Source organism: Burkholderia sp. Bp9015 (genome assembly GCF_003853505.1).
Classification (GTDB): Bacteria; Pseudomonadota; Gammaproteobacteria; order Burkholderiales; family Burkholderiaceae; genus Burkholderia.
Window position 1 is genome coordinate 55,991 of sequence record NZ_QTPZ01000006.1, and the last position, 57,180, is coordinate 113,170.

Annotated in this window: 50 protein-coding genes, 1 tRNA gene, 2 pseudogenes and 3 riboswitches (2 of these 56 only partly in view); of the genes and pseudogenes, 17 read left to right on the forward strand and 36 right to left on the reverse strand. The window is 68.0% G+C overall.

The genetic code is table 11. The annotated features are described in order from the left end of the window. Positions 1 to 372 carry the 3' portion of a dienelactone hydrolase family protein gene (locus DIE12_RS08865; protein WP_124520484.1) on the forward strand. It extends 321 nt beyond the left edge of the window, so only the last 372 of its 693 coding nucleotides appear in the window; its start codon lies off the left edge, out of view; the stop codon is at positions 370 to 372. 81 nt (positions 373 to 453) lie between these two features. Then, positions 454 to 1,932 carry an amidase gene (locus DIE12_RS08870; RefSeq protein ID WP_124520514.1) on the forward strand — a complete coding sequence of 493 codons (1,479 nt, stop codon included), beginning with the start codon at positions 454 to 456 and terminating at the stop codon, positions 1,930 to 1,932. Positions 1,933 to 2,030: 98 nt separating this feature from the next. On the opposite strand, the gene metF is transcribed toward DIE12_RS08870, so the two are convergent. The 25 genes from metF to flhD form a co-directional block, all read right to left on the reverse strand. Continuing rightward, on the reverse strand, positions 2,031 to 2,861 hold the full coding sequence (metF, locus tag DIE12_RS08875; RefSeq protein WP_044846364.1) for a methylenetetrahydrofolate reductase [NAD(P)H]: 831 nt from the start codon (positions 2,859 to 2,861) through the stop codon (positions 2,031 to 2,033). A 24-nt stretch (positions 2,862 to 2,885) separates the two neighbouring features. Continuing rightward, positions 2,886 to 3,239 carry a phage holin family protein gene (locus DIE12_RS08880; RefSeq protein ID WP_006477367.1) on the reverse strand — a complete coding sequence of 118 codons (354 nt, stop codon included), beginning with the start codon at positions 3,237 to 3,239 and terminating at the stop codon, positions 2,886 to 2,888. A 173-nt stretch (positions 3,240 to 3,412) separates the two neighbouring features. Beyond that, positions 3,413 to 4,831 carry an adenosylhomocysteinase gene (gene ahcY, locus DIE12_RS08885; RefSeq protein ID WP_124486873.1) on the reverse strand — a complete coding sequence of 473 codons (1,419 nt, stop codon included), beginning with the start codon at positions 4,829 to 4,831 and terminating at the stop codon, positions 3,413 to 3,415. A 34-nt stretch (positions 4,832 to 4,865) separates the two neighbouring features. Then, a riboswitch (S-adenosyl-L-homocysteine riboswitch) is annotated at positions 4,866 to 4,982 on the reverse strand. A gap of 78 nt (positions 4,983 to 5,060) precedes the next feature. Continuing rightward, complete coding sequence (locus tag DIE12_RS08890) at positions 5,061 to 5,795, reverse strand: RNA polymerase sigma factor FliA (protein WP_044846366.1); 735 nt, start codon at positions 5,793 to 5,795, stop codon at positions 5,061 to 5,063. A gap of 22 nt (positions 5,796 to 5,817) precedes the next feature. After that, positions 5,818 to 6,636, reverse strand: coding sequence for an AAA family ATPase (locus DIE12_RS08895; protein WP_124520483.1), 819 nt, complete (start codon positions 6,634 to 6,636; stop codon positions 5,818 to 5,820). Beyond that, positions 6,629 to 8,419, reverse strand: a complete 1,791-nt coding sequence (gene flhF, locus DIE12_RS08900; RefSeq protein ID WP_124520482.1) for a flagellar biosynthesis protein FlhF — start codon at positions 8,417 to 8,419, stop codon at positions 6,629 to 6,631. The genes DIE12_RS08895 and flhF overlap by 8 nt, the downstream gene beginning before the upstream one ends. Continuing rightward, positions 8,416 to 10,518 (reverse strand): flagellar biosynthesis protein FlhA, encoded by a 2,103-nt coding sequence (gene flhA / locus DIE12_RS08905; protein ID WP_124520648.1) that lies wholly within the window; start codon positions 10,516 to 10,518, stop codon positions 8,416 to 8,418. The genes flhF and flhA overlap by 4 nt, the downstream gene beginning before the upstream one ends. Next, positions 10,515 to 11,714 (reverse strand): flagellar biosynthesis protein FlhB, encoded by a 1,200-nt coding sequence (gene flhB / locus DIE12_RS08910; protein WP_124486869.1) that lies wholly within the window; start codon positions 11,712 to 11,714, stop codon positions 10,515 to 10,517. Before flhB ends, flhA begins: the two co-directional genes overlap by 4 nt. Before the next feature lie 441 nt (positions 11,715 to 12,155). Next, positions 12,156 to 12,536, reverse strand: coding sequence for a DUF805 domain-containing protein (locus DIE12_RS08915; RefSeq protein ID WP_124520480.1), 381 nt, complete (start codon positions 12,534 to 12,536; stop codon positions 12,156 to 12,158). 359 nt (positions 12,537 to 12,895) lie between these two features. Continuing rightward, the gene (locus DIE12_RS08920) at positions 12,896 to 13,393 is read right to left on the reverse strand and encodes a VOC family protein (RefSeq protein WP_124520479.1); all 498 of its coding nucleotides are present in this window, start codon (positions 13,391 to 13,393) and stop codon (positions 12,896 to 12,898) included. Between the two features lie 143 nt (positions 13,394 to 13,536). Then, complete coding sequence (locus tag DIE12_RS08925) at positions 13,537 to 14,796, reverse strand: DUF3443 domain-containing protein (protein ID WP_124520478.1); 1,260 nt, start codon at positions 14,794 to 14,796, stop codon at positions 13,537 to 13,539. 16 nt (positions 14,797 to 14,812) lie between these two features. Next, positions 14,813 to 15,316 (reverse strand): DUF2844 domain-containing protein, encoded by a 504-nt coding sequence (locus tag DIE12_RS08930; RefSeq protein WP_124486866.1) that lies wholly within the window; start codon positions 15,314 to 15,316, stop codon positions 14,813 to 14,815. Between the two features lie 285 nt (positions 15,317 to 15,601). After that, the gene (gene cheZ / locus DIE12_RS08935; RefSeq protein ID WP_124486865.1) at positions 15,602 to 16,333 is read right to left on the reverse strand and encodes a protein phosphatase CheZ; all 732 of its coding nucleotides are present in this window, start codon (positions 16,331 to 16,333) and stop codon (positions 15,602 to 15,604) included. A gap of 1 nt (position 16,334) precedes the next feature. Next, positions 16,335 to 16,730: a chemotaxis response regulator CheY gene (gene cheY / locus DIE12_RS08940; protein ID WP_006754880.1), complete on the reverse strand. Its 396-nt coding sequence runs from the start codon at positions 16,728 to 16,730 to the stop codon at positions 16,335 to 16,337. Positions 16,731 to 16,797: 67 nt separating this feature from the next. After that, a complete protein-coding gene (locus DIE12_RS08945; RefSeq protein ID WP_044846376.1) occupies positions 16,798 to 17,892 on the reverse strand; it encodes a chemotaxis response regulator protein-glutamate methylesterase in 1,095 nt (364 codons plus the stop codon). Next, positions 17,889 to 18,650, reverse strand: coding sequence for a chemoreceptor glutamine deamidase CheD (gene cheD, locus DIE12_RS08950; protein WP_124520477.1), 762 nt, complete (start codon positions 18,648 to 18,650; stop codon positions 17,889 to 17,891). Before cheD ends, DIE12_RS08945 begins: the two co-directional genes overlap by 4 nt. Next, positions 18,647 to 19,660 (reverse strand): CheR family methyltransferase, encoded by a 1,014-nt coding sequence (locus DIE12_RS08955; RefSeq protein WP_124486863.1) that lies wholly within the window; start codon positions 19,658 to 19,660, stop codon positions 18,647 to 18,649. The genes cheD and DIE12_RS08955 overlap by 4 nt, the downstream gene beginning before the upstream one ends. Before the next feature lie 3 nt (positions 19,661 to 19,663). After that, complete coding sequence (locus DIE12_RS08960; protein WP_124520476.1) at positions 19,664 to 21,628, reverse strand: methyl-accepting chemotaxis protein; 1,965 nt, start codon at positions 21,626 to 21,628, stop codon at positions 19,664 to 19,666. A 37-nt stretch (positions 21,629 to 21,665) separates the two neighbouring features. Beyond that, a complete protein-coding gene (cheW, locus tag DIE12_RS08965; protein ID WP_039320139.1) occupies positions 21,666 to 22,181 on the reverse strand; it encodes a chemotaxis protein CheW in 516 nt (171 codons plus the stop codon). A gap of 48 nt (positions 22,182 to 22,229) precedes the next feature. Beyond that, positions 22,230 to 24,500 carry a chemotaxis protein CheA gene (gene cheA / locus DIE12_RS08970; protein WP_124520645.1) on the reverse strand — a complete coding sequence of 757 codons (2,271 nt, stop codon included), beginning with the start codon at positions 24,498 to 24,500 and terminating at the stop codon, positions 22,230 to 22,232. A gap of 33 nt (positions 24,501 to 24,533) precedes the next feature. Then, complete coding sequence (locus DIE12_RS08975; RefSeq protein WP_044849175.1) at positions 24,534 to 24,911, reverse strand: response regulator; 378 nt, start codon at positions 24,909 to 24,911, stop codon at positions 24,534 to 24,536. Positions 24,912 to 25,018: 107 nt separating this feature from the next. Then, positions 25,019 to 26,038, reverse strand: coding sequence for a flagellar motor protein MotB (gene motB, locus DIE12_RS08980; protein ID WP_044849176.1), 1,020 nt, complete (start codon positions 26,036 to 26,038; stop codon positions 25,019 to 25,021). Positions 26,039 to 26,051: 13 nt separating this feature from the next. Further along, on the reverse strand, positions 26,052 to 26,912 hold the full coding sequence (gene motA, locus DIE12_RS08985) for a flagellar motor stator protein MotA (protein WP_124486860.1): 861 nt from the start codon (positions 26,910 to 26,912) through the stop codon (positions 26,052 to 26,054). Positions 26,913 to 27,112: 200 nt separating this feature from the next. Then, a complete protein-coding gene (flhC, locus tag DIE12_RS08990) occupies positions 27,113 to 27,667 on the reverse strand; it encodes a flagellar transcriptional regulator FlhC (RefSeq protein ID WP_124520474.1) in 555 nt (184 codons plus the stop codon). Positions 27,668 to 27,761: 94 nt separating this feature from the next. After that, positions 27,762 to 28,082 carry a flagellar transcriptional regulator FlhD gene (gene flhD, locus DIE12_RS08995; protein WP_014895554.1) on the reverse strand — a complete coding sequence of 107 codons (321 nt, stop codon included), beginning with the start codon at positions 28,080 to 28,082 and terminating at the stop codon, positions 27,762 to 27,764. Positions 28,083 to 28,747: 665 nt separating this feature from the next. Here flhD and DIE12_RS09005 point away from each other — a divergent pair. Beyond that, the gene (locus DIE12_RS09005) at positions 28,748 to 29,812 is read left to right on the forward strand and encodes a glycosyltransferase family 4 protein (protein ID WP_044849179.1); all 1,065 of its coding nucleotides are present in this window, start codon (positions 28,748 to 28,750) and stop codon (positions 29,810 to 29,812) included. A 107-nt stretch (positions 29,813 to 29,919) separates the two neighbouring features. On the opposite strand, the gene DIE12_RS09010 is transcribed toward DIE12_RS09005, so the two are convergent. Then, on the reverse strand, positions 29,920 to 30,216 hold the full coding sequence (locus DIE12_RS09010; protein ID WP_006489320.1) for an H-NS histone family protein: 297 nt from the start codon (positions 30,214 to 30,216) through the stop codon (positions 29,920 to 29,922). A gap of 298 nt (positions 30,217 to 30,514) precedes the next feature. On the opposite strand from DIE12_RS09010, the gene aqpZ reads away from it, so the two are divergent. Further along, entirely contained in the window at positions 30,515 to 31,255 is a 741-nt protein-coding gene (gene aqpZ, locus DIE12_RS09015) for an aquaporin Z (RefSeq protein ID WP_044849180.1), read from the forward strand. Positions 31,256 to 31,360: 105 nt separating this feature from the next. Here the strand turns inward: aqpZ and DIE12_RS09020 are convergent, their stop codons facing one another. After that, the gene (locus tag DIE12_RS09020) at positions 31,361 to 32,194 is read right to left on the reverse strand and encodes a Cof-type HAD-IIB family hydrolase (RefSeq protein ID WP_124520473.1); all 834 of its coding nucleotides are present in this window, start codon (positions 32,192 to 32,194) and stop codon (positions 31,361 to 31,363) included. 292 nt (positions 32,195 to 32,486) lie between these two features. Then, the gene (locus tag DIE12_RS09025; RefSeq protein ID WP_124520472.1) at positions 32,487 to 33,368 is read right to left on the reverse strand and encodes a BadF/BadG/BcrA/BcrD ATPase family protein; all 882 of its coding nucleotides are present in this window, start codon (positions 33,366 to 33,368) and stop codon (positions 32,487 to 32,489) included. 141 nt (positions 33,369 to 33,509) lie between these two features. On the opposite strand from DIE12_RS09025, the gene DIE12_RS09030 reads away from it, so the two are divergent. Continuing rightward, positions 33,510 to 34,115 carry a DNA-3-methyladenine glycosylase I gene (locus tag DIE12_RS09030; RefSeq protein ID WP_124520471.1) on the forward strand — a complete coding sequence of 202 codons (606 nt, stop codon included), beginning with the start codon at positions 33,510 to 33,512 and terminating at the stop codon, positions 34,113 to 34,115. 301 nt (positions 34,116 to 34,416) lie between these two features. Here the strand turns inward: DIE12_RS09030 and rpsU are convergent, their stop codons facing one another. Continuing rightward, positions 34,417 to 34,629 carry a 30S ribosomal protein S21 gene (gene rpsU, locus DIE12_RS09035; protein WP_006401410.1) on the reverse strand — a complete coding sequence of 71 codons (213 nt, stop codon included), beginning with the start codon at positions 34,627 to 34,629 and terminating at the stop codon, positions 34,417 to 34,419. A gap of 1,054 nt (positions 34,630 to 35,683) precedes the next feature. Between rpsU and DIE12_RS09040 the strand changes: the two genes are divergently transcribed. Together DIE12_RS09040 and fliD are read left to right on the forward strand one after the other, a co-directional pair. Further along, a complete protein-coding gene (locus DIE12_RS09040) occupies positions 35,684 to 36,508 on the forward strand; it encodes a flagellin (protein ID WP_124520470.1) in 825 nt (274 codons plus the stop codon). A gap of 185 nt (positions 36,509 to 36,693) precedes the next feature. Further along, complete coding sequence (fliD, locus tag DIE12_RS09045) at positions 36,694 to 38,160, forward strand: flagellar filament capping protein FliD (protein WP_124520469.1); 1,467 nt, start codon at positions 36,694 to 36,696, stop codon at positions 38,158 to 38,160. Positions 38,161 to 38,236: 76 nt separating this feature from the next. On the opposite strand, the gene DIE12_RS39035 is transcribed toward fliD, so the two are convergent. Both DIE12_RS39035 and DIE12_RS09060 read right to left on the reverse strand, forming a co-directional pair. Then, positions 38,237 to 39,136, reverse strand: a complete 900-nt coding sequence (locus DIE12_RS39035; RefSeq protein ID WP_221621944.1) for a hypothetical protein — start codon at positions 39,134 to 39,136, stop codon at positions 38,237 to 38,239. 141 nt (positions 39,137 to 39,277) lie between these two features. Next, positions 39,278 to 39,353, reverse strand: a tRNA-Arg gene (locus DIE12_RS09060). Positions 39,354 to 39,618: 265 nt separating this feature from the next. Between DIE12_RS09060 and DIE12_RS09065 the strand changes: the two genes are divergently transcribed. Next, complete coding sequence (locus DIE12_RS09065; RefSeq protein ID WP_124486853.1) at positions 39,619 to 40,518, forward strand: cytochrome c5 family protein; 900 nt, start codon at positions 39,619 to 39,621, stop codon at positions 40,516 to 40,518. A gap of 97 nt (positions 40,519 to 40,615) precedes the next feature. On the opposite strand, the gene DIE12_RS09070 is transcribed toward DIE12_RS09065, so the two are convergent. Then, positions 40,616 to 42,703: a UvrD-helicase domain-containing protein gene (locus DIE12_RS09070; protein ID WP_124486852.1), complete on the reverse strand. Its 2,088-nt coding sequence runs from the start codon at positions 42,701 to 42,703 to the stop codon at positions 40,616 to 40,618. Between the two features lie 494 nt (positions 42,704 to 43,197). Between DIE12_RS09070 and DIE12_RS09075 the strand changes: the two genes are divergently transcribed. The 7 genes from DIE12_RS09075 (at position 43,198) to DIE12_RS09105 (ending at position 52,612) form a co-directional block, all read left to right on the forward strand. Further along, positions 43,198 to 44,250, forward strand: coding sequence for an oxidoreductase (locus DIE12_RS09075; protein ID WP_044848371.1), 1,053 nt, complete (start codon positions 43,198 to 43,200; stop codon positions 44,248 to 44,250). 200 nt (positions 44,251 to 44,450) lie between these two features. Beyond that, positions 44,451 to 44,819, forward strand: coding sequence for a hypothetical protein (locus DIE12_RS09080; protein ID WP_124520467.1), 369 nt, complete (start codon positions 44,451 to 44,453; stop codon positions 44,817 to 44,819). Between the two features lie 120 nt (positions 44,820 to 44,939). Then, a riboswitch (glycine riboswitch) is annotated at positions 44,940 to 45,043 on the forward strand. 31 nt (positions 45,044 to 45,074) lie between these two features. Beyond that, a riboswitch (glycine riboswitch) is annotated at positions 45,075 to 45,208 on the forward strand. 86 nt (positions 45,209 to 45,294) lie between these two features. Next, positions 45,295 to 46,413, forward strand: coding sequence for a glycine cleavage system aminomethyltransferase GcvT (gene gcvT, locus DIE12_RS09085; RefSeq protein WP_124520466.1), 1,119 nt, complete (start codon positions 45,295 to 45,297; stop codon positions 46,411 to 46,413). A 126-nt stretch (positions 46,414 to 46,539) separates the two neighbouring features. Next, a complete protein-coding gene (gcvH, locus tag DIE12_RS09090; protein ID WP_044848374.1) occupies positions 46,540 to 46,920 on the forward strand; it encodes a glycine cleavage system protein GcvH in 381 nt (126 codons plus the stop codon). Positions 46,921 to 46,979: 59 nt separating this feature from the next. Continuing rightward, positions 46,980 to 49,907, forward strand: coding sequence for an aminomethyl-transferring glycine dehydrogenase (gene gcvP / locus DIE12_RS09095; protein WP_124486850.1), 2,928 nt, complete (start codon positions 46,980 to 46,982; stop codon positions 49,905 to 49,907). A gap of 152 nt (positions 49,908 to 50,059) precedes the next feature. Further along, a complete protein-coding gene (locus DIE12_RS09100; protein ID WP_124520465.1) occupies positions 50,060 to 51,193 on the forward strand; it encodes an alginate lyase family protein in 1,134 nt (377 codons plus the stop codon). Between the two features lie 30 nt (positions 51,194 to 51,223). Beyond that, positions 51,224 to 52,612: an L-serine ammonia-lyase gene (locus DIE12_RS09105; RefSeq protein ID WP_124551114.1), complete on the forward strand. Its 1,389-nt coding sequence runs from the start codon at positions 51,224 to 51,226 to the stop codon at positions 52,610 to 52,612. 66 nt (positions 52,613 to 52,678) lie between these two features. On the opposite strand, the pseudogene DIE12_RS09110 reads toward DIE12_RS09105, so the two are convergent. The 3 genes and pseudogenes from DIE12_RS09110 to DIE12_RS09120 all read right to left on the reverse strand — a co-directional run. Then, positions 52,679 to 52,810 (reverse strand): annotated as a pseudogene (locus DIE12_RS09110) (VapC toxin family PIN domain ribonuclease); the annotation flags it as partial. A gap of 31 nt (positions 52,811 to 52,841) precedes the next feature. Next, the gene (locus tag DIE12_RS09115) at positions 52,842 to 53,126 is read right to left on the reverse strand and encodes a type II toxin-antitoxin system RelE/ParE family toxin (RefSeq protein WP_124520464.1); all 285 of its coding nucleotides are present in this window, start codon (positions 53,124 to 53,126) and stop codon (positions 52,842 to 52,844) included. Beyond that, positions 53,123 to 53,524, reverse strand: a pseudogene (locus DIE12_RS09120) (hypothetical protein); the annotation flags it as partial. The gene DIE12_RS09115 and the pseudogene DIE12_RS09120, both read right to left, overlap by 4 nt. A gap of 28 nt (positions 53,525 to 53,552) precedes the next feature. Between DIE12_RS09120 and DIE12_RS09125 the strand changes: the two are divergent. Both DIE12_RS09125 and DIE12_RS09130 read left to right on the forward strand, forming a co-directional pair. Beyond that, positions 53,553 to 55,256, forward strand: coding sequence for a thiamine pyrophosphate-binding protein (locus DIE12_RS09125; RefSeq protein ID WP_124520463.1), 1,704 nt, complete (start codon positions 53,553 to 53,555; stop codon positions 55,254 to 55,256). Between the two features lie 2 nt (positions 55,257 to 55,258). After that, positions 55,259 to 56,347: an ADP-heptose--LPS heptosyltransferase gene (locus DIE12_RS09130; protein WP_124520462.1), complete on the forward strand. Its 1,089-nt coding sequence runs from the start codon at positions 55,259 to 55,261 to the stop codon at positions 56,345 to 56,347. A 66-nt stretch (positions 56,348 to 56,413) separates the two neighbouring features. Here the strand turns inward: DIE12_RS09130 and DIE12_RS09135 are convergent, their stop codons facing one another. Next, positions 56,414 to 57,180 carry the 3' portion of a helix-turn-helix domain-containing protein gene (locus DIE12_RS09135; protein ID WP_044848383.1) on the reverse strand. Its footprint extends 268 nt past the window's final position, so 767 of the gene's 1,035 nt are visible here — the last part of the coding sequence; the start codon falls outside the window, past its right edge; it ends in the stop codon at positions 56,414 to 56,416.

Genomic DNA, 57,180 nt, shown 5'->3' on the forward strand with positions numbered 1-57,180 from the left:
CGCCCCGAAGTCGCCGGCAAGGTCGCCGCGATCGGCTACTGCTTCGGCGGCCAGCTCGCGTACCGCGCGGCCGCGGCCGGCAAGGTCGATGCGGCGGTCGCCTACTACGGCGGCGGCATCCAGAATGCGCTCGACCTCGCCGGCAAGATCACGCAGCCGATCCTGTTCCACTACGCGGAGAACGACCACGCGATCCCGCTCGCCGCCGTCGAGCAGGTGAAGGCCGCGTTCGCGGGCCGCCACAACGCGTCGTTCCACCTGTACCCGGGCGCCGAGCACGGCTTCAACTGCACCGACCGCGCATCGTACAACCAGCGCGCCGCGGCGCTCGCGCACGGCCGCACGCTGACGTTCCTCGCCGAACACCTGTAAAGGCCGCCGGCGGCGGGTCCGGCGCGCCGGGCCCGCGTTATCCTCCTTTCATCGCCACGAGTCACAACGGGGGTGACCGCGATGCACTCGGACTATCTCGCGCATGACGCGATCGGCCTCGCCACGCTCGTGCGCGAACGCAAGGCGAGCCCGCGCGAACTGCTCGACGCCGCGATCGGCCAGGCCGAAGCGGTGAACGGCGCGATCAACGCGATCGTGCTGCAGGACTACGACGCCGCGCGCAAGCGGGCCGAGCAGGCCGGCGACACCGGCACCGACGCGCCGTTCGCGGGCGTCCCGTATCTCGTCAAGGATCTGGGCGCGGCGGTCGCCGGGCTGCCGCTGTCGATGGGCAGCCGGCACTACCGCTACTTCGCCCCCGCCGACGATTCGCCGCTGATCGCGCGCAGCCGCGCGGCCGGGCTCAATGTGTTCGGCAAGACCAACACGTCGGAAATCGGCCAGATGCCGTACACCGAACCCGAGCTGTTCGGCGCGTGCCGCAATCCGTGGGACATCGATCACACGCCCGGCGGCTCGAGCGGCGGCGCGGCCGCGGCCGTCGCGGCCGGCATCGTGCCGCTCGCGCATGCGTCCGACGGCGGCGGCTCGATCCGGATCCCCGCGTCGTGCTGCGGGCTGTTCGGCCTGAAGCCGAGCCGCAATCCGGTGCTGGTCGACCTGCCTTCGAACGGCGAGCTGGTCGTCCAGCATGCGGTGTCGCGCAGCGTGCGCGACAGTGCGCTGCTGCTCGACGTGACGACCGGCCAGACGCTGCCGCCCGGCGCGCCCGGCACCTTTCTGGGCGCGCTCGACGCGCCGCCCGGCCCGCTTCGGATCGGCCTCGTCGTCGACCCGATGCTCGCGCCGGCGCTCGCCGGCGACACACGCGCGGCGCTCGACGACGCGGCCGCGCTGGTCGAATCGCTCGGCCATCACGTCGAACCGGCGACGCTGAACATCGACTACGCGCGCGCGGCCGAAACCTTTCTCACGCTATGGGCGACGATCGCCGAGGAGCTGGTGCTGGGTGCGCGCGCGCTGACCGGACGCACGCCGAAGCGCGCGGAGTTCGAGCCGGCGACGTGGGCGATGGCCGTCGTCGGCAGGCGCGTCGCCCGCGCGCGCCTGCCGGACGTGCTCGAATGGCAGCGCCAGCTCACCGTGCAGGTCGCGGGCCTCGTGTCGCGCTACGACGCGATCCTGTGCGCGACGCTCGCGGGGCCGCCGGTCAAGATCGGCGAGCTGCAGCCGACGCCGCTCGAAGCCGCGCAGATGAAGCTGCTCGGCGCGCTGCCGGTGAAACCGCTGCTGCGCGAGATGCTCGCGAAGGCGTCGGAGAAGGCGTTCGCGTGGGCCGGCTGCACCGAGCTGTTCAACCTGACGGGCCAGCCGGCGATGTCGGTGCCGCTCTGGTGGAACGCGCGCGGGCTGCCGATCGGCGTGCAGTTCGTCGCGCGCCACGCCGACGATGCGTTGCTGCTGAAACTCGCGCGCCAGCTCGAACAGGCGCGGCCGTGGTTCGACCGGCGCCCGCCGCTGATGCAGGCGCAGCGCTGACGCTGGCGCGGCGGGCGGACCGGCCGACCGGCAGCGAAAAAAAAGCCCAGCCGGTTTTGCCGGCGGGGCTTTCGACGCATGCAACCGCGTGATGACGCTTACATGGAGAGCCGTTCGCAGATCGTCCGCGTCGCGGCCGCCGCGTTCAGCGTATAGAAGTGCAGGCCCGGCACGCCCGCGTCGATCAGGCGCTGGCACAGGCTCGTGACGACGTCCGCGCCGAACGCACGGATCGCGTCGCGATCGTCGCCGAAGCTCTCGAGCCGGCGCGCGACCCAGCGCGGCACTTCCGCGCCGCACATTTCCGAGAAGCGCATCAGCTGCGAGAAGTTCGTGATCGGCATGATGCCCGGCACGATCGGCACGTCCACCCCCAGCTTGCGCGCATCCTCGACGAAGCGGAAATACGCGTCGGCATTGAAGAAGTATTGCGTGATCGCGGAATTCGCGCCGGCTTTCACCTTGCGCGCGAAGTTCTCGAGATCGGCCTTCGGCGAGCGCGATTGCGGGTGGTATTCCGGATAGCCGGCGACTTCGATGTGGAACCAGTCGCCATGCTCGGCGCGGATGAAGCTGACGAGCTCGGACGCATAACGCAGCTCGCCGACCGCGCCCATCCCCGACGGCAGGTCGCCGCGCAGCGCGACGATATGCCGGATACCGTGCGAGCGGTACTGGTCGAGGATCGCGCGCAGGTTGTCGCGCGACGAGCCGATGCACGACAGGTGCGGCGCGGCCTCGAGGCCGTCCTTCTGCATGTCGAGCACGGTATCGAGCGTGCCCTGCTGCGTCGAGCCGCCGGCGCCGAACGTCACGGAGACGAATTTCGGCTTCAGCGGCAGCAGCTGCGCACGCGTCGCGCGCAGCTTCTCGACGCCCTCCGCCGTCTTCGGCGGGAAGAATTCAAACGAGAGTTCGATCGGTTTCATGATTCGCAAGAGTGAGCCCGGCCGTCAGCCGATGTCGCGCTGCCCGAAGATCAGCGCGGACAGCAGCCACGACACGATGCTGTACAGGATCGAACCGAAGAACGCCGACCAGAAACCCGACACCTCGAACCCCTTCAGCAGCGACGACGCGAACCAGAAGCACAGCGCGTTCACGACGAGGATGAACACCCCGAGCGTGACGATCGTGACGGGCAGCGTCAGCAGGATCAACACCGGCCGGATCACCGTGTTGATCAGGCCCAGCACGACCGCGATGATCAGCGCGGTGCCGAAGCTCTTGATGTGGATCGACGGCACGAGGTACGTGATGATCAGCAGCGCGAGGGCGTTGATGACCCAGGTGAGGATGACGCTCATGGAGGGCTCCGGTTCGGTTGTCGATCTGGTCGGTCAATGCTCGGTGACCGCCGCCGGCCGCCACGCGTGCCCGCGCAGCGGCGGACATGACGCGACGGCCGGCGATCCGGCACCGTGCCGCCGTACCGCGCCCGCCCGATGCGGGACGCCCGCGGCACGGCGGCGACGGCGCATCAGTAGCGGTAGTGGTTCGGCTTGAACGGGCCGTCCTTCTGCACGCCGATGTACGCAGCCTGCTCGTCCGACAGCACGGACAGGTTCGCGCCGATGCGCGCGAGGTGCAGGCGCGCGACCTTTTCATCGAGGTGCTTCGGCAGCACGTACACCTTGTTCTCGTACTCGTTGCCGCGCACGAACAGCTCGATCTGCGCGAGCGTCTGGTTCGCGAACGAGTTCGACATCACGAACGACGGGTGGCCGGTCGCGCAGCCGAGGTTCACGAGGCGGCCTTCGGCCAGCAGGATCACGCGCTTGCCGTCCGGGAAGATGATGTGGTCGACCTGCGGCTTGATGTTTTCCCACTGGTACTGGCGGGTCGACGCGACGTCGATTTCCGAGTCGAAGTGGCCGATGTTGCAGACGATCGCGTTGTGGCGCATCGCCTTCATGTGATCGTGGTTGATCACGTGGTAGTTGCCGGTCGCCGTCACGAAGATGTCGGCCTTGTCGGCCGCGTATTCCATCGTCACGACGCGGTAGCCTTCCATCGCCGCCTGCAGCGCGCAGATCGGGTCGATTTCGGTGACCCACACGGTCGCGCCCAGGCCGCGCAGCGATTGCGCGCAGCCCTTGCCCACGTCGCCGTAGCCCGCGACGACCGCGACCTTGCCCGCGATCATCACGTCGGTCGCGCGCTTGATGCCGTCGACGAGCGATTCGCGGCAGCCGTACAGGTTGTCGAACTTCGACTTCGTGACCGAGTCGTTCACGTTGAACGCCGGGAACGGCAGGCGGCCGTCCTTTTCCATCTGGTACAGGCGGTGCACGCCGGTCGTGGTTTCCTCGGTCACGCCCTTGATGTGCGCGAGGCGCGTCGAGTACCAGGTCGGGTCCGCGTCGAGGTGCTTCGCGATCGACTTGTACAGCGCGACTTCTTCCTCGTTGGTCGGCTTCGCGATCACCGAACGGTCCTTCTCGGCCTTCGAGCCGAGGATCAGCAGCAGCGTTGCGTCGCCGCCGTCGTCCAGGATCATGTTCGCGAATTCGCCGTTCGGCCATTCGAAGATGCGGTGCGAGAACTCCCAGTATTCGTCGAGCGACTCGCCCTTGAACGCGAACACCGGCGTGCCGGCTTCGACGATCGCGGCCGCGGCATGGTCCTGCGTCGAGAAGATGTTGCACGACGCCCAGCGCACGTCCGCGCCGAGCGCCTTCAGCGTCTCGATCAGCACGCCGGTCTGGATCGTCATGTGCAGCGAACCGGCGATGCGCGCGCCCTTCAGCGGCTGCTGCGCCTTGTATTCGTCGCGGATCTGCACGAGGCCCGGCATTTCGGTCTCGGCGATGTTCAGTTCCTTGCGGCCCCAGCCGGCAAGCGCCATGTCGGCGACGATGTAATCCTTGGAAGCCTGGGAATCGATAATGGCGTTCATCACGCCCTCCTTTCTAAAAAAGTTCTAGAAATTGGTGACGTGAGCGCCGTTCAGGAAGCGGGGCCGGTGCAAATATCGCCGCACGGCTGCTTGGTGAAGCTTTCCGAGCCTGGCGGACGCAGGATGGTCCGTCGCAACGCTCCTCGGAAAACGGGAGGGATTGTAGCAAATCGGCGCGGGAAATGCGCGCCGCGCGCCGCGTCGGCGCGCGTGGGCTGCCGTGAAAGGGTCAGTTCTCCGCGCCGACCCACGCCTGTTCGCGCAACCGCGCGCGCAGGCGCGCGACGGCCTGGCTGTGCAGCTGGCACACGCGCGACTCGCTGACTTCGAGCACCGCGCCGATCTCGCGCAGGTTCAGCCCGCGCTCGTAGTACAGCGACATCAGCAGCTTCTCGCGCTCGGGCAGCCGGTCGATCGCGTCGACGAGTGCCTCGCGCAGGTGGTCGTCGAGCAGCGCCGACAGCGGATCGGCGTGATCGACGCGATAGCGGTCGAGGAACGGCTCGTCGTCGGCCGCGCGGTCGAAATCCTCGTAATAGATGAGCTGGCTGCCGTGCAGGTCCTGCAGCATCCCCTGGTATTCGTCGAGCGGCATCTTCAGGTGCTGCGCGATCTCGGTCTCGCTCGCCGAGCGGCCGAGCTGCTGCTCGACCTGGTGCACCGCGTGCTCGACCTCGCGCGACGTCTTGCGCAGGCTGCGCGGCAGCCAGTCGTTGCTGCGTAGCTCGTCGAGCATCGCGCCGCGGATGCGCTGGGTCGCGTAGGTCTCGAACTGCGCGCCCTGGTCTTCCTTGTAGCGGCCGGCCGCGTCCATCAGGCCGATCATGCCGGCCTGGATCAGGTCGTCGAGGTCGACGCTCGCCGGCATCTTCGCGACGAGCTGCAGCCCCAGGCGCCGCACGAGCGGCGCGTATTGCGCGAGCACGTCGGCCTGGGTCATCTTTCCCTGAGCGTTGTACATCATGGCTCTCTCCTTGCGGTGGCGCTCACGCGGCGTGCGCCGCACCCGCCTCGTAAGACGGCTTGCCGCCCGCATGCACGGCGCGCCCCGCGCCCGTGCCCGGGCGCATCGGCCAGTACAGCAGGTCGGCGGCAATCTGCCGGTAATCGCGCGCGGCGGCCGACGACGGAAACGCGTCGACCGCGGTATGCATCAGGTCGCGCGCATGCTCGACGAGCGGATCGGCGGTCACGCAGCCGGCGTCGGCGATCGACACCGTCAGGTAGCGGCTCGCGACGCCCGCGAGGTTGTCGAATGCGGTCCTCGCGTCGGCGTGGCTGCCGACGTGATTGGTCAGCACGCGGAACTGCGCGACCGCGTGCGCGAAATGCAGCCGCTTCATGCACGCGTACGCCTCGGTGATCGCCTGCGCGGCGACCCGCGTGACGATCAGCACGTCGTGCGCCTCGCGCGCGAGCGCGGAGAACCCGCCGTCGGCGCCGAGCTGCGCGTCGACCAGCACGATGTCGGCCTGGCCGTCGACGAAGTCGCTCAGTTCCGTATCGTCGTAGCCGTCGCGTGCGAGCCGCGCGGCCGCGCACAGGCCGAAGCCGGCGGCGACGCGCGTGCGTTCGCCGTCGCGCAGCCACGCGCCCGCGAGCGTCGCCGTGGCCGACTGCACGTCGGCGCGCTCGTCGACGACGAGCACGTCCTTGCCGAGCGCGGTCAGCGCCGCCGCGAGGTTCACGACGGTGGACGTGCAGCCGACGCCCGCCGGCCCGCCCGTCACCGCGACGATGCGCGACGCGCGCCCGGCCAGCAGGCGCCGCAGCCCTTCGGCCTGATCGATGATCCGTTTATCCAAATCGCACCTCGTGCAGCTCGGCGGTGGAACGTGCGGTCAGTGCGGACAGCAGCGTCGGCATGTCTTCGTCTTGCGGCACGAAGGGCGAGCCGTCGCGCGGCACACAGAACGCGCTCTTCAGCAGGAATTTGGTCGACGCGACGTACAGGTTCTCCGGCACCTTCTGGCCGGTCGACACGTAGTGGACCGGCAGCTTGTAGCGGATCACCGTGTCGAGCACGCCGCCGAGATGGGTCGCCTCGTCGAGCTTGGTCAGGATGCAGCCGGCGAGATCGGGGTGTGCCGCGTGCGGATGGTCGGCCGCGCTGCGGTAGGCCTGGACGACCTCGTTGAGCGTGTCGCCGTGGCTCGTCGCGTTGAGCAGCAGCAGGCGCTGCACCGGCGCGTTCGCACCGTGCAGCATCGCGATCTGGTCGGACAGCGCGCGGTCCCGCTGGCTCATGCCGATCGTGTCGATCAGCACGATGTGCTTGTTGCGCAGCTCGGACAGCGCGAGCTCGAGATCGCCCGCATCCTTCACCGCATGCACGGGGACGCCGAGGATCTTGCCGAAGATGCGCAGCTGCTCGTGGCCGCCGATCCGGTAGCTGTCGGTGGTCAGCAGCGCGACCTTGCTCGCGCCGAAGCGCATCACGCAGCGCGCGGCGAGCTTCGCGGTGGTGGTCGTCTTGCCGACGCCGGTCGGCCCCATCAGCGCGAACACGCCGCCGCGCTCCATCAGCGCGTCTTCGCTCTCGAGCACCGGCAGGTTCGCCGCGAGCACCGACTGCGCCCAGTCGGCGGCCTGCTCGAAGGTCTGCGCGCCGTCGCCGGACGGCAGGTTGTCGACCAGCATGCGCACCAGCTGCGCGGAGAAGCCGGCCGAGAACAGGTGCCGGGTCAGCGCGCCGTGCACCGGGCTGCGGCGCTGGCGGTCGTGCCACATCAGGCTGTCGAACTGCGCTTCCATCATCCCGCGCATCGCGCCGAGCTCGTGCATCACCGTGTCGTTGACGATGCTCTCGACGCGCGCCTTCACCGCGTCTGCCACCGCGGCGGCGGCCTCGGCGGACAGGCGCGTGCGTTCGGCCGGCTTCGCGGCACCCGTTTCGCCCTGGCGGGCCGTCGCAGCGGCGGCCGGCGGCATCCGGCGCTCGGCGTCGCGCACGATGTCGCGCGCCCAGGCGGCAGGCGTCGCGGGTGCGGCGTCCTGCTGCATGCGGGCCGGCGCTTGCGGGGCGGTCGGGGCGGCCTGCGCGCGGGCGATCAGCGCTTCGCGCTGCTGGGTCAGGCGTTTCGCGTGCTCGACGAGCCACGGCGCGGGTTCGGACGCTGCCGACGGCGTGCCGGCGGCGGTGATCGGCGCAACGGGCGCAACCGGCGCGCCCGATGCCGCGGCCGTTGCGTGCGTGTCGGCATCCGCGTCGAAGGCGGTCGATTCCGCGGCCGGCTCCGTCGCTTCGGCGCGCGCGCCGAACACCGAGGAAAACACGTCCGGGAGCCCGCCCTCGCCTGCTGCATACGGATTGACGGCCGGGCGCGCGAGCCCGGCACCCGGGCGCGACACGATGCCCGGCACGGCTGCGGCCGGCACGGATTCCGGCGTGCGCGGCGGAAGGCTGCGCGCCCGGGCCGCGGCCGGCGGCGCGACCGCGGCGAGATCCGAATCGGCGAGCGCGACGATTTCGACACTGCCGTCATCGAGCGTGCGGTTCGACAGCACGACGGCGTCGGCACCCAGTGCCTCGCGCACGAGGCGAAGCGCGTCGCGGCTGGTCGCGCCGGTGAATTTGCGAATGTTCAAGCGGAACCCCCGATGACGTTAACGACTTTGATCGTGCGCGTGTCCGGCACTTCGGCATACGACAGCACTTTCAGTTGCGGCAGGCTGCGGCGCAGGAAACGCGCGAGCATCGCGCGCAGCGCGTGCTGCACCAGCAGCACGGGCGGCAGCCCGAGATTCTGTTGACGCAGCATCGCTTGCTGCGTGCCGGTCAGAAGGTTGTGCGCGAGGCCGGGTTCGAGGCCCGGGTTCGCGCCGGTGGCGAGCGCCTGCGACAGCACGCGCTCGAGATTCGAATCGAGGCCCATCACCTGCATCTCGCCCGCGCCCGGATACCACTGCTGCGTGATCGCCCGGCCGAGCGACAGCCGCACCGCGGCGGTGATCTCGTACGCGTCGCCGCGGCCCGCGTGTTCGGACACGGCCTCGAGGATCGTGCGCATGTCGCGGATCGGCACGCCTTCCTCGAGCAGGTTCTGCAGCACTTTCTGCAGCGTCGTCAGCGAGATCGTCTTCGGCACGAGGTCCTCGACGAGCGACGGCGCATCCTTGCCGGTGCGCTCGACGAGCGACTGCACTTCCTGGCGGCCGAGCAGCTCGGCCGCGTGCTGCACGACCAGATGGTTCAGATGGGTCGCGACGACCGTGCTCGCATCGACGACCGTGTAGCCGTACACCTGCGCCTGCTCGCGCATCGCGACGTCGATCCACACGGCCGGCAACCCGAACGCCGGATCCTGCGTCGTGGCGCCCGGCAGCGCGGCCGTCACCTGGCCCGGGTTGATCGCGAGCCACTGGCCCGGGAACACTTCGCCCGTGCCGATCTCGACGCCCTTCAGCGCGATCCGGTATGCGTTCGGCCGCAGCTCGAGGTTGTCGCGGATGTGGATCACCGGCGGCAGGAAGCCGATTTCCTGCGCGAATTTCTTGCGGATGCTCTTGATGCGCTTGAGCAGCTCGCCGTCGCTGTTCTTGTCGACGAGCGGGATCAGCCGGTAGCCGACTTCGAGGCCGAGCGGATCGATCAGCTGCACGTCGTCCCAGGTCGCCTCGTGGCTGTCGCCCGGCAGCGCGGCGGGCGGTGCGATCTCGGTCACGTCGCCGGCCGCCACGCGGGCCGCCGCGCGACGCGTCTGCGTGCGGGCCAGCCAGATCGCGCCGCCGCCGAGCGCGAGGAACGCGACGTGCGGCATGCCCGGGATCAGCCCCATCAGCACGATGATCGCGCCGGTGATGTTGAGCACGCGCGGGTTGGTGAACAGCTGGCCGGTGATCTGCGTGCCGATGTCCTCGTCGGTCGCGACGCGCGACACGATCACGCCGGCCGCGGTCGAGATCACGAGCGACGGGATCTGCGCGACGAGGCCGTCGCCGATCGTCAGCAGCGTGTAGTTGGTGCCGGCCGCGGCGAAGCTCATGTCGTGCTGCACCATCCCGACGATCAGACCGCCGATCACGTTGATCGCCATGATGATCAGGCCCGCGATCGCGTCGCCGCGCACGAACTTCGACGCGCCGTCCATCGACCCGTAGAACTCGGCTTCCTGCGACACGGCGAGGCGCCGCTTGCGCGCCTGTTCCTCGTTGATGAGGCCCGCGTTCAGGTCGGCGTCGATCGCCATCTGCTTGCCGGGCATCGCGTCGAGCGTGAAGCGCGCGGACACTTCGGCGATCCGCCCCGCGCCCTTCGTGATCACCATGAAGTTGATGATCATCAGGATCACGAACACGACGATGCCGACCGCGAAGTTGCCGCCGACGAGGAAGTGGCCGAACGCCTCGATCACCTGGCCCGCCGCGTCGGGGCCGGTGTGGCCTTCGAGCAGCACGACGCGCGTCGACGCGACGTTCAGCGACAGCCGCAACAGCGTCGAGAACAGCAGCACGCTCGGGAACGCCGCGAAGTCGAGCGGCTTCATCGTGTACATGCTGACGAGCAGCACCATCACCGACAGCGCGATGTTGAAGGTGAACAGCAGATCCAGCAGCAGCGGCGGCAGCGGCAGGATCATCATCCCCAGGATCATGCAGATGAGGATCGGGCCCGCGAGCGCGCGCAGGTTGGTGCCCGCGAACGGGTTCACGCGCTTGGCGAACAGGCCGGTGGTCGGGGTGCTCATGCTGCGTTCCCTTGCTTGCCGAGCGTGTCTTCGGCTTCTTCACGCTCGTCGTCGGCGGCGACCGACGACCCCTTGTCGAGGTCGGCCGGCACGTCGAGATCGACCGGCGCGGCCGGGAAGGCGCCGCCTTCCGAGCGGAAACGCTTGAGCTGGTAGACCCACGCGAGCACTTCGGCGACAGCCGAGTACAGCGAGCCGGGAATCTCGCGTTCGAGTTCGACGTTGTGATACAGCGCACGCGCGAGCGGCGGCGCCTCGAGCAGCGGCACGTTGTGCTCGGCCGCGAGTTCGCGGATGCGCGCGGCGACGAGGTTCACGCCCTTCGCGACGACCTTCGGCGCACGCATCTCGCCGTCCGTGTACTGCAGCGCGACGGCGAAGTGCGTCGGGTTCGTGACGACCACGTCGGCCTTCGGCACGGCGGCCATCATCCGGCGCCGCGCGATCGCGCGCTGCTGCTGGCGGATGCGGCCCTTCACGTGCGGATCGCCTTCGTTCTCGCGATGCTCGCGCTTCACTTCTTCCTTCGTCATGCGCAACTTCTTGTTGTACTGCCAGAGTTGGTAAGGCACATCGAGCGCGGCGACCACCAGCATCCCGGCGACCGTCGTGCCGCAGCACACGGCGACCAGATGCATCGCATCGGCGAGCGCCGAGCCGAGCGGCTGGGTCGCGAGACCGAGCAGCTCGTCCTTGCTGCGCCAGATCGCGATCCCGCCGATCCCGCCGACGACGAGCGTCTTCGCGAGCGACATCCCGAGCTGGATCGGCCCCTGGATCGAGAACATCCGGCCCAGGCCCGAGATCGGGTTCAGGCGGTCGAACTTCAGCTCGAAGGTCTTCTGCGAGATCAGCCAGCCGCCGAGCGCCATTGGCGCGAGCAGCGCGGCGAGGCCGGTGAGCGCCAGGATCGGCAGCAGCGCGGCGAGACCCTCGAGGCTCGCGCTGCCGGCCGCCGACAGCATCCGGTGCGTGTCGAACGCGGTCGCGCGGTCGAACGCGAACGCACCGCGCAGCATCGTCTGGAGGTGGGCGCCCGACGGACCCGCGAGCAGCCACGCGCCGTAGAACCCGGCCGCGAGCAGCGCGAACGAAGCCAGCTCGCGCGAACGCGCGACCTGCCCCTCCTCGCGCGCCTTCTCGCGGCGCCTCGGAGTGGCGGCTTCGGTTCTGTCGAGATCGCTCTCGTCTGCCACGGGGCCTCCAGTCGGGTACGGCGAAATGCCGTTCTCCAGTGACACCGATTATTCATGCGCGCGTCAAACGCCGATCGGTCGAGCAAAGCCTGGAAAGGGGGGTATTTCGAGGAATCGGGCGAGCGGGGGCGGCGGACGGCCGGCGGGAGGGTGCGGCGCGCGAGGAGACGATGGAAACTGCGTCCGCGGGGTGGCGGGGTGGCGGGGTGGCGGGGTGGCGCGGTGGCGCGGTGGCGTGGTGACGTGGTGACGTGGATGAAGGTGTGAAGCGGGGAAGCGGGGAAGCGGGGAAGCGGGGAAGCGGGGAAGCGGCGAAGCGGGTAATGGGGAAACGGTGAAGCGTGGGATCTGCCAAGCAGCCAAGCAGCGAAGCAAGGCAGCCGTGAAGCGATCGTCGGCCCCCCCCCACACGACGGCGTCGCGCGTCGGGGCGGGCGGCGCTCAGATCGCTGGAATCGGATCCGAGCCGTAACGGTTCGGGCCGTTGGTGCCGCGCGAGCACATCCACACGAGCAGCAGAATCCCGCCGACGAGCGGAATGAGCGCGATCAGCAGGAACCAGCCCGAGCGGCCCGTATCGTGCAGGCGGCGGACGGTGACCGCGAGGCTCGGCAGCACCAGCGCGAGCGACACGACGGCCGCGACGATCATCAGCAGCAGCGAGATCGCGCTCGTGTCGTGCCCCACCATGGTGATCACCTGGCAGAGGATCGACACGACGCTCGTGAGCAACGCGAAATACCAGTATTCCGCGCGGCGCGCGCGGCCCTCGAATTTCGCGTATTGATTGAGTGCGGCACGAACGGCTTCACTAAAACTCATCTTATTGCCCTCATGTTTTATATCGACGATCCCGGAAACAACGCGGGCATTATAAGTTTGAATTTCTTCGCATCGCATCTCCTTTCGCATGCGGACCGTCTCTCACGCCGGCTCTCGCATTACTGGAGCGGCCGCAGCGGCGGCGCGCCGTATCGCCAACACGCATGTCACGTCATTTTTATAATCGCGACGACCTGACATAAACAGCAGCAAGATAATTCACGACTTGATTACACCGGCGTGAAACGCATCTCGATCGATAATCGAAACGATCGTTCTGCGCTGATTGACCGACCGGCCGGGAATATCGTCGGACGTCGCGTGCGCACGTCGAAACGGCGCGTCCAGGCCGGCGTTCGCTAGCCGGCCGCCGCCTGCTGCAGCACGCCGAGATCGAGCTTCTTCATCTTCATCACCTGCGCCATCACGCGTTCGGCGCGTGCCGGGTCGCCCGCCATCAGTTCGGGCATCTGCACCGGCACCACCTGCCACGACACGCCGAAGCGGTCGCGCAGCCAGCCGCACTGCTGTGCGCGTTCGTCCCCGCCTTCGGCCAGGGCCGCCCAGTAGCGGTCGATCTCCTGCTGGTCGCGGCAGTTGACGACGAACGACACGGCCGGTGTGAGCGGGAACGCCGGGCCGCCGTTCAGCGCGAGAAACGCCTGCCCGTCCAGTTCGAACGACACCGTCATCACCGCGCCCTCCGCCTGCCCCGACGCCTGCGCGCCGGACTTGCCGTAACGGGCGACGTGCAGGATGCGCGCGTCGTCGAACACCGACACGTAGAAGCGGGCGGCCGCCTCGGCGTCGTGGTCGAACCACAGAAACGGCGTGATGCGTTGGATACGCTGGCTCATGGCGCTGTCTCCTCGATGTCGTGCGCCGGCACCGGTGCCGGTCTTATATCGTAGGCGCTGGCGCGGCGTTCCCCGGTAATCCGGGTTGAACCATAAAAAAGGGGGCGATCGCTCGCCCCCTTCCTGCTGCCGCTCGTGCGCAATCAGAACGCGACGTAAGGCTGCGCGCCGCCGGTCGCGGTCCGGTCCATCCCGAAGTAAATCGTCTTGCCGTAGAAGTGCGGCATGCCGAGATCGAGCCAGCCGGCCGCGCCGAACGGGCCGGCGATGTCGTTGAACGCGAACGTCGACGCATTCGCGAACAGCGAATCGGCGTTCGCGACGGGCATCGACACGCCGCCCGACTTCCCGTTCTGGCCGGTCAGCGTCGCCGTATAGGTGGTCGTCGACGACGGGCAGTAGAACTGCGTGTTGGTCGTACAGGCCTTCTGCGCCGAATCGTTGAAGAAGTACGCGTTCGAGCCCGTATCGAAGAACGCGGTCACGTTGCCGCCGAGGAACGTCGCGTTCACGTCGCCCGTCGTCGTCGACGTCAGCACCGTCGACGCCCCCAGCGCGTTGTTGCCCTGCGTGCCGATCCCGAACGTCAGCAGGCCCGTCGCGCTGCCCTGCCCGCTGCTCGAGATGTTCGGCATCTGCACGATCACGCCGTTGTTGTCGGTCGCGAAGCGATGGACCGGGTTGGCCACCTGCTGCGCGACCGGCACCAGCGCCACGGCGCAGCTCGCATTGCCGTTCGGGCACGCGTAGTAGTTGTTGGACGTCGCCGACGTCGACGTCGCGCAGCTCGTGCCGCAATCGACCGGCGCCGGCCCGATGCCGAGGATGCCGTTCGCGCCGAGGTCGCTCGCCGTGTTGGCCGACGTCCTGGCGCCGTTGTTCGAGCACGAGCTCGGCACGTTGGTCGTGCCGAGATCGCCGATGATCTGCACCGGCAGCGAACCCGCCTGCTCGGTACCGATCGACAGGTCGACGGTACGCACCGAGCCCCACGTGAAGCTCGACACGAACTTGCCGCACTCGGCGACCGGCGCGCCGCCGCTCGTCGTCTGCGGCAGGTTGTTCAACACGCCCGACGACAGCGCGCTGCTGACCAGCCGCAGCCCGTACGACGCGGTGTCGACGAGCACGTTGTTGACCACCTGGCAGTTCGTCGTGCCCGGCACGCAGATCTTCACGTTGACGGTCGGGATGTTGATCACGTGCGCGACGCCGGTGCCGACCGTGATCACGGCCGTGTTCGCGGTATTGCCGTCCGATACGTTGGAACCATTGCCGCCGCCGCTGCCGCCGCTGCCGCCGCCGTTGTCATCGCCGCCGCCGCAGGCGGTCACGAGCATGGCCGTCACGGCCGCGACGCTCAGCAGCCCGAGCCAGCGCCTGAAGGTACGAGGAATTCTCAAGATCGCTCTCCCGCTGTCACTGGATGTCGTTGCCGGTCAGCCCGGCAGGCAGCGCCGCCGGCAGCCATGCCTGGCCCGCGAAGGCGCCCATGTGGCCGCCCGTGCGGATCACGAGGCCGCTCGTGTCGACGGACACGGGCGCGCGCCAGCCGCGCGCCGCATGCGCCGCCTGGACGCCGGCCGTGTACTGCGGGAAATAGCTGCCGAGCAGCGACTCGAGATCCGGCATGCTCGGCCCGCGCCAAGCGAGGCCGAACACGGTGCCGGCCGCGCTCGCGTATTCGTGGATGACGGTGCCCGATCCGAGCGTGATCTCGCGGACGGTGTAGGCGGCCGCGCTCGCCTGCGCGCCGTCGGCGGAGCGCATCGCGCGCTGCAGCGCGCGCACCGTGGCGGCGTGATCGTCCGCCGGCGGCGACATCGGTGCGCCGCCCAGTTCGGCCTGTGCGTGGACGGCCCACAGCACACCCATTGCAGCCGTCGCGTGCGCGGCGGCCCAGCCCAAGCGTTTCAGCTTCACGTTCCCCCCCAAAGGGACTGGCTTCGTTGCCGGCGGTGCCGCCATCAGGCACGGCGCCGCGGGCCAACAAATCAAAGTCTTAAGAATGACGCTTCGTTGCTGCTGATGCGTAGTATGCCTGCGGAGTGTGTCGGAGTGTCAAATCAACGATGCATGACGCGGCGCAGCATGACGAGCGACACGACCCGCGCGCGGGGGGGCTCGGCGGGAGAGGCAGGGTGAAAGCCACGCACACCGGGCGCTCCGCGAACGGAGAGCGGCGCGGTGGCGTGCGGTGCGGCACGGTCAGAAGCCGAGACTCGCGAGCAGGTCGTCGACCTGCGCCTGGTCCTGCACGACGTCGGACTTGCCTTCCGGTGCGATCTGCGGCCCGTTCAGCAGCGACTCGGGGCTGCCGGTCGCGCTGATCTGCTCGGCCGCGAGCGCGGCCGCGGTCGCCGCGAACTGCTCGCGCCGCTCGGGCGCGATATTCTCGACGAGCACGGTGAGCAGCTGCTGCTCGATCAGATAGACCATGTCCATGATCTTCTTGATCACCTGCCCGGTCAGGTCCTGGAAATCCTGCGCGAGCATGATCTCGAGCAGCTGCGCGCTGGTCGCGGACGTCGCTTCGGGCAGCGCGCGCAGGAACGTGCGCGTGTCGTCCATCAGCTCGCGCACGTCCGCATGCTCGATCGGCGCCGCGTACCACTGCGCCCAGCGCGCGTCAAGCGCCTCGGCCTCGCTCTGGATGCGCGCCTGCACCGGCTTCGCGACCTCGATCGCGTTCAGCACGCGCTCGGCCGCCTGCTCGGTCATCGTCGCGACGTAGCGCAGCCGGTCGCGTGCATCGGGCACGGCTTCCGCCGCACGCTCGACATGCTTGTCGAGCCCGAGCTCGCGCATCGAATCGCGCAGCGTGCGCGTGACGTGGCCGATGCGCGCGAGGATCCGGTCGCTCGCGTAATCGGCGCCTTCGGCGTGGCCGTCGGCGCTGAACGCAGCGCCGGCGAGCGCCGCATGGATCGGCTCGTTCACGTCAGCTCCCGGCCTTGGCCATCTTGTCGATGATCTTGTTCAGCTTCTCGTCGAGCGTCGCGGCCGTGAACGGTTTCACGACGTAGCCGCTCGCGCCGGCCTGCGCGGCCGCGATGATGTTCTCCTTCTTCGACTCGGCCGTGACCATCAGCACCGGCAGATGCGTGAGCGTCGCGTCCGCGCGGATTTCCTTCAGCATCGCGAGGCCGTCGAGGTTCGGCATGTTCCAGTCCGAGATCACGAAGTCGAAGCCGCCGCCGCGCAAGCGCGCGAGGCCGGCTGCGCCGTCCTCGGCTTCGTCGACGTTCGTGTAGCCCAGTTCCTTGAGCAGGTTGCGGACGATCCTGCGCATCGTCGGGAAATCGTCCACCACCAGGATTTTCATGCTCTTGTCCATCGTCGTTCCTTTGCAGATTCGTTACCGTCGGGGCCCGCGGCTTCGCACGTGCCCCGTGACATTTCATTCAGACGCGTTGCACGCGGTCACCCATCGTCGCCAGCCGCGCCATCACGCGCCGGCTCATCTCCGCAAGCGGCGCGACCTCGTCCGCGCCGCCGAGCGCGATCGCCTCGCGCGGCATCCCGAACACGATGCAGCTCGCCTCGTCCTGCGCGAACGTGTGGGCGCCCGCGCGCTTCATGTCCAGCAGGCCGGCCGCGCCGTCGCGCCCCATCCCCGTGAGGATCACGCCGATCGCGTTCTTGCCCGCGTGCTGCGCCGCCGAGCGGAACAGCACGTCGACCGACGGCCGGTGGCGGTTCACCGGCGGCTCGTCGGACAGCTGCGCGATGTAGTTCGCGCCGCTGCGCGCGAGCAGCAGGTGCGCATGGCCCGGTGCGATGTACGCATGGCCCGGCAGCACGCGCTCGCCGTGCTCGGCTTCCTTCACCGCGATCCGGCACAGGCCGTTCAGCCGCTGCGCGAACGACTTCGTGAAGCCGGGCGGCATGTGCTGCGCGATCAGCACCGCCGGCGCATCCGGCGGCAGCGGCGTCAGCACCTCGCGGATCGCCTCGGTGCCGCCCGTCGACGCGCCGATGATGATCAGCTTCTCGGTACTGACGAGCGGGTTGTTGATCATCGGCGCGGCCGGCTGGCCGCTCGCGGTGCGCGCGGCGGCCGCCTGCGGCTGCGGTGCCTGGCGCACGCGGGCGCGCGACGCCGCGCGGATCTTGTCCGCGAGCTTTTCCGCGTAGTCGAGCATGCCGTCGCGGATCCCGACGCGCGGCTTCGTGACGAAATCCACCGCGCCGAGTTCGAGCGCGCGCAGCGTGATCTCGGAACCGCGCTCGGTCAGCGACGACACCATCACGACCGGCATCGGCCGCAGGCGCATCAGCTTCTCGAGGAAGTCGAGGCCGTCCATGCGCGGCATTTCGACGTCCAGCGTCAGGACGTCCGGGTTGTGCTGCTTGATGAGTTCGCGCGCGACGAGCGGATCGGGCGCGGTCGCGCATACCGTCATGTCGGGCTGGCTGTTGATGATCTCCGTCATCAGGCTGCGGATCAGCGCCGAATCGTCGACGCACAACACTTTGATCTTCTGCACTGCGGTCATGCCTCCTGCTTTCTCGAATGGTTGGCCGCGTACGGGCTGCCGGCGTTCGGGCTGGTGGCCTTCGCGTTCGCCGGCTGCGCGCCCGCGCCGCCGCGTGCGCCGAACAGCTCGATGCGCGGGCGCGCCGGCGGCGGCGCGGCCGGGCGCTTCGCCGCGAACAGCTCGACGTGCGCGCGCGTCCGGGCGGCGTGCACGCGGTCGGCCTCGCGCGCCAGCGCGGCTTCGCGCTCGGTCACGCCCGGCACCTGCAGCCGCAGCTTCTTCACCATCGCGCGCCCGCTGCGCGGCATGAACGCGACCTTGCGCGGGTGCACGCCCTGCAGGTCCTCCGCGGTGATGCGGATGCGCTCGAGCGCGAGATAGCGGCGCACGAAATCCGCGTTGCGGTCGCCGATGTTGATGGTCGTCATCCCTGCCAGCACGGCCGCGCCGCCGAACACCTTCGCCTCGAGGCGCTCGCGGCGCCCGCCGGCCTTGATCAGTTCGTTCATCAGCACTTCCATCGCATACGCGCCGTAGCGCATCGACTCCGATGCGGCCGCGCCGGCGTCGGCGCCGTCGTCGGGCAGCATGAAGTGATTCATCCCGCCGATGCCCGCGATCGGGTCGTGCAGGCACGCGGCGACGCACGAGCCGAGCACGGTCATCAGCACCATGTCCTCGGACGTCGTGTAGAACTCGTTCGGCAGCAGCTTCACGCCGGGGCGCTCGAAGTGGTTGTCGAAGTAACGATTGGTGGCGATCGGCAGCGCGCTCATCCGCGTTCTCCGTAAGCGGGCGCGGCGCCCGCGGCACGCGCATGGGCGCGCGGCGGCACCGCCGCGGCCGGCGCCGCGCCGCGCGGGCGCAGGCCCGGCGCGGCGTCGTGCCCCAAGGGCACTTCCTTCGGGGCGCGCGTCAGCTCATACACCGTCTGCCCGCGCAGCCGGAACGCCTGCGAGACGTAGGTGAAATTCTCCGAATGCCCGGCGAACAGCAGCCCGCCCGGTTTCACGAGCGGCTCGAAGCGCGACAGCACCTGCCCCTGCGTCGGCTTGTCGAAATAGATCATCACGTTGCGGCAGAAGATCGCGTCGAACGGCTTCGCGATCCCGTAGTCGGCATCGGTCAGGTTCAGCTGCTCGAAGCGGATCATCGCGCGCAGCTCCGGGCGCACCTTCACGCGGCCGGCCTGCGCGCCGGTGCCCTTCAGGAAGAAGCGCTTGAGCCGCTCCGGGCTCAGGTGCTTGACCTGGTCGTACGTATAGATGCCGGCCTCGGCCTTCGCGAGCACCTGCGTGTCGAGGTCGGTCGCGAGGATCGATGCGCCGCGCGCAGCCGATTCGCCGAGCGCCTCGATCAGCGTGATCGCGATCGAATAGGGCTCCTCGCCGGTCGACGCCGCCGAGCACCACACCGACACGGGCGCCGCGCGCCCCTTCACGAAGTCGGCCAGGATCGGGAAATGGTGCGACTCGCGGAAGAACGCGGTCAGGTTCGTCGTCAGCGCGTTGGTGAACGCCTCCCACTCGAGCGGATCGTCCTCCTGCTCGAGCAGGTCGAGGTAGTCGCGGAACGTGTCGAGGCCGCGGGCGCGCAGCCGGCGCGCGAGCCGGCTGTACGCCATGTCGCGCTTGTGCTCGGACAACGAGATGCCCGCGCGTTGATGAATCAGCGCGCGGATGCGTGCGAAATCCGCGCCGGTGAACGCGAAGTCGCGCCCCGGCTCGCCCGCGCGGGGCGAGGCATCCGGTGCATCGGGTCGAAACGGTGCGCGCGCGGACGGCATGGCTTAGAAGGTCTCCCAGTCGTCATCGGACGTGCCGGCCGCGGCCAGCGCCGGCTTCTCGCTGCTCAGCGCCGGACGCACCAGCGCGGGCTTGTCGGCCGGCTTGTGCGCCGGTGCGGCGGCCGCCTTCGCGAGACGCGGGCCGTAGCCGCCCGCGGCCGGCGCTTCCTTCGCCGTGCGTGCGGCGGCGTCCGGCGCACGCTTCGTTTCGTGGCTCGCGGCCGGTGCCGATGCATGTGACGCATGCGACGCGGGCGCAGGCGACGCGCGGCGCGCCGGCTGAACGGCCGCCTGCGGTGCCGGCAATGCGGCCGGCGCGGTTTCATGGCGGCGTTCCGACGGCGACGCCAGCGCCGGCGCCGATGCGTGCGCGGCCGGGCGTGCGGCGCCGCGCGACGGCGCGAGCGCGATGCCGCCCGCGACGCGCCACGCCGACACGACCGCCTTCATCTGGCGCGTCTGCTCCTCGAGCGACGCGGCGGCGGCCGCGGCCTGCTCGACGAGCGCCGCGTTCTGCTGCGTGACGGAATCCATCTGGCCGACCGCGCGATTGACCTGCTCGATGCCGGTCGACTGCTCGTCCGACGCGGCGCTGATCTCGCCCATGATGTCGGTCACGCGGCGCACGGCCTGCACGATCTCGTCCATCGTCGAGCCGGCCCGCGCGACGAGCGCCGACCCGCTGTCGACCTTCTCGGCCGAATCGCCGATCAACTGCTTGATTTCCTTCGCGGCGCTCGCGCTGCGCTGCGCGAGCGAGCGCACTTCGCCCGCGACCACCGCGAAGCCGCGGCCCTGCTCGCCGGCCCGCGCGGCTTCGACCGCCGCGTTCAGCGCGAGGATGTTGGTCTGGAATGCGATGCCTTCGATCGTGCCGATGATGTCGACGACCTTGCCCGAGCTGGCCGCGATGTCCTGCATCGTCGACACGACCTGGCCGACCACCTCGCCGCCCTGCGTCGCGATGTCGGACGCGTTCACCGCGAGCTGGCTCGCCTGCCGCGCGTTCTCCGCGTTCTGCCGCACGGTGCCGGTCAGCTGCTCCATGCTCGATGCGGTTTCCTGCAGCGACGCGGCCTGCTCCTCGGTGCGCTGCGACAGGTCGGTGTTGCCGGTCGAGATCTCGCGCGCGCCGACGTCGATCGATTCGGTGCCGCGATGCACGGCCTGCACCATCGCCGTCACGGCGTCCTGCATCCGCTTGATGCCGCCGAACAGGCGGCCGATCTCATTGTTGCTGAACACGTTCACCGGCTGCGTGAGGTCGCCGCCGGCGATCCGCTCGAAGTGCGCGATCGCGTCCTCGAGCGGCTTCACGATCAGCCCGCGCAGCACGAAGCGGATCGCGATCACGACGACGAACGCGATCGCGATGCCGGCCGCGATCAGGCCGATCATCAGCGAGATCTGCGATTGCGTCGCGGTCTGGCGGTCGTTCGCGCGCTTCTGCAGCGCCGCGACCACGGCCGATGCCGTCTGGTCGTACGCGACGAACATCGGGCTGATCTTCGTGTCGGCGACCGCGTGATACGCGGCCATGTCGCCGGCGCGCGCGGCCGCGAACTCGGGCTCGACGCCTTCCTTCACGATCGTCGTATAGCGTGCGGTGAGCTCGTCGACGAGCGCCTGCTCGATGCCGAGCTTCGGCGTGGCCTGGAACGCCTGCCAGTTCTGGCTCGACTTCGCGTACAGCTCCTGCGCGCGGTCGAGCACCTTGCCCGCCTCGGCCGTGTTGCCGGCTTCGGTCAGGGTGCGGAAGCGGTCGAGCGCCACGCGCGCGCGCAGCAACTGCGCCGACGTGTCGTCGAGCGCATGGATCGCCGGCAAGTCGACGTGCGCGATCTCGTCGAGCGAGCGGCTCGCGCGATCGAGCGCGTAGAGGCCGAGCCCGCCGACCGCGGCGGCCAGGCCCACGAGGATGAGTCCGACCGCCGTGAGCGTCGTGCGGATCGACCAGTTATGCAACATTGCAGATTCTCCCGAAGTTCCTGCGCGCGCGGCGCGCTTACGCGCCGAGCGTCTCGATCAGCGCCATTTCCCGGCTCGACATCAGCTTCTCGATGTCCATCAGGATCAGCATCCGGCCGTCGACCGTGCCGAGGCCCGTGAGGTACTCGGTCGTCAGCGTCGCGCCGAATTCCGGCGCCGGCATGATCTGGTCGGTCTGCAGCGTCAGCACGTCCGACACGCCGTCGACCACCATCCCGACCACGCGGTTCGACACGTTCAGGATGATCACCACCGTCTGGTGGTCGTACTCGACGCGGCCGAGATGGAACTTGATCCGCATGTCGACGATCGGCACGATGATCCCGCGCAGGTTGATCACGCCCTTGATGAAGTCCGGCGCGTTCGCGATGCGCGTGACGCTGTCGTAGCCGCGGATTTCCTGCACCTTCAGGATGTCGATCCCGTACTCCTCGTCGCCGAGCGTGAAGACGAGGAATTCCTGGCCCGTCGCATCGCCCTGCTCCGCATCGCGGCGGCTGGTTGCCGCGTTCGCCGCGGCCGGATTGATCATTTGGACTTCAGCGGACACGTTTGCCCCCAATCGGTTGAATGGCGAGAGTCAGAAAATGGCGAGCTCGGCGCCGGCTCGGGCGCCGTGCGTCGCACGGGTTTCGCGGTTCAGCGCCGCGACGTCGACGATCAGCGCGACACTGCCGTCGCCGAGAATGGTCGCCGCAGAGATGCCGTGCACCTTGCGGTAATTGGTTTCGAGGTTCTTCACGACCACCTGCTGCTGGCCGACCAGCTCGTCGATCAGCATCGCGAAGCGGCGCCCCTCGGTTTCCATGATGGTGACGATGCCCTGGGTCGGATCGGTGCGCGCGTCCTCGACCGAGAACACCTCGTGCAGCGCGACGAGCGGCAGGTATTCGCCGCGCACGCGCACCACGCGCTCGCCGTTGCCGACCGTGTAGATGTCGTCGTTCGACGGCTGCAGCGACTCCATCACGAAATTCAGCGGCAGGATGAAGATCTCGCTGCCGACCTTCACCGACATCCCGTCGAGGATCGCCAGCGTGAGCGGCAGCACGATCCGCGTGGTCGTGCCGCGACCGGCCTGCGACGTGATCTCGACATGGCCGCCCATCGACTGGATGTTGCGCTTCACGACGTCCATCCCGACGCCGCGGCCCGACACGTCGGTCACGGTTTCGGCGGTCGAGAAGCCCGGCGCGAAGATCAGCTGCCAGACTTCGTCGTCGCTGATGTTTTCGGAAATCTGCATGCCCTGCTTCGCGGCCTTCGCGAGGATCCGCTCGCGGTTCAGGCCCGCGCCGTCGTCGCTGACCTCAATCACGATGTTGCCGCCGTGATGCGCGGCCGACAGCACGAGCTGGCCGACGCCGTCCTTGCCGGCGGCGACGCGCTTGTCGACCGTCTCGATCCCGTGGTCGAGGCTGTTGCGCACGAGGTGCGTGAGCGGGTCGATGATCCGCTCGATCAGGCTCTTGTCCAGCTCGGTCGCCTGGCCGAACGTGACCAGCTCGACCTGCTTGCCGAGCTTGCCGGCGAGGTCGCGCACGAGCCGCGGGAAGCGGCTGAACACGTAGTCCATCGGCATCATGCGGATCGACATCACCGCTTCCTGCAGGTCGCGCGCGTTGCGCTCGAGCTGCGCCATCCCGTTGAACAGGCGGTCGTGCAGCGCCGGATCGAACGCGCTCGCGGTTTCCGCGAGCATCGCCTGCGTGATCACGAGCTCGCCGACCAGGTTGATCAGCTGGTCGACCTTCTCGACGCCGACGCGGATCGAGCTGCCTTCGGCGCCCGATGCGGCGGCGGCCGGGCGCGGACGCTTGTCGTCGTGGTGCGCGGCAGCCTGGGCAGCCTGCGCGGCGGGTTCTGCGTGCGGTTGCGATGCCTGTTGCGATGCCTGTTGCGATGCCTGTTGCGGCGCCGGTTGCGCGGCGGCGCTCGGCTGCGCCTGCGGTGCGGCGGCGGCCGGGGTGGCACCGGGGGCTTGCGCGAAGACCTCGACCCGCGCGGCCGGTTCCGGCGCGGCGACCGGTTCGACGGCGGCCGGTTCGACGGCGGCCGGCGTGGCGGCAGGCGCCGCCGGTGCGGCCGGCGCGGTGCCGCGCGCGATGCGGATCTGGCTGTCGTCGATCACGAAGCAGCACACGGCGACGATGTCGTCGGACGGCACGTCCGATTCGAGCCACAGCGTCAGGTCGGCGCCCGCTTCCTCGCGGCCGACGATCCGGCCGAGATTGCCGAGCTCCTCGGTGAGCAGCGCCTGGTCCTTCGCGTCGACGCCGAGGAGCGTGATCTTCAGGTGCGGGCCGTCCGTGCCGGCAGCCGCCGCCGGATGCGCGGCCGCGACCGCCTGTTCGACCACGTGATCGGGCGCGCGGTCGCTGGCGGAGGTAGCGGCGGCCGGCGCCGGTGCAGTCTCCACGGCAGGCGCGGCAGGTGCGACGTCCGCGGGGGCGCCCGCGCCGCTCTCCGCCTTCAGGCGTTCGAGCTTCGCGCAGATCGTCGCGGCAGCCGCCGCGTCCGGTTCCGCGCTCGCGCGATAGTCGACCAGCTGGTCGGACAGCACGTCCTTGGTCTCGAGGAACGCGTCGACCATTTCCTTGGTCAGCGTCAGCTCATGGTTGCGCGCGCGGTCGAGCAGCGACTCGAGGATGTGGGTCGTCTCGGTCAGCGCGGAAAAGCCGAACGTCGCCGCGCCGCCCTTGATCGAATGCGCGGCGCGGAAGATCGCGGCCAGGTCCTCGGGGTCCGGCGAGCCGACGTCGAGGTTCAACAGCAGTTGCTCCATCTGCGCGAGCAACTCGTCCGCTTCGTCGAAAAAGGTCTGGTAGAACTGCGTGATGTCGAGAGTCATGCCCGGTCACCGGTTGGATTCGTCGCGTTCATGTCAGGAGGCGGTCTGCTCGGACAGCGTCGCGACCAGGTCGATCAGCACGGCCGGGTCGATCGGCTTTTCGATCCAGCCGGTCGCGCCCGCGTCGCGCGCGGCGTCCTTGAACGCATCGCTGCCTTCGGTCGTCAGTACGAGAATCGGCGTGTCCGCATACGCCGTCAGCTTGCGCAGCGCGGCGATCACCTCGAGGCCGTTCCTGCGCGGCATGTTCTGGTCGGTCAGCACCAGGTCGTACGGCACGGTGGCCGCCATGTCGAAGCCGGCTTCGCCGTCCGGCGCCACCGTCACGTCATAGCCGGCCTGCGCAAGCGTCGCCTGCAGCAGCGCACGCATGGTCGCGGAGTCGTCGATGGCGAGAATGGTTCGGATCATGTCGGGCTCCGCAGGACCGCTCCAGGGTGGCTGACCGCCCCCTCGGGGGGCAGCGAACGAAGTGAGCGTGAAGGTTGTTTCATACGCGTCTCGAAATCTTGGAAACGTCAGGGTTTCGGCACCACGGCGACGGCGCTCGCGAGCACCGGTCGCGCGGCCGGCGCCGTGCCGTCGAGCTGCTGGGCCAGTTGCTTCGAGCCCGCGGCGTCGGCCGACAGCGTCGTGGTCGTCGTGTCGTCGCGCATCAGCGCGTCTTCGGATTTGCGGTTCAGCACGATCACGCTGATCCGGCGGTTTTCCGGATCGAGCGGATCGGCCTTGTTCAGGTTCTGCGTCGACGCGAGGCCGAGCACGCGCAGCACCTTCGACTCGTCCATGCCGCCCGCGATCAGCTCGCGGCGCGACGCGTTCGCGCGATCGGCCGACAGTTCCCAGTTGCTGTAGCCGCCCTCGCCGCCCGCGTACGGCACCGCGTCGGTGTGGCCCTGGACGATGATCCGGTTCGGCACGTCGTTCAGCGTCTTGCCGATCTCGCGCAGGATGTCGCGCATGTACGGCTCGACGTGGTCGCTCGACATCGCGAACATCGGCCGCTTCTGCGAATCGACGATCTCGATGCGCAGCCCCATCAGCGTCGAATCGATGCGGATCTGCTGCTTGAACTGGCGCAGCGTCGGATTCGCCTCGATCGCCGCCATCAGCTTGATCTGCAGGTCGTGCAGGCGCGCCTGCTCGAGCCGGTCCTGTGCGCCCTGCGCCTGCGAGCGCGTCCTGTCGTCGCCGGCCTTCGCGACGCGATCGGCGAGCGACGTCGTGCCGTCGGTACGGCGCAGCGTGCCGGCATCGAGGCTCGACAGGTCGCGGCCGCCGCCGTTGATGATGCTCGAGTCCTGCGAGCTGCGATCGCCGCTGCCGAACAGCGCGGCCTTCAGCGGCGTGTTGAAGTACTCGGCGATCCCCTTCAGCTGCACCGGCGTGACCGAGCTCAGCAGCCACATCAGCAGGAAGAACGCCATCATCGCGGTCATGAAGTCCGCATACGCGAGCTTCCAGGCGCCGCCGTGGTGGCCCTTCTTCTGCGGGGCCACCCGTTTGACGACGATCGCGCGATCCTTGCTCTTGCTCATCGAATGCTCCGCGTCACTTCGCCTTCACGCGGCGCACATGCTCTTCGAGCTCGGTAAACGACGGCCGCTCGGTCGAGAACAGCACCTTGCGGCCGAACTCGACCGCGATCGCCGGCGCATAGCCGTTCAGGCTCGCGAGGATCGTCACCTTGATGCACTGGAACATCTTGGTCGACTCGGCGACGCGCTGCTCCGCGAGGCTAGCGAGCGGCCCGATCAGCCCGTACGACAGCAGGATCCCGAGGAACGTGCCGACCAGCGCCTGCGCGATCATCGCGCCGAGCACCGCGGGCGGCTTGTCGGCCGACGCCATCGTGTGCACGACGCCCATCACCGCCGCGACGATCCCGAACGCCGGCATCGCGTCGCCGACGCGCATCAGCGCGTGCGCGGGGCCTTCGCCTTCCGCGTGGTGCGTCTCGATTTCCTCGTCCATCAGGCTCTCGATCTCGAACGCGTTCATGTTGCCGCCCACCATCAGGCGCAGGTAGTCGGTCAGGAATTCGACGATGTGGCGATCCGCGAGGATCTTCGGGTATTGCGTGAAGATCGGGCTCTTGTCCGGATCGTCGATGTCGGCCTCGAGCGTCAGCGTGCCTTCCTTGCGGGCCTTCGCGAGCAGCACGTACAGGAGCGCCATCAGTTCCATGTAGACGTCCTTGGTGTACTTCGAGCCCTTGAAGAGCGTCGGCAGCACGCGCAGCGTCGCCTTGATGGTCTTCATGCCGTTGCCGAGGATGAACGCGCCGACGCCCGCGCCTGCGATCATCAGGATCTCGAGCGGCTGGACCAATGCGCCCAGATGCCCGCCTGCCAGCGCGTAACCGCCGAAGACGGACAACAGTGTCACGAGTGTTCCCACGATAATCAGCACTGCCTGTCCCTCACGAATGACCGGCGGGGAGACCGCCGTTAATCAGGTTTACGGCAGTCGGCAGGAAAACTTTGGCGGTCGCGCCGCGACCGCGCGGCGGTGTTTACCAGCAGGCCCCCGGCCGGTTCGCGCGGCGCGCGGCAGGCGTGCGGAAGGCGTGCGGCTCCCGCCCGGCCCCGCCCGGCCCCGCCCGGCGGCGTTCAGGCCGCGGCGGTGGCCAGCCCGGCGCGTGCGGCGGCCGCCTTGCGGGTCTTGCCCGCGCGCGACGGCGGCTGGCACAGGCCGCACACGAAACCTTGATGCGGATCATGCGCATGCGCGACGAAATGGCCGCCGCAGCGCGTGCACGGCGTCATCTGCAGCATCCCCGAGTCGAAGAAGCGCACCAGCGTCCACGCGCGCGTGAGACTCAGCGCGGCCTCGTCGCCGGACAGGTTCACGTGCTCCAGATAGAGCCGGTACGCCTTCACGATCGACTGGATCGGCTCGCAGCGGCCGTGGTCCTGCATGAACCGGTAGATGTTGTAGAACAGCGACGAGTGGATGTTCGGCTGCCACGTCATGAACCAGTCGGTCGAGAACGGCAGCATCCCCTTCGGCGGCGACGCGCCCTTCAGTTCCTTGTACAGCTTGATCAGGCGGTCGCGCGACAGGCTCGTCTCCGCCTCCAGCAGTTGCAGCCTGGCGCCCAGTTCGATCAGTTCGATGGCGAGGGTGATTTCCTTCACCTCGATCACGACGCTTTTGCTTGCCATGGTGAATAACCGTCCGCTTGACGTTGTTCGGATGAATCGCCAATACGCCGCCCGCCGACGCGGCGCGCCGGCACGAACGCAAGGCGGGGAGGGATCAGCGGACGCTTTCGACCGGCTGGCCGGCCATCAGGATCGCGGAATGCGCATGCGTGACGACGTCGCTGCGGCCTTTGTCGGCGAGCGACGACAGCAGCGCGTGATCGTCGAAGCGGAAACGGCACAACATCTGGTTCGATGCCGCGAGCTTCACGGTCTGGGCGAGCGTGAGGTTCGCGAGCACGTCGGCCAGTTCCTGGGAAACTCCCATGCGGAACATGCCCATCGCCTTGTCTTCCCGCAGCAGGCGCTGCGCGAGGAGGAGGTACGACAGGTTGACCTCTTTGATCTCACTGAGCATTTCGCTGGTGGCGCTCATGATTCCCCCGTTAAGAGCTTTTGCTTTGGCCTTTCATTGTGAAAACGTTTGCTCGATCGGGCGCCTGCTGACGCGCTGCCGGCACGTTTATAGTCTTACAGGGCGAATTCTGGCCAAACGGCATTTATGCCGGTATCAGCGAAGTGGCGCACGCCACGCAGGAATTGTCTGTAAACCGTGTAGGAATTTTTCCGACAAGGCGAATTGAAAGGGAACGAACGGCGGGGGCGAATGGGGCGCGAATGCGTCGGCGATGCGGTCCGCATGGGACGAATCCGGCTGAAGGCCATCCGGCAAGGCTGCCGGAAGTTGAATCGGTAAAAATTATAGTGGTTTTTCATGATAGCGCAACAATTGTGGTGGCTATCTCGTTTTATGTTTTCGCACCCTTTTTATCGGGGTTTTCGCGTATTTCATGGTGTAACAAGCCTTAAGTGTTTGAAAAAACAGTCGAACCCCTGAAGGCGATATCGATAATGGACTCAAATGGGCGGCGGCGGGAGCCGCGCCGGCCCGCCCCGCAGCTTGCCGCCCGGCGTCCCGCGCACCCCGCCACGGACCCGGCCACGCACCGCAGACAGCGTGCGTCGGCGAGTTCCGCAACCCTGCAGCGGACCAGCATGCGCGCTCGAGCGCTTTGCGCTGGTCGACACCGGAGAACGTCCATGCGTATTGCCCAGATCGCGCCGCTTTACGAAGCTGTCCCGCCGAAACTCTATGGCGGCACCGAGCGTGTCGTGTCCTACCTCACCGAGGCGCTCGTCGAGCTGGGGCACGACGTGACGCTGTTCGCGAGCGGCGACTCCGTCACGTCCGCCCGTCTCGAGGCGGCATGGCCGCGCGCACTGCGGCTCGACCCGTCGATTCGCGACTCGATGGCGCCCCATATGCGCCTGATCGAGCAGGTCGCCCGTGTCGCGCACGAATTCGACGTGCTGCACTTCCACCTCGACTACCTGCCGTTCCCGCTGATGTCGCGCCTCGACACGCCGTACGTGACGACGCTGCACGGCCGCCTCGACCTGCCGGAGCTGCAACCGGTGTTCGACGCGTTCCCGGACGCGCCGGTCGTGTCGATCTCGAACAACCAGCGCAAGCCGCTGCCGCAGGCCGCGTGGGCCGGCACCGTGTATCACGGGCTGCCCGACACGCTGCTCACGCCGCAACCGGACGTGAAGCCCGAATATCTCGCGTTCCTCGGCCGGATCTGCCCCGAAAAGCGGGTCGACACCGCGATCCGGATCGCCGCGCAAAGCGGGCTGCCGCTGAAGATCGCCGCGAAGGTCGACAAGGCCGACGCCGACTACTTCAAGGAAGTGATCGAGCCGCTGCTCGGCGAGGCGCATGTCGAATTCATCGGCGAGATCAACGAGGCGCAGAAGCCGGCGTTCCTGTCCGGCGCGAAGGCGCTGCTGTTCCCGATCGACTGGCCGGAACCGTTCGGCCTGGTGATGATCGAGGCGATGGCCTGCGGCACGCCGGTCGTCGCGTTCAACCGCGGCTCGGTGCCGGAAGTGATCGAGGACGGCGTGACCGGCTTCATCGTCGAGGACGTCCAGGGCGCGGTCGGTGCGCTGCACCGGATCGACAGCCTGTCGCGCGACGCGATCCGCGCGCGCTTCGATACGCGCTTCAGCTCGAAAGCGATGGCACGGCGCTATGTCGAAACTTACGAATCGCTTTGCGCGACGGCAAAGCGGCCGACCTTGCGCCGCGTCGCGAGCGCGTGACGCCGAAATTCGTCAGAAATATTCGGTGAAATTCGCGCCGAAATCGGCGCGTAAAACCCAAAGGCGCCAAAGAGCCGCAGTCGATGCGGCTCTTTCTTTTTGTGCGCTCATTCGATCAGGAAACGATCGCGGTTTTTCCCGACGATCCAATTCGGCGGCTTGCCGCGCCCGCTCCAGGTTGCACCCGACTTCGGGTCGCGGTATTTCGGGGGGAGCGGTGCCTTTTTCGGCGGACGGCCGCGCCGCGCTCGCTCCGCGAAGCCCAGATCCTGGGCCGTCAGGCCATATTCGGCAATCATTCGCTGGACGTCGGCGATCACCGCCGCCACTTCCTGGCGACGCACGTCATCCGCCTGGGCCTGCAGATCGGCGATCTGCGCCTTGAGCTTCGCGTATTGAGACATTTTTCGGCTCCCTTTTTCATGATGCGGCGCCGGCAGTTCCGGCCGGAACGCCAACACCCGTTACGTCATCCGCACTGCCGCCCTGCCCTTCAAAATTAATGCTGCCATCTTTAACCGAATCGGCTATATCGAGAATGCGGACTTATTCTAATAAAAGCCATTCGTCAGCCATTCGAATTTAACAATCGTTGACCCTCACCCAGCCGATTCATTTCCTATAATCCAGACCAATTCGGGGTGACGGAATAAATCATCCGGTCATCCGTTTGTCTTCAACCCACTTGAACGGGATCCTTACATGAATCTTTCTCAGCGTCTGGCTGCAGAGGTATTCGGCACGTTCTGGCTGGTGCTCGGCGGGTGCGGAAGCGCCGTGCTGGCCGCAGCCTTTCCGGGCCTCGGCATCGGCTTCGCCGGCGTCGCGCTCGCCTTCGGCCTGACCGTGCTGACGATGGCATTCGCGATTGGCCATATTTCGGGTTGCCACCTGAATCCGGCCGTCAGCGTGGGCCTGACGGTCGCCGGCCGCTTCCCGGCACGCGATCTCGCGCCGTATATCGTTGCGCAGGTCGTCGGCGCGACGCTCGGTGCGTTCGTGCTGTACCTGATCGCGACCGGCAAGCCGGGCTTCGACGTCGTCGGCAGCGGCTTTGCGACGAACGGCTTCGGCGAGCGCTCGCCCGGCCACTACTCGCTCGGCGCGGCGTTCATCTGCGAAGTCGTGATGACGGGCTTCTTCCTGTTCGTGATTCTCGGCGCCACCGACAAGCGCGCGCCGGCCGGCTTTGCGCCGATCGCGATCGGCCTGTGCCTGACGTTGATCCACCTGATCTCGATCCCGGTCACCAACACGTCGGTGAACCCGGCCCGCTCGACCGGCCCCGCGCTGTTCGTGGGCGGCGAGGCGATCGGCCAGCTGTGGCTGTTCTGGGTCGCGCCGATCATCGGCGCGGCAATTGCGGGGATCGTCTACCCGCTGATCGCGGGGCGCGACGATGCCGTCGGCCTCGTGCCCGCATCCGCTCGCACCAGCGAATAAAACACTACGGGGTCACGCGAGCAGAGCAGCGAGCCTCACGCTGTCGAACAACATCGAGGCAGGTAATTTGAACGGGCGCCGCTGGCGCCCGTTTTTCATGGCCGCTCAGGAAGCGGTGACGCCGTCGAGCGTGCCTTCCAGCGCGAACAGCGTGCGCAGGTGGCGGGCGACTCCCGCATCGAAGTTGTTGCCGATCCGAGGGATGTGCGGCAGGTGCGCGATCAGGTCGGGGTTCGCGTTGTTCATCATGAACGCGTGGCCGGCCGTTTCGAGCAGGTCGATGTCGTTCATGTTGTCGCCGAACGCGATGCAGTGGCCGGCGTCGACGCCGAGTCGCGCGAGCACCGTACGCAGCGCGCGGCCCTTCGACACGTTGGCGGTCATCACTTCGAGACAGTCGGGCAGCGAGTACGTGACGTACAGCGCATCGCCGAACCGCACGCGCATCTGCTCTGCAACCACCGCCAGATCGGCCGGCTCGCCGATGTACAGCACCTTCGCGATGTCGGCGCCGTCGTGCGCGGCCATGTCGATCACGTCGTATCGGAAGCCCGAATCCTGGTGGAATTCGAGCAGGTGCGGCGCGTCGCGGTCGATCAGCCAGCCGCGGTCGGTGAACAGGTTGACGATCACGCGCCCGTGCGCACCGGTCACGCCCGGCTGCACAAGGCCGCGGACGATCGCGGGATCGATGTCCTGCGCATGGATCGCCGTGTCGTCCGGCGCATGCACACGCGCGCCGTTCGACGTGATCAGGTACGGCCGGATGCCCAGCACGTCGCGGATGCCGGCGACGTCCGCATAGTGACGCCCCGTCGCGATCACGAACTGCAGGCCGTCGCGGTCGAGCCGGCGGACGGTCTCGATCGTGTACGGATCGAGCTGGTGGTCGCTGTTCAGCAGGGTGCCGTCGAGATCGGTGGCGATGACTTTGTACATGGGGGATGGGGGATGGGGGAGTGGCGCGCAGGACGCTGCGGAGCCGCCATTTTAACGTCGTGCCCGGGGGCGCGCCGGGTGGCTGGGAAATGGGGGCGGGTTTCAGGCCGTTCGGGTTTCGGTGCGTCGCTGGTTCGGCTGGGGCAGGCTGTTCGCTCGGTTCGCTCGGTCCGCTCGGTCCGCTCGGTCGCTCGGTCCAGTTTGCCCGCTCAACGTGCCCGTCCGTCGCTTTACCCGATCGGTCCGCCCGGCCGGCTCAACCCACTCATCGCACGCCGCCCACGCGCCCCTCTCACCCTGCTTCAGCCGCCCTCAACGCCTGCAGCGCGAGCCGCAACGCGCCGTGCGCGGAATCGTCGAGCGGCGCGCGCAGCCGCGCCGCATGGCGTGCCGGCACGGCCGGGGCCAGCGCGTCGGCCAGCCCGCCGCACAGCGCGACCGGCAGCGCCTGCTGCGGATCGAGCGCGTCGATCATCTTGCCGATCTCGTCGCCGGCCTGCGCGATCAGCGCCGCCGCATAAGAATGGTCGCGGTGCGCGAACACGATCGGCGCGAGGCGCGCGTAGATCGTCTGGTTCGCATCGCACGACCACTGGACGAGCGCGTCGCGATCGTGCGCGCCCGTTTCCGCGAGCAGCGCGCCGGCAAACGCGTCACGCGGCACGCGGCCGTCGAGCGCCTGCTGCGCGTACGCGAGCGCGCGCATGCCGAGCCACGCGCCGCTCGCCTCATCGCCGGACGGAAAGCCGAAGCCGCCCGCGATGCGGCAGTCGCCCGCGGCGTCGAGCGCCGCCGCGATGCTGCCCGTACCGAGCGCGACGATGAGCCCCGGCGCACCGCCGTGCGCGCCGACGACGGTCGTATAGGCGTCGCTCTCGATCGCCAGCGCGTCGAGCGGCGCCTGCGCGCGGAACGCGGCGAGCCACGCGGCATTGTTGACGCCCGCGAGCCCGCAGCCGAGCGCGCACTGCGACCAGTCGAACGCGAGCCCCGCCCGCGTGAATGCGTCGGCACAGGCCGCGCCGATCGATGCCCACGCGCGCTCGATGCCGAGGCCGAGCCCCGACGGGCCGCCGCGCCCCTGCGCGAGTTCGCGCCCGTGCCGGTCGGCGAGTACCGCGCGGGTGCCCGTGCCGCCGCCGTCGATGCCGATCGCAAAAAGGAATGCCGTCATGCGTTGATCCTGCTGATTCGAACAGGCGCCAAGCTTAACCGGATCGGTGCCGCGCGCCCATCTGCCGTTCGGCCAGCTATACCGTGAATGGGCCTTCCGCTATGCTGGCACGATCGAATCGACACTGGAACGAGGCCGGCGATGTCGCAGCGGTGCAACTGGGTAAAGACGGAAGCGGATGCTCACTATCACGATACCGAGTGGGGCGTGCCGTCGCATGACGATCGCCATCTGTTCGAGATGCTGATTCTGGAAGGCGCGCAGGCGGGACTGTCGTGGTCGACGATCCTGAACATGCGCGCCGGCTACCGCGAGGCGTTCGCCGACTTCGATGTCGACGCGGTCGCGCGCTTCACGCCGAAGCGCATCGAGAAACTGCTCGAGAACCCCGGCATCGTCCGCAATCGCGCGAAGGTCGAATCCGCGGTGACCAATGCACGGGCCGTGCAGCGCATTCGCGAGGATCACGGATCGCTCGCGCAATTCCTGTGGTCGTTCGTCGACCACACGCCGGTCCAGAACGCGTGGCAGTCGTATCGCGACGCGCCCGCGTCGACTGCCCAGTCGGATGCGCTCAGCAAGGCGCTGAAGGAGTACGGCTGCAAGTTCGTCGGCTCGACGATCTGCTATGCGCTGATGCAGGCGACCGGGATGGTCAACGACCATGAGACCAGTTGCCCGTGTCACGCCCAATGCGCGGCGCTCGGCGGCAAGCAGCAGCCGGCACGGCGCCGCAAGGCGGGCTGACGGCGACGAAGCTCACGGGCCGGTCGCCTTGGCGCGCACCGGCACGTCAGCACGCGCCGCCAGGTGATCCGCGCAAGGCGAGCCCGAACGCGGCGCCGATTTCCCGGTGAGCACGTCGGCGGCCTTGCCCGTTTGCTGCCGGCGGAACCGCCGTGCGGCCGTGCGGCCATTCGACCGTCTGGCAGTCGATCGGCCACTTTTCCGCCACGATCGGCAACCTTTTCCGGCCCCGAAAAGCAAAACGACGGAGCGGCTTCTATCGAAGCACGCTCCGCCGTTTCGCGGCGAACCGTAAACGCTCTTAGTGGAGCTTCTTCGGCAGCATCTGGCTGCGCAGGCGCTTGTGCAGGCGCTTGACGGCTGCTGCCTTCTTGCGCTTGCGGACTGCGGTCGGCTTTTCGTAGGACTGGCGTTCGCGCAGTTCAGCGATCAGGCCATTTTTTTCGATAGCACGGCGAAAGCGGCGAATCGCCACTTCGAACGGCTCGTTTTCCTTCAGAAGAATCGTCGTCATGTCGTTCCTAAATTGCTTAAACGGTCAAAAACGTAGCGGCCAAGCGCCACGCACCGGCCATCCGGGCGTCCCCACAACAGGCGAAACGAGCGGAAATACGGCCTCGGAGGCCGGAAAAGAGAGGCACAAAGCACCGCGGGTACGCTTCACAAGCCGCGTGCAGCGCCGCGTTTGACTGCCAGCAGGAATGCCGAGACGGCATAGGCGTGACAGAAAATCTCAATTCAGCCCGCCATGATATCAGGTAAACATAGCTTCGCCTACCGGTTTACCACTTTTCCGTCGCAATCACGCATCGCAGGCGTTCGAACGCCCGTCCAGCCTTGCCGCGCGCCGTTCGGGCCCTTTAAATGCGCGCCAGACTCTACCCAAACGCACCCAATGCCCCTGGTGCTTCCCCACTATAAAAAATAGAGCCAAATCTTCGGCGCCCCCTCCAATTTGGTTTCGAACCACCGAGGTCTGGTTCTGAGGCGGCCGGCACTGCATGCACGTATCCATTGGTACCAGCAGGGCTTTGCGTGCTTACCTACTAACAACAAAAAAAATCGGCTGCCGGCTGCAAACCGAGCGACTACCGCGCCGCCTGCCATCTCCCAACCGATCCGTACCGCCCCCAACCTAAAAATGTGGTTGATGTCCGCACCTCGCCGGAACGCGATCCGCGTCCAGTCATTGCTTCAGCTTCAACAGTATTCCTTGTCAAAACCGAATCTGCCACGGGTCTCGCTGGACCACGCGCGGAATTCAACAGGCCAGCCGCACGTCCGGTGCGGCATCGTCGGTACGTCAACCGGCTGCCGCGTGGGAGCGCCGCAGGTCCTCACACCGAACGAACGAAAGCGCATACGCAGGCGTCGAGGCCATGCTTGGCAAACCACAGAGCCAGTTCGGCCAGCCGGTACGCCAAAGCAACTTCGCATCTGCCCCTAAAGTTTGGTCGCATGGTCGCCGACAACCAGGAAAGGCGGGCGATGCAGGATGCCAAAAAGCGCGACGCCGAACACGAAACAGCCAAATTTAAACCGGGCGTTTTCCAAAAACGAGGATAGAAATGCTGAATATCAACACCAACCTTTATTCGCAAACGGCGCAAACCAACCTGTCGAATACGCAGAACGCGCTGTCGCAGGCAATCAACCGCCTGTCGTCGGGCAAGCGCATCAACTCGGCAGCAGATGACGCAGCCGGCCTCGCGATCTCGACGACGATGACGGCGTCGATCAACGCGTACAACCAAGGCGTCGCGAACGCGAACAACGCGGTGTCGATGGCTCAAACTGCTTCGAGCGGCCTCTCGGCAATTACCGCCAACCTGCAACGTATCCGCCAACTGGCAGTTCAGGCTTCGGACGATTCGATCGGCTCGGCTGCAGCCAACAATCTCGACACCGAAGTGCAAGCGCGTATTACCGAAATCGGCCGGATTACCAGCCAAACGACGTTCAACGGCATCAACTTGCTCGACGGTACCGCGAACGCCGGCGCGGTGCTGAATTTCCAGATCGGTGAAAAATCTGGCCAACAACTGTCGCTGGATCTGACTGGCAAGTACGATACGGCGACGCTCGGCCTGACCGGCAACGTCAAGACCTACGCCGCCGCGCAGACGATGATGGACACGGTCGACACGGCGCTGACGACGATCAACACCGCACAAGCTCAGCTCGGTTCGGACATCAACATCTACCAGGCAGCGATCTCGCAAACGACTGCGCAATCGACCAACCTGAACGCAGCCAGCGCACAGATCACCGACGCGAACTTCGCACAGGAAACCGCCAACCTGTCGAAGGCTCAAGTGCTGCAGCAAGCTGGCATCTCGGTGCTCGCGCAAGCGAACTCGATGCCGCAGCAGGTTCTGAAGCTCCTGCAATAAGGGCTAGATAACGCGCCACGTCACGCATTCAAGAAATGCGTGACGTGGCGGTCAATACGGATGCCAAAGAAAGAATGCTTATCCGAGGGCTCGCCTTCAGATAAGCATTTTGCGCATCGTGCGGCACATCGGCGCCGCCACGCCAATGCGCCCGGCGGCGCACTTTTTACCAGACGGAGTCCTCGATGTCGACGACGAACATTTCCAGCACCACGGCCAACAGCGCGCTGACACAGGCGGCGCAGTCCATCATCAGCGGAGTGACGAACTCGAACACGGACACGTCCGCACTCGTTTCCGCGATGGTTACGGCCAAGATGGCCGCACAGACCACGCAGAACGTCAACCGGCAAAATCTCGACAACACCACGCTGTCGGCCATCGGCTCGCTCAAGTCGGCACTGTCCTCCCTGCAATCGGCGCTGTCCGGGCTCACCGACGGATCGGCTCTGGCGAAAACCACCGCCACCGCGAGCGGCAGCGGCCTGAGCGCCACCACGTCGACGGGCTCGGTCGCCGGCAGCTATTCGATTGCGGTAACGCAAGTCGCCACCGCGCAGAAGCTTGCACTGACAGCGGGCGTGCAGCCGTCCACCAAACAGCTCGGGACGGGCAGCCTCACCATCACGCTCGGCAGCGGCGCGCCGATGACCGTCGGAATCAACACCGGCAACAACACGCTCGCGGGCATCGCCAGCGCAATCAATTCGGCGAGTGGCAATCCCGGCGTGACCGCCACCGTCGTTACCGGCACGGATGGGTCGCACCTCGTGCTGACCTCGAACGTGACAGGGGCGGCGAACACGATCCAGGTATCGACCAATTCGACAGACGGGCTGGCCAGCCTCGCGACCGTCGACAGCTCGGGCGTCGCAACAAACAACTACGTCGAGAAAAACAACGCACAAGACGCGATGCTCAGCATCGACGGCATCACCAATATCCAGAGCGCCAGCAACACGATCACCGGCGCCATTACAGGCGTGACGCTCAACCTCGCCACGTCGGCGGCAAACACGACCCAAACCCTCACGGTCGCGGCGGACAACACGTCAGCGACCAACGCGATCAACGGCTTCGTCTCGGCATACAACTCATTCGTGAGCACCGCATCGTCGCTGTCGAGTTTCGACTCGACCGCCGCTGCCGGCAGCCAGGGCGGGCCACTCATCGGCGATTCGATGCTGAATTCGATCGTCGGCTCGCTTGCCACGGCCCTTTCCAAGGGCGTAACAAGCGGCAGCAGCACCGTGAGCCTGAGCGCGCTCGGCATCAACCTGACGCCGAGCGGCACGCTCAGCGTCGATAGTGCGGCTTTGTCGAACGCCCTGACGCACAATTCGGCCTCGCTAGCGACCGCCTTCAACGCGACGAATGGCATCGGCGCAGTGCTGAACAACAACATCACGTCGTATCTGCAGACGGGTGGGATCATCGATACGCGCGTCAACGCGCTGAACAGCGACCTCGCCGACGCGAAGACGCAAGCGAAGACCCTGCAAGCGTATGCGAATCAGTTGACCGATCAGTACAATGCGCAATTCACCGCCCTCAATACGCTCATGGCGCGGATGCAGAACAACTCGCAGTATCTGACGCAGTTGTTCGGCGGCACCAATAGCGCCGGCGCACTCGCCACCAACAAGTCATAAGGCCCACCGGATGTATCGAGCCGCGCGGTACTTTTGAAATGGCACTGGAGTGATCGTCACGATGGATCAACCCACATTACTCGCACGCGTGTGGCAACTGACGCAGGCAATCGAACATGCCGCGACGATGGCGGACTGGTGCGGCGCGGCGCGTCTCGCGGAAGCGCGCTCGCCCCTGCTGATGTCGCTGAGCGCACCGCAAACGCCCGATGCGCTGGCGATCATCCGCCGCATACAGGCGATCGACACAGCCATCGCGGCCGACGCGGAAACGACGCAGCGGGAGTTGCATGCGGAGTTTCAGGCCGCACTCGGACGGACCGAAGCTGCCGGCCGATATCAGCAGATCGCGCAACTGTAACTGCATTGCCACTGCATTGCCGCCAGGTACGTCGCGAGCGGCACTTCGCGCCGGACGTTTCAGGGCCGGCGTCTTGCTCTGGCCTGCAGCCTCCAGCAGCCGTGCTTCTTCATCGCCCCGAAGCCGCCGCTCGCGATGCTGCCCCTTCGCCGGCCACTTGACGCCGTCGAGCGGATTGCCCATCGGCACCTCCCACAGCTCCCGCGCGGTCCTGAAAACGGCCGAGATGATGACCAGTTCTCGCCGGACAGTTTCGGCACAGCACTTTTTCAGGCGCTCGTCCCGGTAGTTCGCGAAATCGACCTTGCGCAACGTCGCCAGCGGCCGGGCGGCGAGCACGTGCTTCTGCAGCGCGCGGATGCGGACCACTTCGGTTTGCGAGCCACGCTTTTTGGGTGTCTCCTCCTTGGCATACCGGGCCAGCAGGTCGCCGAAGGTTACGCGCTCAAGCGCCGACCGGTCGATAAAGGAGCCAAGAGTCATCTCGGCCTCGGTCTTAGCGGCCCACTTCTGGGCTTCCTCAAGCGTCTCGAACGTTTCGGTCTGGGCGGGATAGCCCTTGCGGCGAATCAGGGCTTGGTACTGGTAGGGGCCACGGTGCGTGATGGAAGCCATCGCCTGTTCCTTATCTGGTTGGGGAACAGGGTATAGGTGCGAGTGCGGGGGATGACTGCAGCAGAATTGCTGCAAAAAGCCGGAAATCTTTAACGGCGTTGCCCGAGCTGCGCAAAAGTCCTTGATTTCACGACCTATTTTTGGCGCGCCCGGCTGGGATCGAACCAGCAACCCCTGCCTTCGGAGGGCAGTACTCTATCCATTGAGCTACGGGCGCATATGACAGTGACGACAGCGAAACGACCCCAATAAACCGGCCGCCCACCATTGACAAGACCGCAAGGATACCCGGTTTCCCAAAACGCGTCCACCTTGCCCGCCGAAACCCCGTCAGGCCCGCAATTCGTGCGGGTAAACACGCGCCTTCGCGCCGCTCGCCGTGATGTAAACGTTCCGTCTATAATCGTCCGGACTCATTGGATCGCCAGCCATTTTGCCGTTGCACCGCGCTCACAATTCCTAATCACGGAGACGAGGCAAGCATGAGCGAAGCACCCCACGAATCTCCCGTCAAAACCCCCGGGCAGCTGATTGCCGTCGTCATCGCCTCATTCGCGATTCCGATCGCCCTGATCGTCCTGTTTGCCACTTATGCCAACCATGCGTTCCGTTCGGGCGCGGGCACGGATGCGCTATCCGACGAACAGGTCGCCGCGCGGATCGCACCGCTCGCGAAAGTCGACGTGAAGGACGCCAATGCGCCCCGCACGTACAAGACCGGCGAGGAAGTCTACAAGGCCGTGTGCGTGACCTGTCACGGCACGGGCGCCGCCGGCGCGCCGAAGTTCGGCAACAAGGACGACTGGGCACCGCGCATCTCGCAGGGCTTCGACACGCTGCTGAAAACGGCGCTGTCGGGCAAGGGCGCGATGCCGCCGCGCGGCGGCACGAGCCCCGACGACGTCAGCGACTATGAAATCGCGCGTGCGATCGTCTACATGGCGAACAACGACGGCGCGAACTTCCCCGAACCGGCTGCCCCGGCCGCCAATGCGGCACCGGCGGCGAGCGGCGCGGCGGGTGCGGCAGGCGCTTCGGGCGCCGATGCATCGAACGCGCAGGCCGCCGCTGCAATGGCCGCGATCGCCGCGATTCCGAAGGCCGGCGAAAAGCCCGCGGCCGCGCCGACCAGCGCCGACGCCGCCTCCGCCGGCAAGGCGCTGTACACGCAGGTCTGCCAGGCGTGCCACGCGGCCGGCGTGCTCGGCGCGCCGAAGTTCGGCAGCAAGGAAGACTGGGCGCCGCGCCTGAAGGACTCGATGGATACCGTCTACAACTACGCGCTGCACGGCAAGGGCGCGATGCCGCCGAAGGGCGGGTCGAGCGCGTCCGACGCCGACGTGAAGGCGGCCGTCGACTACATGGTCAACGCGTCGAAGTAACGCCTGCCGGCCAGAAAAAACCCCCGCGGCGCACACGCATCGCGGGGGTTTCGTTTATCCGGATCGCCGGGGCGTCCGTGCGCCGAAGCGCGCCGCCTCACTTCTGCAACAGCGCCTTCAGGCTCGCGAGCCGGTCCTTCGGCGTCATCGGCGCTTCCTCCGGCGTCGGCGGCGGCGCTTCGTCGAGCCCCATCTCGGGAATGAAGCGCGACGGCTCGCACACGACCGTCTCGCGCGCCCGCTTGCGCTTCTTGCACCAGTTCAGGTGCAGGCTGCGCTGCGCGCGCGTGATCGCGACGTACATCAGCCGGCGCTCCTCCTCGATCCGCTCGTTGTCGATCGGGCCGTCGTCCTCGCTGCCGCCGCGGTGCGGCATGATGCCCTCCTCGACGCCGACCAGGAACACGTGCGGATACTCGAGCCCCTTCGACGCATGGACGGTCGACAGCCGCACGGCATCCGGATCCTCGTCCTTGCCTTCGAGCATCGACATCAGCGCGACGGTCTGGATCAGGCCGAGCAGGTTCTTGCCGGTGTCCGCAAGCCCGTCCGCGTTGTGGAAGCCGTCGGCCTCGCCGTCGACGGCTTCGGTCTCGGGCTTGGTGCCCTTGCGCTTCAGCCATTCGAGGAATTCGAGCACGTTCTGCCACTTCGACTGCGCCTGCCGCTCGTCGAACGCGTCGTACAGGTAGGCCTCGTAGTGAATGGCCTCCATCATGTCGTCGAGCACGACGGTCGCGGGCTCCTTGTCCGCGCGATCGGTCAGGCGCTGGATGAAGTCGCAGAACATCCTGAGCGGCTCGACCTGCCGCGCGGACAGCCGCGCCTCGATCCCGCCCATGTACACGGCCTCGAACAGCGACACCTTCGCCTGGCCCGCGAACGAGCCGAGCGCCTCGAGCGTCGTGTTGCCGATGCCGCGGCGCGGCGTCGTGACCGCGCGGATGAACGCGGGATCGTCGTCGGCGTTCGCGATCAGCCGCAGGTACGCGCACAGGTCCTTGATCTCGGCCTTGTCGAAGAACGACTGGCCGCCCGACAGCACGTATGGAATCCGCTCGCGCCGCAGCACCTGCTCGAAGATTCGCGCCTGGAAGTTGCCGCGATACAGGATCGCGTAGTCGCGGAACTGCGCGCGCCGCTCGAACTTGTGCGCGGACAGCCGGAACACGACCGATTCGGCCTCATGCTCCTCGTCGTTGCACGGCGTGACGGTGATCGAGTCGCCCATCCCGTGCTCGGACCACAGCTTCTTCTCGAACAGCTTCGGGTTGTTCGCGATCACGTTGTTGGCAGCGGTCAGGATCCGCACCGTCGACCGGTAGTTCTGCTCGAGCTTGATCACGTGCAGCTTCGGGAAGTCCTTGCCGAGCTGCGCGAGGTTCTCGAGCGTAGCGCCGCGCCAGCCGTAGATCGCCTGGTCGTCGTCGCCCACCGCCGTGAACGCGGCGCGCGGGCCGGCGAGCAACTTCAGCAGCTCGTACTGGCACGCGTTGGTGTCCTGGTATTCGTCGATCAGCAGGTAGCGCAGCTTGTTCTGCCAGCGGTCGCGCACCTGCTCGTTCTTCGCGAACAGCTCGGCCGGCAGGCGGATCAGGTCGTCGAAGTCGACCGCCTGGTATGCATGCAGCGTCGCGACGTAGTTGCGGTAGACCAGCGCCGCCTGGTGCTCGTCCTCGTTGGCCGCGATCGTCATCGCCTCCTCGGGCATGATCAGGCCGTTCTTCCACAGCGAGATGGTGCTCTGGATCTTGCGGATCAGGCCCTTGTCGGTGGTGCCGATCTGCTCCTGGATCATCCCGAAGCAGTCGTCCGAATCCATGATCGAGAACTGCGGCTTCAGCCCGACGTGCTCGGCCTCCTGGCGCAGGATCTGCACGCCGAGCGAGTGGAACGTACATACGGTGAGCTGGTTGACGGGCACCTTGCGGCCTTCCTTGCCGGGCGTGGTGAGCGTCTTGCCCTCGAGCAGCTTCGACACGCGCTCGCGCATTTCGGCGGCGGCCTTGTTCGTGAACGTGACGGCCGCGATGTGGCGCGGCTCGAAGCCTTTCGCTTCGATCAGGTGCGCGATCTTCTGCGTGATCACGCGGGTCTTGCCGCTGCCCGCGCCGGCGAGCACGAGGCAGGGACCGTCGAGGTAGCGCACCGCTTCGTTCTGAGCGGAGTTGAGGCCTGCGGACATGATGGCGGATGATGTTGCGGTTGACGGCGAACGCCGGGAGGATGCCGCGCGCGACGGGCCTGGAATGCAGGCGGACACGCGGGGCAGGACGCGCATGTTAACACGTCGGCGACGCGCTTTTCGGGAGCGCCGCCGGACGGGGCCGGACGGGCAGGCCGTCGTTTTCGTCTCCCGGTTCGGCGCTTGATCCGGCCCTCGCTTCCTTGTCCGGACGGCCAATCCGGCCCCATCCACGGCCCGATCGGTCACAATGGGCGACCGTCGCGATGGGAAGTGCCCGGCCCGCACGCCGCAGCGTCGGCCGCCCGGCCTGCCGAGTGCAGCGCCTGCCCGTCCCGCGCCAAATGCCGGCTGCGGCCGCGCATGCGCCGCATCGTGCCGCGCGTTTTGCCGAACGCGCCGGTGCGGGCCGCCGCGCCATGCCAAAATAGCCGGTCGTCCTCGCGCCCCAGCGGCGCGCCCTCTTTTCGTTTCGTACGCAGCCAGGGATTGCCATGTCGTCATTGCTCAGGATTGGTTTGATGGGTTTCGGTTTCGCCGGCGCGACGTTCCACGCGCCGGTGATCGCCACGAGCGGCCGCACCGAGGTCGCCGCGATCGCGACGGGGCAACCCGATCGCGCGCGCGCCGCCTTTCCGGGCGCCCGCATCGTCCCCGATCTCGACACGCTGCTCGGCCTCGACGATATCGACTGCGTGGTGATCGCCACGCCGAACGACACGCACTTCGCGCTCGCGCGCCAGGTGCTCCAGGCCGGCCGCCACGTCGTCGTCGACAAGCCCGTCACGCTCACGGCCGACGAAGCGCTCGCGCTTGCGCGGCTCGCGAACGCGCGCAGCCGCCTGTTCGCGCCGTTCCACAACCGCCGCTGGGACGGCGATTTCCTCACCGTGCGCCGCATCGTCGAATCCGGCGAACTCGGCCGGCTCACCTATTTCGCGTCGCACTTCGACCGCTTCCGGCCGACGCCGCGCACGCGCTGGCGCGAGGAGCCCGCACGCGGCGGCGGCCTGCTGCTCGATCTCGGCCCGCACCTGATCGATCAGGCGCTCGCGTTGTTCGGGCTGCCGGAAACGGTCAGCGCCACGGTCAAGACACGCCGCGACAACGGCACGGCGCCCGATTTCGTGCACCTGCTGCTCGGTTATCCGGACAAGGACGTCGCGCTGCATGCGAGCGCGCTGTCGGCGATCGAGCCCGCGCGCTTCACGCTGCACGGCACGCGCGGCAGCTACCAGAAGTTCGGGCTCGACACGCAGGAAGACCAGTTGAAGGCCGGCCTCACGCCGGATCACGTCGAGTTCGGCGGCGGCAACCCGCCCGGCGTGCTGCGCGTGCTCGACGGCGAGGTCGAGGTCGAGCGGCCTGTGCCGACGCTCGACGGGCAGTACGCGGAGTTCTATCGCGCGCTCGCCGCGTCGGTCCACGACGGCGCGCCGTTCCCGGTCACGCCGCAGGACGCCGTCGACGTGATGACGATCATCGAGCTCGCCGCGCAGAGCGAGCACGAAGGCCGCCGGGTACCGTTCGTGCGTCGCACAGTCTGACGGCCGCCGGCCGGGTCGTCGCCCCGGCCGCAGCCGCCACCTCGCGCCGCGCCGCCCCGGCTGCGCGCCCCCGTCAGCCGCCACGGCGCCACGATCCCGAACATTCCGTTACAAATGGTGCGGGAACGAAAGTCAGCGGTCGTCCGGTCTGACGCGTTTCTCAAAAAGTCGATCCGACACCAAACCGTCAGGAGAATGTGATGCAACGGTTGATTCGCGCAGCGGCATGCTGCGTCCTGGTTTCCTCGCTCGTGGCCTGTGTCGTGCAGCCGCAGCGGCCGGCCCGACAGGCGCCCCCGCCCCCGCCGCGGCCGAATCCGCAGGTCGTCGCGAACGATCGCCTGCAGGAGGTCCAGGGCCGGATCGACAACCTGCACCGGCGCATCGACGCGCGCGTGAACGGCGGCTACTACCCGCCGCCGTACGGCGCGCAGCTGCACCACCGCCTCGACGTGATCCGCCAGGAAGCGAACGACATGTCGGGCCAGCACAACGGCGGCCTGTCCGGCGACGAGCAGCGCGTGCTGAACCAGGAACTCGACACGGCCGCGCGCGCGATCGGCGAGTAATCCCGGCCATGCCGGCGCCCGCCGGTGCCGGCAGAAGCGGCGGCGCCCACGCCGCCGCTTGTCGCGAAGCGACATTCTTTTGCTCAAATTGACAATGCCCACCCGCTCGCGTACAGTCGCCCGCACGCGTCGGGAGAGCGTGTGACCGCATAGCAGCAACGCCGGTCGCGCCGCCGAAGGGGCACACCCGCAAACTCTCAGGCAAAAGGACCGACCGCGTCGGGGAATCCCGTCCGCGCATTGCGCGGGCCGCACTCCCCGCACTCTGGAGAGCGGCAGTAGCCCGCAGCACATTGGCTGCGCGGGCAGGCTGCCCACCGAAGGGGCGCGCGTTCGCCGGCTTGTGGCCGCGGCGCAATCTCTCAGGTATCGAGGACAGAGGGGCATGTACCGGATCGTTTCGCAGGCCCCAAGGCCGCGACGGTCGGCACATGGCCGTTCTGACCCGCGCGCAAGCGCCTTGCCTGAGGCCTCGATGACTGCACTGAATCAAACCCCGCTCAACGCCGCGCACCGCGCGCTCAATGCCCGCATGGTCGACTTCGGCGGCTGGGACATGCCCGTCAACTACGGCTCGCAGATCGAAGAACACGAAGCCGTGCGCACCGACGCCGGCATGTTCGACGTGTCGCACATGTGCGTCGTCGATTTCACCGGCAGCCGCGTGCGCGCGTTCTTCGAGCACGCGATCGCGAACAACGTCGGCAAGCTCAAGATCCCCGGCAAGGCGCTCTACTCGTGCCTGCTCAATCCGCAGGGCGGCGTCATCGACGACCTGATCGTCTATTACTTCACCGAAGACTTCTTCCGCGTCGTCGTCAACGCCGGCACGGCCGAGAAGGACATCGCGTGGTTCAACCAGCTCAACGAACAAGGCGGCTACGGCCTGACCATCGCGCCGCGCCGCGATTTCGCGATCGTCGCCGTTCAGGGCCCGAACGCCCGTGAAAAGGTCTGGACGACGGTGCCCGCCGCGCGCGCCGCGACCAGCGAGCTGAAGCCGTTCAACGCCGCGCAGGTCGCCGGCACGCCGTTCGGCGACCTCACCGTCGCGCGCACCGGCTACACCGGCGAAGACGGCTTCGAGGTGATCGTCCCGGCCGTGCACGTCGTAGCGCTGTGGAACGCGCTGCAGCAAAACGGCGTGCGTCCGTGCGGGCTCGGCGCGCGCGACACGCTGCGCCTCGAGGCCGGCATGAACCTGTACGGCCAGGACATGGACGACACCGTGTCGCCGCTCGACGCGGGCCTCGCGTGGACGGTCGACCTGTCGGCGCCGCGCGAGTTCGTCGGCCGCGCCGCGCTCGAGGCAAACGGCACGCGCGCCGCGTTCGTCGGCCTGATCCTGCAGAAGGAAAACGGCAAGGCGGGCGGCGTGCTGCGCGCGCACCAGAAGGTCGTCACGCCGCACGGCGAAGGCGAGATCACGAGCGGCACGTTCTCGCCGTCGATGCAGGAGTCGATCGCATTCGCGCGCGTGCCGGCGGCCGTCCAGGTCGGCGACACGGTCCACGTGCAGATTCGAGACAAGCAACTTCCCGCGCGCGTGGTAAAACTGCCGTTCGTGCGCAACGGCAAGGTCCTCGCTGCGTAACGACCGGGAGGCGACCGGGAGGCCGCCTGCCGTGAAGCCGGGAAATGGCGCCCGGCGCAACCACACCCGGCGCGCCCCGGCGGCGCGCCAGCATAACGAACACACCCTTTTATCCAGGAGCATCCGATGAGCAACGTCCCGGCCGATCTGAAGTACACCGACGAACACGAGTGGGTCCGCACCGAAGCCGACGGCACGCTGACGGTCGGCATCACCGATCACGCGCAGAGCACGCTCGGCGACATCGTCTTCCTCGAGCTGCCGCAAGTCGGCAAGTCGGTGAACGCGGGCGACGCCGTCGGCGTCGTCGAATCGGTGAAGGCGGCATCCGACATCTACTCGCCGGTGTCCGGCGAAGTCGTCGCCATCAACGAAGAAGCCGCCGACTCGCCGGAAGAAGTGAACAGCGACGCATACGGCGTGTGGCTCTTCAAGATCAAGCTCGCGGCCGGCGCCTCGACCGACAAGCTGATCGACGCTGACGCCTACAGCAAGCTGATCGACTAATTTTCCTTACCCGAACCGCGCGGGGCCGGCCTCGGCCCGCGCGGGACCAGAGTCACGCCATGAAGCTCGAACACCCGGACCGCCTGATGAACCGCACGCCCCTCTCGCTCGCCGCGCTCGAAACGCACGACGCGTTCGCAGAACGCCACATCGGCCCCGATGCCGCCAGCCAGCAGGCCATGCTCGACACGCTCGGCTTCGCGTCGCGCGCCGCCCTGATCGACGCCGTGATCCCGGCCTCGATCCGCCGCGCCGAAACGCTGCCGCTCGGCCCGTTCGCGCAACCGAAGAGCGAGGCCGAAGCCCTCGCCGCGCTGCGCGCCCTCGCGGACAAGAACCAGGTGTTCCGCTCGTATATCGGCCAGGGCTATTACGACTCGCACACCCCGGCCGTGATCCTGCGCAACGTGCTCGAAAACCCGGCGTGGTACACGGCCTACACGCCGTACCAGCCCGAAATTTCCCAGGGTCGCCTCGAGGCGCTCCTGAACTTCCAGCAGATGGTCGCCGACCTCACGGGCCTCGCGATCTCGAACGCATCGCTGCTGGACGAAGCAACCGCCGCAGCCGAAGCGATGACGCTGCTGCAGCGCACCGGCAAGCCGGCGTCGAACGTGTTCTACGTCGCCGACGACGTGCTGCCGCAGACGCTCGAAGTGATCCGCACGCGCGCGCTGCCGATCGGCATCGAGGTCAAGACGGGCCCGGCGGCCGACGCCGCGCAGGCGAACGCGTTCGGCGTGCTGCTCCAGTACCCGGGCGTGTACGGAGACGTGCGCGACTACCGCGCGCTCACCGAAGCGATCCACGCGGCCGGCGGCCATGTGGTCGTCGCGGCCGACCTGCTCGCACTGACCGTGCTGACGCCGCCCGGCGAATGGGGCGCGGACGTCGCGGTCGGCAACACGCAGCGCTTCGGCGTGCCGATGGGCTTCGGCGGCCCGCACGCCGCTTACATGGCCGTGCGTGACGAATTCAAGCGCCAGATGCCGGGCCGCCTGGTCGGCGTGACCGTCGACGCGCAGGGCAAGCCCGCGCTGCGCCTCGCGCTGCAGACGCGCGAACAGCACATCCGCCGCGAGAAGGCGACGTCGAACGTGTGTACCGCGCAGGCGCTGCTCGCGATCATGGCGAGCATGTACGCGGTCTACCATGGCCCGCACGGCCTGAAGACGATCGCGCTGCGCGTGAACCGCATCGCGGCGCTGTTCGCCGCCGGCGTGAAGCAGCTCGGCTTCGCGACCGTCAACGACACGTTCTTCGACACGCTGACGATCGATACCGGCGCACGCACCGCGCAGGTCCACGAATTCGCGAAGGCCAAGCGCATCAACCTGCGTCGCGTGAGCGACACGCAAGTCGGCGTGTCGGTCGACGAAACGACGACCCGCGACGACCTCGCCGATCTCCTCGCCGTGTTCGCGCAGGCCGCGGGCGGCACCGCGCCGGCCGTGGACGCGCTGGACGCGGGCCTCGGCGGCGTCGCCGTGCTGCCGGCCGGCCTCGAGCGCACGAGCGCGTACCTGACGCACCACGTGTTCAACCGCCACCATTCCGAAACCGAAATGCTGCGCTACCTGCGCAGCCTGTCGGACAAGGATCTCGCGCTCGACCGCTCGATGATCCCGCTCGGTTCGTGCACGATGAAGCTGAACGCGACGTCGGAAATGCTGCCGGTCACGTGGCCCGAATTCGGCCGGATCCATCCGTTCGCGCCGGCCGAGCAGACCGTCGGCTACCGCGAGATGATCGACCAGCTCGAGCAGATGCTCGTCGCCGCGACCGGCTATGCGGCCGTGTCGCTGCAGCCGAACGCCGGCTCGCAGGGCGAATACGCGGGCCTCTTGATCATCCACGCATACCACGCATCGCGCGGCGAAGCGCATCGCGACGTATGCCTGATCCCGGCCTCCGCGCACGGCACGAACCCGGCGTCGGCGCACATGGCCGGCATGAAGGTCGTGGTCGTCGCGTGCGACGCGCAAGGCAACGTCGACATCGCCGACCTGAAGGCGAAGGCCGAGCAGCACGCGAACGATCTCGCGGCGATCATGATCACGTATCCGTCGACGCACGGCGTGTTCGAGCAGAACGTCCGCGAGATCTGCGAGATCGTGCATGCGCACGGCGGCCAGGTGTACGTCGACGGCGCGAACATGAACGCGATGGTCGGCCTGACCGCGCCGGGCCAGTTCGGCGGCGACGTGTCGCACCTGAACCTGCACAAGACCTTCTGCATCCCGCACGGCGGCGGCGGCCCGGGCGTCGGCCCGGTCGCGGTCGGCGCGCACCTCGCGAAGTTCCTGCCGAACCAGCGTTCGACCGGCTACGCGCGTGCGGAAGACGGCATCGGCGCGGTGTCGGCCGCGCCGTACGGCTCGGCGTCGATCCTGCCGATCTCGTGGATGTACATCGCGATGATGGGCGCGAAGAACCTGACCGCCGCGACGGAAACCGCGATCCTCAACGCGAACTACATCGCGAAGCGCCTCGCGCCGCACTATCCGGTGCTGTATTCGGGCCCGGGCGGGCTGGTCGCGCACGAGTGCATTCTCGACCTGCGCCCGCTCAAGGAAACGAGCGGCATCAGCGTCGACGACGTCGCGAAGCGCCTGATGGACTACGGCTTCCATGCGCCGACGATGAGCTTCCCGGTGCCGGGCACGCTGATGGTCGAGCCGACGGAATCGGAATCGCAGGAAGAACTCGACCGCTTCATCGCCGCGATGATCGCGATCCGCGAGGAAATCCGTGCCGTCGAGGAAGGCCGCGCCGACCGCGAGGACAACCCGCTGCGTCACGCGCCGCACACGGCAGCCGTCGTCACCGCGAACGAATGGCCGCACGCGTACTCGCGCGAGCAGGCGGCGTACCCGGTCGCGTCGCTCGGCACGAACAAGTACTGGCCGCCGGTCGGCCGTGCGGACAACGCCTACGGCGACCGCAACCTGTTCTGCTCGTGCGTGCCGGTGTCGGACTACGCATAACGCTGCCCGCGCTCCGGAGTCCGGCCGTGACCACACCGCACGCAACCCTCGGTTGCGTGCGGTTTTTGCGTCCGCCGCCGGCCCGATCGATTCACGCTTGCCCGCCAATCCGGCTAACATCACACGCGATCCAGCCAATCAAGGAGTTCCGCATGGTGCGTCCGATGTTTCCGGGCCAGGGTGCCACGCAGGAGCGGCCGCGCACGCGCCGCGTCGTGCCGCTGCTCGTCGCGTCGCTGTCGTTGGCCGCCGGCCTCGGCACGGCCGGCAGCGCGCGCGCGGCGATGAATTTCTGCGCGGCGCCCGCGTTGCAGGCGAGCGAGACGACGCAGGCCGAGCCGGGCGTGCAGGCACTGATCCGCAGCGTCGACGCGCGCATCGGCGAGCAGCCGAAGGCAATGGCGCGCGTGCACACCGAGGGCACGCTGCCGCACGAAGGCATCTACGACCAGAGCGTCGATGCGCTGAAGGACATGGAGCTGATGCGCGATGCCGCGCTCGCGTGGCGCGTGACCAATGCGCCGCGCTACCTGCAGCTCGTCGACCGCTTCCTGTCCGCGTGGGTGTCGACCTATCAGCCGGACTTCAACCCGATCGACGAGACGCGCTTCGACAGCCTGATCATCGCGTACGACATGACGGCGAGCGCGCTGCCGGTCAAGACGCGTAACGCGACGGCGGCGTTCATCGCGAAGCTCGGCGCCGGTTACGTCGCGCAGATCGACGCGCAGAAGCGCCCGCTCGCCGGCACCTGGCGCAACAACTGGCAGAGCCACCGGATCAAGCTGATTGCGCTGTCCGCGTTCACGCTCGGCGACCGCAAGATGATGAACGCCGCGCAGCGGCTGTTCGTCGAGCATCTCGCCGACAACATCGGCCCGGACGGCAAGACCTGGGATTTCGAGGAACGCGATGCGCTGCATTACGCGGTGTACGACTTGCAACCGCTGGTGACGGCCGCGCTCGCCGCGCGCCGCTTCAACCGCAACTGGCTGCGCGAGCGCGGCGCGAACGGCGCGACGCTCGCGGCCGCGCTCGACTGGCTCGTGCCGTACGCGCTCGGCGAGAAAACGCACGAGGAATTCGTGAATTCGCCGGTGCCGTTCGACGCGAAGCGCCGCGAGGCCGGCTTGCCGGGTTATACGGGGCAGTGGGACCCGAAAAACGCCACCGAACTCTTTCATCTGGCCGCGCGTCTCGACGGGCGCTATGCGCGCGTCGCGCGGCAACTCTCCCCCATGCCGCCCGCATGGCTCGCCGCGTGCCTGCCATTGCAGGCGCGCTAGCATTATTCTTAAAGCAAGGCAGGTATCAAGATGGCAGTCAGCGTGTTTGACCTCTTCAAGATCGGCATCGGCCCGTCCAGTTCGCATACGGTCGGACCGATGCGCGCGGCGCTGATGTTCGTGCAGGGCCTCGAGCGAGACGGGATGCTCGACGCGACGGCCAGTGTGAAGGTCGAGCTGTACGGCTCGCTCGGCGCGACCGGCAAGGGCCACGGCACCGACCGCGGCGTGATGCTCGGCCTGCTCGGCGACGCGCCCGACACCGTCGATCCCGAGACGATCGACGCGCGTCTGGAAGATGTCCGCAAGTCGAAGAAGCTCGCGCTGCTCGGCACGCATCCGGTGCCGTTCGTGCTGAAGGAGAACATCGCGTTCTACCGGCAGGCGCTGCCCGAGCACCCGAACGGCATGAAGCTGCGCGCGTCCGACGCGAACGGCGACGTGCTGGTCGAGCGCACCTACCTGTCCGTCGGCGGCGGCTTCGTCGTGACGGCCGGTGCGCCGAACACGAAGGTGCTGAGCGCGGCCGAGCAGATGACGCATCCGTTCCGCACCGGCGCCGAGCTGCTCGCGCTGACCGAGTCGACCGGCAAGTCGATCGCGCAGCTGATGTGGGAAAACGAGCGCGCGTGGCACACCGAGGAAGAGACGCGCGACGGGCTGCTGAAGATCTGGGCCGTGATGCAGTCGTGCGTGTCGCGCGGCTGCGGGATCGGCAACCCGGAAGCCGACGGCAACCTGCCCGGCCCGTTCCAGGTCAAGCGCCGTGCGCCGCAGCTGTATCGTGCGCTGACCGGCCATCCGGAGCGCGCGCTGCAGGATCCGCTGTCGATGGTCGACTGGATCAACCTGTATGCGATCGCGGTCAACGAGGAAAACGCGGCCGGCGGCCGCGTCGTCACCGCGCCGACCAACGGCGCGGCCGGCATCATCCCGGCCGTGCTGCACTACTACACGCGCTTCACGCCGGGCGCGAACGAACAGGGCGTGATCGACTTCCTGCTGACCGCCGCCGCGATCGGCATCCTGTACAAGCTCAACGCGTCGATTTCGGGTGCGGAAGTGGGCTGCCAGGGCGAAGTGGGCGTCGCGTGCTCGATGGCGGCCGGCGCGCTCGCGGCCGTGCTCGGCGGCACGCCGCGCCAGGTCGAGAACGCGGCCGAGATCGGGATGGAGCACAACCTCGGCCTCACCTGCGACCCGGTCGGCGGGATGGTGCAGATCCCGTGCATCGAGCGCAACGCGATGGCGTCGGTGAAGGCGGTCAACGCGGCGCGCATGGCGCTGCGCGGCGACGGCTCGCACTACGTGTTGCTCGACTCGGTGATCAAGACGATGCGCGAGACGGGCGCCGACATGAAGACGAAATACAAGGAAACGTCGCGCGGCGGGCTGGCGGTGAATATCGTCGAGTGCTGATGCAGGGTCCGGCGGTCATGCGGGTGGATCGATATCCCGCATGACCGTCGGACACCATCACCGCCATCAATCGTTCAGCCAGTTCTCCAGCCGCAATCCCGGATAGCTGACGAAATCCCGCTCGTTGTTGGTCACGAGCGCGACGTCGAGCGACACCGCATGCGCGGCGATCAGCTTGTCGAGATGATCCTTCTTCCGCCGCTCGACGCCGACTTGCGGATATCGGGCATCACGGCCACTGCCGTCGCGCATGCAGCACGCGGAGGATCTCGACGATCCCCTCAGCCGGTCTGATGCGATACACGAGCACGTGGTTCGGCGCGACCACCAGTTCGCGCGTGCCGGCCACTCGCCCTTGCCGATACAGCTCTGCACGGGCCGGCAACGTGGCGGCCCTTTGTTCCAGCGGTTCGTCGAGTTCGATTGCGGCCTGCGGGTCGTGCTCGCCGATGTAGCCCATGATCGCGGCGCGATCCTCGTACGCCTTCGGATTCCAGTGCAGCGCGAAGGTCAAGAAGCATCCCCTCGCCTGCCCGCGAGCCGTTCACGCAGCGCCGCACGGCGCGACGCGAAGTCGGCACTCACCTCCGCGTCGGGAATCGACGCAGGCGGATCGTCCAGCGCCTGCTGCACCTGCTCGCGAAACCAGCGATCGTGGGCCGCTGCCTCGTGTGCCGCCCTCATCGCGGCCGCCCGATCGGGCCGGGTCGCCCGGCCGGCCGCATCCGGGTCGAACTCCGACGCATCCACATCGAAACGGCTGATGCCGATGTCGCGCAGAAAGCCGACCAGCGTTTCAAAGCGGCGAAACACCCGCACGTCGCGTGCAACATCCACGCCCCGAGCTCCCCGCGTTCCGACACTTTTCACCGGCCAGCGTGCCGGCGCCCCGACAACAGGCGTAATCTGTACATCCCGCTACCCAGGGAGACGGCAGCCCATGTCGCATTCCAAGGATCTCGAGCCGCGCGCCACCACCGGCGCGCGACTGCTCGTCGATGCGTTGCTCGCCAATCACGTCGAACGCGTGTTCTGCGTGCCGGGCGAGAGCTTTCTCGCCGTACTCGATGCGCTGGCGGACGACACCGCGCGGATCCAGACGGTCGTCTGCCGCCACGAAGCGGCGGCCGCGAACATGGCGGAAGCGGTCGGCAAGCTGACCGGCCGCCCCGGCATCGCGTTCGTCACGCGCGGGCCCGGCGCGACCCACGCGTCGATCGGCGTGCACACCGCGTTCCAGGATTCGACGCCGATGATCCTGTTCGTCGGCCAGTGCGCGCGCGAGCACCTCGACCGCGAAGCCTTCCAGGAAATCGACTACCGCCGGATGTTCGGCCAGATGGCGAAATGGGTCGCGCAGATCGACGACCCGCGCCGCATTCCCGAATACCTGAGCCATGCCTTCCACGTCGCGACGTCCGGCCGGCCCGGCCCGGTCGTGCTCGCGCTGCCCGAGGACGTGCTGTCCGACGCGTGCGCGCCGCAGCCCGTCGTGCCGGCCGCGAAACGCGTCGCGGCGTCGCCGTCGGCCGCGCAGGTCGACGAGCTGCGCGAACGGCTCGCGCGCGCCGAGCGGCCGTTCGCGATCGTCGGCGGCAGCGGCTGGACGCCCGACGCATGCGCGAACCTGCGCACCTTCGTCGAGCGCTGGCAACTGCCGGTCGCGTGCGCGTTCCGCTTCCAGGACATCTTCGACAACGCGCACCCGAACTACGCGGGCGACGTCGGCCTCGGGATCAATCCCGCGCTCGCCAAGCGGATCCGCGACGCCGACCTGCTGCTGGTGCTCGGCCCGCGTCTCGGCGAAGCGACGACGGGCGGCTACACGCTGCTCGACATCCCGAAGACGCGCCAGACACTGATCCACGTGCACCAGGGCGCGGACGAGCTCGGCCGCGTGTATGCGGCCGACCTGCCGATCGTGTCCGGGATGCCGGAAATCGCGGCGCCGCTCGCGGCGCTCGAACCGCCGGCGCACCCCGCGTGGGCCGGCACGGCCGCCGACGCGCACCGCGCGTACCGCGAATGGCACGCGCCGCTGCCGATGCCCGGCGATGTCCAGCTCGGCGACGTGATGGTGCAGTTGCGCGAGCGCCTGCCGCACGACGCGATCCTGACCAACGGCGCCGGCAACTACGCGATCTGGCTGCATCGCCACTTCGCGTACCGGCACTTTCGCTCGCAGCTCGCGCCGACCAGCGGCGCGATGGGCTACGGGCTGCCCGCCGCGCTCGCCGCGAAGTCGCTGTATCCGTCGCGGGCCGTCGTCGCGCTCGCCGGCGACGGCTGCTTCATGATGGCCGGCAACGAACTCGCGACCGCGATGCAGTACGGGCTGAACATCGTCGCCATCGTCGTCAACAACGGGCATTTCGGCACGATCCGCATGCATCAGGAGCGCAACTATCCGGGGCGCGTGCACGGCACCGGGCTCACGAACCCCGATTTCGCCGCGTATGCGCGCGCGTTCGGCGCGCATGGCGAGACGGTCGAGCGCACCGCCGACTTCGCGCCGGCACTGGAGCGCGCACTGACCTGCGGGCTGCCGGCGCTGATCGAGATCCGCATCCCGCAGGACGCCAGCACGCCGGCCGCGACGCTCGAGCAGATCCGCGAGCAGGGCCGCCGCGCACGCGGCGCGTGACCATGGAAATGCGCGCCGCGCCGGCCGGTCTCGCGCTGTCGCGCGACGACGCGCTGACGCACCCGGGCACGCTGCTCGCGCCCGACGGCACGCTCGTCGCCCCCTACGACCTCGAGCACGGCAGCGGCCCCGCGGAGGATCACGTGCCGGCCGCACCGGCGCTCGGCCTGCTGCACGCCGCCCACCGGCCGTTCCGGCTCGACTACGGCCGCACGGCGGACGTGTACGTGATCAACGGAATGGGCGTCGCGCTCGGCGACTCGGTGATCGGGCTGACCGCGCTCGCCGCGCTGCGCGCGATGCATCCCGGCCTGCGCTTCACGCTCTACCGGCCGGCCCGCGCGCCGCGCTACGTCGACGCGCTGTATGCGCTCGCCGCCGACGTCGTCGCGCCGTCGCGTACGCTGCCGTGCGCCGCCGACGCACTGCCCGCGCACGCGCCGCGCATCGATCTCGGCAATCACCTGTACTGGCCCGCTTTCGCGCGACAGCCGATGATCGACTTCTTCCTCGACGCGCTCGGCACGGACCCGGCCACGGTGCCGGCCGCCGCGAAGCGCAATCGCTGGCTCGCGCGGCTGCCCCTGCCCGCCCTGCCGGCCGAATGGCGGCGGCCGTACGTGCTGTTCTGCCCGAGCGCGAGCACCGCGGTGCGCAGCGTGCCGCCGGCGCTGCGCGCGGCTTTCGTGGAGCGGCTCGCGCGGCGTTACGGGCTGCCGGTGGTCGGCTTCGGCCCCGTCGCGCATCCGGCCTATGTCGACGTGAGCCGCGACGCGGCCGATACCGCGCGCTTCATTGCCTGGGTCAGCGGGGCGAGCGTGCTGTTCGCGCCCGACACGGCCGCGCTGCATCTCGCCGACGGTTTCGACGTGCCGACGCTCGGCTGTTTCACGACGATCGGCCCGGCGCTGCGCGTGCGCGACTATCCGCACTGCGTACCGGTCGCGCTCGATGTGCCGGACGCATTGCACGGGCTGCATCGCAGCGAGCGGCCGAACGACCTCGCGGCGGTCGAAGCCGCTTACCGGGCGATCGACTGGGATGCCTTGCCGTGGCCTGCACCGCGCGAAGCGGCGGCTACCGCCGGATAGGGATGGAGAAAAGGGAGTCGCCCGGATGACCGGACGCACCGCGGCATCCGCGCGCCGCCGCCCGCCTCACCCGGCCGCCACCGTCACCGCCCGCTCGCGCAGCGTCTCCGACGGCCGCTTGCCGAACAGCCGCCGATAGTCGGTCGCGAACTGGCTCAGGTGCCAGAAGCCCCACGCCTCCGCGACGTCCTGCACGGAACCGGCCGCCCGCCCGCACAGGTCGCGCCGCGCGCCGTTCAGCCGCAGCGTGCGCAGATAGGTCGCGGGCGCCATGCCGAGCACGTCCTGGAAACAGTACTGCAGCGTGCGCCGGCTCACGTGCAACTGCTCGCACAGCTCGGGCACGCCGACCGGGCGCGTGCGGTGTGCGAGCACGTACTCGCGCGCCTGCTCGACGATCCAGCGCCGTGTCGACGGGGCGCCGCCCGCGCCGTCGTCAGCCGGTTGCGCACACGCGTCGAACAGCGCGGCCAGCACCTCGGCCTGCAGGTCGTCGCGCTGTGCGTCGGGCAGCGGCCCACCCGCGGCCGCCGCGCCGTCGAGGCGGCCGCCGAGCAGCGCACACAGGCGCGCGAGCCGCATATCGCCGATCTGGATCACGCGCTGCGCGAACAGCCGCTCGTCGAGCGCACGGTGTTCGACTTCCTCCGCGTAGCGGCGCAGCACGTCGCCGCGCACGACCACGCCGTAGATCGAGAACTGCGCGGGTGTCAGCAATTCGAATTCGACGTTGCCGGGCCGGAACGCGAGCGCGCCGGGGCCGATGCGGCACGCATCGACCCGCGCGGTGCCGTCGCTCGTCAGCGGGATGCCGAACCAGTACGCGTCGCCGC

Coding starts and splice junctions, on each gene's coding strand:
- DIE12_RS08870 (WP_124520514.1), top strand. CDS start 454: ATGCACTCGGACTATCTCGCGCATGACGCGATCGGCCTCGCCACGCTC.
- metF (WP_044846364.1), bottom strand. CDS start 2,861: ATGAAACCGATCGAACTCTCGTTTGAATTCTTCCCGCCGAAGACGGCG.
- DIE12_RS08880 (WP_006477367.1), bottom strand. CDS start 3,239: ATGAGCGTCATCCTCACCTGGGTCATCAACGCCCTCGCGCTGCTGATC.
- ahcY (WP_124486873.1), bottom strand. CDS start 4,831: ATGAACGCCATTATCGATTCCCAGGCTTCCAAGGATTACATCGTCGCC.
- DIE12_RS08890 (WP_044846366.1), bottom strand. CDS start 5,795: ATGATGTACAACGCTCAGGGAAAGATGACCCAGGCCGACGTGCTCGCG.
- flhA (WP_124520648.1), bottom strand. CDS start 10,518: ATGAGCACCCCGACCACCGGCCTGTTCGCCAAGCGCGTGAACCCGTTC.
- DIE12_RS08915 (WP_124520480.1), bottom strand. CDS start 12,536: ATGAGTTTTAGTGAAGCCGTTCGTGCCGCACTCAATCAATACGCGAAA.
- DIE12_RS08920 (WP_124520479.1), bottom strand. CDS start 13,393: ATGAGCCAGCGTATCCAACGCATCACGCCGTTTCTGTGGTTCGACCAC.
- cheY (WP_006754880.1), bottom strand. CDS start 16,730: ATGGACAAGAGCATGAAAATCCTGGTGGTGGACGATTTCCCGACGATG.
- DIE12_RS08945 (WP_044846376.1), bottom strand. CDS start 17,892: ATGACCGCAGTGCAGAAGATCAAAGTGTTGTGCGTCGACGATTCGGCG.
- cheD (WP_124520477.1), bottom strand. CDS start 18,650: ATGAGCGCGCTGCCGATCGCCACCAATCGTTACTTCGACAACCACTTC.
- DIE12_RS08955 (WP_124486863.1), bottom strand. CDS start 19,660: ATGCCGTCCGCGCGCGCACCGTTTCGACCCGATGCACCGGATGCCTCG.
- DIE12_RS08960 (WP_124520476.1), bottom strand. CDS start 21,628: ATGTTGCATAACTGGTCGATCCGCACGACGCTCACGGCGGTCGGACTC.
- cheW (WP_039320139.1), bottom strand. CDS start 22,181: ATGATCAATCCGGCCGCGGCGAACGCGGCAACCAGCCGCCGCGATGCG.
- cheA (WP_124520645.1), bottom strand. CDS start 24,500: ATGACTCTCGACATCACGCAGTTCTACCAGACCTTTTTCGACGAAGCG.
- DIE12_RS08975 (WP_044849175.1), bottom strand. CDS start 24,911: ATGATCCGAACCATTCTCGCCATCGACGACTCCGCGACCATGCGTGCG.
- motB (WP_044849176.1), bottom strand. CDS start 26,038: ATGAGCAAGAGCAAGGATCGCGCGATCGTCGTCAAACGGGTGGCCCCG.
- flhC (WP_124520474.1), bottom strand. CDS start 27,667: ATGGCAAGCAAAAGCGTCGTGATCGAGGTGAAGGAAATCACCCTCGCC.
- flhD (WP_014895554.1), bottom strand. CDS start 28,082: ATGAGCGCCACCAGCGAAATGCTCAGTGAGATCAAAGAGGTCAACCTG.
- DIE12_RS09005 (WP_044849179.1), top strand. CDS start 28,748: ATGCGTATTGCCCAGATCGCGCCGCTTTACGAAGCTGTCCCGCCGAAA.
- DIE12_RS09010 (WP_006489320.1), bottom strand. CDS start 30,216: ATGTCTCAATACGCGAAGCTCAAGGCGCAGATCGCCGATCTGCAGGCC.
- aqpZ (WP_044849180.1), top strand. CDS start 30,515: ATGAATCTTTCTCAGCGTCTGGCTGCAGAGGTATTCGGCACGTTCTGG.
- DIE12_RS09020 (WP_124520473.1), bottom strand. CDS start 32,194: ATGTACAAAGTCATCGCCACCGATCTCGACGGCACCCTGCTGAACAGC.
- DIE12_RS09025 (WP_124520472.1), bottom strand. CDS start 33,368: ATGACGGCATTCCTTTTTGCGATCGGCATCGACGGCGGCGGCACGGGC.
- DIE12_RS09030 (WP_124520471.1), top strand. CDS start 33,510: ATGTCGCAGCGGTGCAACTGGGTAAAGACGGAAGCGGATGCTCACTAT.
- rpsU (WP_006401410.1), bottom strand. CDS start 34,629: ATGACGACGATTCTTCTGAAGGAAAACGAGCCGTTCGAAGTGGCGATT.
- DIE12_RS09040 (WP_124520470.1), top strand. CDS start 35,684: ATGCTGAATATCAACACCAACCTTTATTCGCAAACGGCGCAAACCAAC.
- fliD (WP_124520469.1), top strand. CDS start 36,694: ATGTCGACGACGAACATTTCCAGCACCACGGCCAACAGCGCGCTGACA.
- DIE12_RS39035 (WP_221621944.1), bottom strand. CDS start 39,136: ATGGCTTCCATCACGCACCGTGGCCCCTACCAGTACCAAGCCCTGATT.
- DIE12_RS09065 (WP_124486853.1), top strand. CDS start 39,619: ATGAGCGAAGCACCCCACGAATCTCCCGTCAAAACCCCCGGGCAGCTG.
- DIE12_RS09070 (WP_124486852.1), bottom strand. CDS start 42,703: ATGTCCGCAGGCCTCAACTCCGCTCAGAACGAAGCGGTGCGCTACCTC.
- DIE12_RS09075 (WP_044848371.1), top strand. CDS start 43,198: ATGTCGTCATTGCTCAGGATTGGTTTGATGGGTTTCGGTTTCGCCGGC.
- DIE12_RS09080 (WP_124520467.1), top strand. CDS start 44,451: ATGCAACGGTTGATTCGCGCAGCGGCATGCTGCGTCCTGGTTTCCTCG.
- gcvT (WP_124520466.1), top strand. CDS start 45,295: ATGACTGCACTGAATCAAACCCCGCTCAACGCCGCGCACCGCGCGCTC.
- gcvH (WP_044848374.1), top strand. CDS start 46,540: ATGAGCAACGTCCCGGCCGATCTGAAGTACACCGACGAACACGAGTGG.
- gcvP (WP_124486850.1), top strand. CDS start 46,980: ATGAAGCTCGAACACCCGGACCGCCTGATGAACCGCACGCCCCTCTCG.
- DIE12_RS09100 (WP_124520465.1), top strand. CDS start 50,060: ATGGTGCGTCCGATGTTTCCGGGCCAGGGTGCCACGCAGGAGCGGCCG.
- DIE12_RS09105 (WP_124551114.1), top strand. CDS start 51,224: ATGGCAGTCAGCGTGTTTGACCTCTTCAAGATCGGCATCGGCCCGTCC.
- DIE12_RS09125 (WP_124520463.1), top strand. CDS start 53,553: ATGTCGCATTCCAAGGATCTCGAGCCGCGCGCCACCACCGGCGCGCGA.
- DIE12_RS09130 (WP_124520462.1), top strand. CDS start 55,259: ATGGAAATGCGCGCCGCGCCGGCCGGTCTCGCGCTGTCGCGCGACGAC.